Origin of the sequence: Minwuia sp., assembly GCF_048263705.1 — a bacterium.
GTDB lineage: Bacteria > Pseudomonadota > Alphaproteobacteria > Minwuiales > Minwuiaceae > Minwuia.
Window position 1 is genome coordinate 55688 of sequence record NZ_JBLXDV010000006.1, and the last position, 55677, is coordinate 111364.

At 63.2% G+C, this 55677-nt stretch carries 57 protein-coding genes (2 of these 57 only partly in view); 15 read left to right on the forward strand and 42 right to left on the reverse strand.

Features of this window, described 5'->3' with window-relative positions; genetic code table 11:
* From ureC to ACN0X7_RS10325, 14 genes are all read right to left on the reverse strand, one after another.
* Positions 1 to 86: the beginning of an urease subunit alpha gene (gene ureC / locus ACN0X7_RS10260; protein WP_417516818.1), read on the reverse strand. 1627 nt of this gene lie to the left of the window's left edge; only the first 86 of its 1713 coding nucleotides appear in the window; its start codon is at positions 84 to 86; the stop codon falls past the left edge of the window.
* On the reverse strand, positions 86 to 394 hold the full coding sequence (locus ACN0X7_RS10265) for an urease subunit beta (protein ID WP_417516820.1): 309 nt from the start codon (positions 392 to 394) through the stop codon (positions 86 to 88). Before ACN0X7_RS10265 ends, ureC begins: the two co-directional genes overlap by 1 nt.
* Positions 395 to 551: 157 nt before the next feature.
* Positions 552 to 854, reverse strand: coding sequence for an urease subunit gamma (locus ACN0X7_RS10270; RefSeq protein ID WP_417516822.1), 303 nt, complete (start codon positions 852 to 854; stop codon positions 552 to 554).
* Positions 855 to 875: 21 nt separating this feature from the next.
* On the reverse strand, positions 876 to 1724 hold the full coding sequence (locus ACN0X7_RS10275; RefSeq protein ID WP_417516824.1) for an urease accessory protein UreD: 849 nt from the start codon (positions 1722 to 1724) through the stop codon (positions 876 to 878).
* Between the two features lie 7 nt (positions 1725 to 1731).
* On the reverse strand, positions 1732 to 2427 hold the full coding sequence (gene urtE, locus ACN0X7_RS10280; RefSeq protein ID WP_417516826.1) for an urea ABC transporter ATP-binding subunit UrtE: 696 nt from the start codon (positions 2425 to 2427) through the stop codon (positions 1732 to 1734).
* A gap of 157 nt (positions 2428 to 2584) precedes the next feature.
* Entirely contained in the window at positions 2585 to 3337 is a 753-nt protein-coding gene (urtD, locus tag ACN0X7_RS10285; RefSeq protein WP_417516828.1) for an urea ABC transporter ATP-binding protein UrtD, read from the reverse strand.
* Positions 3338 to 3341: 4 nt separating this feature from the next.
* Positions 3342 to 4502 carry an urea ABC transporter permease subunit UrtC gene (urtC, locus tag ACN0X7_RS10290; protein ID WP_417517204.1) on the reverse strand — a complete coding sequence of 387 codons (1161 nt, stop codon included), beginning with the start codon at positions 4500 to 4502 and terminating at the stop codon, positions 3342 to 3344.
* Positions 4502 to 6106 (reverse strand): urea ABC transporter permease subunit UrtB, encoded by a 1605-nt coding sequence (urtB, locus tag ACN0X7_RS10295; RefSeq protein ID WP_417517206.1) that lies wholly within the window; start codon positions 6104 to 6106, stop codon positions 4502 to 4504. Before urtB ends, urtC begins: the two co-directional genes overlap by 1 nt.
* A 140-nt stretch (positions 6107 to 6246) precedes the next feature.
* Positions 6247 to 7530, reverse strand: a complete 1284-nt coding sequence (gene urtA / locus ACN0X7_RS10300; protein ID WP_417516830.1) for an urea ABC transporter substrate-binding protein — start codon at positions 7528 to 7530, stop codon at positions 6247 to 6249.
* Positions 7531 to 7762: 232 nt separating this feature from the next.
* Entirely contained in the window at positions 7763 to 8575 is an 813-nt protein-coding gene (locus ACN0X7_RS10305; protein WP_417516832.1) for an SDR family NAD(P)-dependent oxidoreductase, read from the reverse strand.
* On the reverse strand, positions 8572 to 9135 hold the full coding sequence (locus ACN0X7_RS10310) for a carboxymuconolactone decarboxylase family protein (RefSeq protein ID WP_417516834.1): 564 nt from the start codon (positions 9133 to 9135) through the stop codon (positions 8572 to 8574). The genes ACN0X7_RS10305 and ACN0X7_RS10310 overlap by 4 nt, the downstream gene beginning before the upstream one ends.
* A 124-nt stretch (positions 9136 to 9259) precedes the next feature.
* Complete coding sequence (locus ACN0X7_RS10315; protein ID WP_417516836.1) at positions 9260 to 10483, reverse strand: alkyl sulfatase dimerization domain-containing protein; 1224 nt, start codon at positions 10481 to 10483, stop codon at positions 9260 to 9262.
* A gap of 68 nt (positions 10484 to 10551) precedes the next feature.
* Complete coding sequence (locus tag ACN0X7_RS10320; RefSeq protein ID WP_417516838.1) at positions 10552 to 11583, reverse strand: TAXI family TRAP transporter solute-binding subunit; 1032 nt, start codon at positions 11581 to 11583, stop codon at positions 10552 to 10554.
* Between the two features lie 316 nt (positions 11584 to 11899).
* Positions 11900 to 12583 (reverse strand): TetR/AcrR family transcriptional regulator, encoded by a 684-nt coding sequence (locus ACN0X7_RS10325; RefSeq protein WP_417516840.1) that lies wholly within the window; start codon positions 12581 to 12583, stop codon positions 11900 to 11902.
* Positions 12584 to 12761: 178 nt separating this feature from the next.
* Here ACN0X7_RS10325 and ACN0X7_RS10330 point away from each other — a divergent pair, with 178 nt between their 5' ends.
* Positions 12762 to 13823: a 5-methyltetrahydropteroyltriglutamate--homocysteine methyltransferase gene (locus tag ACN0X7_RS10330; RefSeq protein WP_417516842.1), complete on the forward strand. Its 1062-nt coding sequence runs from the start codon at positions 12762 to 12764 to the stop codon at positions 13821 to 13823.
* Here the strand turns inward: ACN0X7_RS10330 and ACN0X7_RS10335 are convergent.
* Complete coding sequence (locus ACN0X7_RS10335) at positions 13802 to 14143, reverse strand: GYD domain-containing protein (protein WP_417516844.1); 342 nt, start codon at positions 14141 to 14143, stop codon at positions 13802 to 13804. The genes ACN0X7_RS10330 and ACN0X7_RS10335 overlap by 22 nt on opposite strands.
* A gap of 48 nt (positions 14144 to 14191) precedes the next feature.
* On the opposite strand from ACN0X7_RS10335, the gene ACN0X7_RS10340 reads away from it, so the two are divergent.
* Complete coding sequence (locus tag ACN0X7_RS10340) at positions 14192 to 14647, forward strand: YaiI/YqxD family protein (RefSeq protein ID WP_417516846.1); 456 nt, start codon at positions 14192 to 14194, stop codon at positions 14645 to 14647.
* A gap of 14 nt (positions 14648 to 14661) precedes the next feature.
* Here the strand turns inward: ACN0X7_RS10340 and ACN0X7_RS10345 are convergent, their stop codons facing one another.
* The 4 genes from ACN0X7_RS10345 to ACN0X7_RS10360 form a co-directional block, all read right to left on the reverse strand.
* Positions 14662 to 16248, reverse strand: a complete 1587-nt coding sequence (locus ACN0X7_RS10345) for a stimulus-sensing domain-containing protein (protein ID WP_417516848.1) — start codon at positions 16246 to 16248, stop codon at positions 14662 to 14664.
* Positions 16249 to 16262: 14 nt separating this feature from the next.
* The gene (locus ACN0X7_RS10350; RefSeq protein ID WP_417516850.1) at positions 16263 to 16958 is read right to left on the reverse strand and encodes a response regulator transcription factor; all 696 of its coding nucleotides are present in this window, start codon (positions 16956 to 16958) and stop codon (positions 16263 to 16265) included.
* 109 nt (positions 16959 to 17067) lie between these two features.
* A complete protein-coding gene (locus ACN0X7_RS10355) occupies positions 17068 to 18429 on the reverse strand; it encodes an MATE family efflux transporter (protein ID WP_417516852.1) in 1362 nt (453 codons plus the stop codon).
* A complete protein-coding gene (locus ACN0X7_RS10360) occupies positions 18426 to 19388 on the reverse strand; it encodes an ABC transporter ATP-binding protein (protein WP_417516854.1) in 963 nt (320 codons plus the stop codon). The genes ACN0X7_RS10355 and ACN0X7_RS10360 overlap by 4 nt, the downstream gene beginning before the upstream one ends.
* A 116-nt stretch (positions 19389 to 19504) precedes the next feature.
* Here ACN0X7_RS10360 and ACN0X7_RS10365 point away from each other — a divergent pair, with 116 nt between their 5' ends.
* Positions 19505 to 19681: a zinc-finger domain-containing protein gene (locus ACN0X7_RS10365; RefSeq protein WP_417516856.1), complete on the forward strand. Its 177-nt coding sequence runs from the start codon at positions 19505 to 19507 to the stop codon at positions 19679 to 19681.
* Here ACN0X7_RS10365 and ACN0X7_RS10370 read toward each other — a convergent pair.
* From ACN0X7_RS10370 to ACN0X7_RS10405, 8 genes are all read right to left on the reverse strand, one after another.
* The gene (locus ACN0X7_RS10370; RefSeq protein ID WP_417516858.1) at positions 19675 to 22176 is read right to left on the reverse strand and encodes a toll/interleukin-1 receptor domain-containing protein; all 2502 of its coding nucleotides are present in this window, start codon (positions 22174 to 22176) and stop codon (positions 19675 to 19677) included. The two genes, ACN0X7_RS10365 and ACN0X7_RS10370, sit on opposite strands and share 7 nt — an antisense overlap.
* 27 nt (positions 22177 to 22203) lie before the next feature.
* A complete protein-coding gene (locus tag ACN0X7_RS10375) occupies positions 22204 to 23904 on the reverse strand; it encodes an AMP-binding protein (RefSeq protein WP_417516860.1) in 1701 nt (566 codons plus the stop codon).
* A gap of 193 nt (positions 23905 to 24097) precedes the next feature.
* On the reverse strand, positions 24098 to 26464 hold the full coding sequence (locus tag ACN0X7_RS10380) for an amidase (RefSeq protein WP_417516862.1): 2367 nt from the start codon (positions 26462 to 26464) through the stop codon (positions 24098 to 24100).
* Positions 26461 to 27186 (reverse strand): ATP-binding cassette domain-containing protein, encoded by a 726-nt coding sequence (locus tag ACN0X7_RS10385; protein WP_417516864.1) that lies wholly within the window; start codon positions 27184 to 27186, stop codon positions 26461 to 26463. Before ACN0X7_RS10385 ends, ACN0X7_RS10380 begins: the two co-directional genes overlap by 4 nt.
* Positions 27173 to 28234 carry an ABC transporter permease subunit gene (locus ACN0X7_RS10390; protein WP_417516866.1) on the reverse strand — a complete coding sequence of 354 codons (1062 nt, stop codon included), beginning with the start codon at positions 28232 to 28234 and terminating at the stop codon, positions 27173 to 27175. Before ACN0X7_RS10390 ends, ACN0X7_RS10385 begins: the two co-directional genes overlap by 14 nt.
* Complete coding sequence (locus ACN0X7_RS10395; protein ID WP_417516868.1) at positions 28231 to 29100, reverse strand: branched-chain amino acid ABC transporter permease; 870 nt, start codon at positions 29098 to 29100, stop codon at positions 28231 to 28233. The genes ACN0X7_RS10390 and ACN0X7_RS10395 overlap by 4 nt, the downstream gene beginning before the upstream one ends.
* A gap of 36 nt (positions 29101 to 29136) precedes the next feature.
* A complete protein-coding gene (locus ACN0X7_RS10400; protein WP_417516870.1) occupies positions 29137 to 30393 on the reverse strand; it encodes an ABC transporter substrate-binding protein in 1257 nt (418 codons plus the stop codon).
* A gap of 93 nt (positions 30394 to 30486) precedes the next feature.
* Positions 30487 to 32103 (reverse strand): flotillin family protein, encoded by a 1617-nt coding sequence (locus ACN0X7_RS10405; protein ID WP_417516872.1) that lies wholly within the window; start codon positions 32101 to 32103, stop codon positions 30487 to 30489.
* A 247-nt stretch (positions 32104 to 32350) separates the two neighbouring features.
* On the opposite strand from ACN0X7_RS10405, the gene ACN0X7_RS10410 reads away from it, so the two are divergent.
* Positions 32351 to 32647 (forward strand): putative quinol monooxygenase, encoded by a 297-nt coding sequence (locus tag ACN0X7_RS10410; protein WP_417516874.1) that lies wholly within the window; start codon positions 32351 to 32353, stop codon positions 32645 to 32647.
* Between the two features lie 94 nt (positions 32648 to 32741).
* Here ACN0X7_RS10410 and ACN0X7_RS10415 read toward each other — a convergent pair whose 3' ends face one another.
* The gene (locus ACN0X7_RS10415; RefSeq protein ID WP_417516876.1) at positions 32742 to 33239 is read right to left on the reverse strand and encodes a copper chaperone PCu(A)C; all 498 of its coding nucleotides are present in this window, start codon (positions 33237 to 33239) and stop codon (positions 32742 to 32744) included.
* A gap of 56 nt (positions 33240 to 33295) precedes the next feature.
* Positions 33296 to 33730, reverse strand: a complete 435-nt coding sequence (locus ACN0X7_RS10420; RefSeq protein ID WP_417516878.1) for a hypothetical protein — start codon at positions 33728 to 33730, stop codon at positions 33296 to 33298.
* Between the two features lie 59 nt (positions 33731 to 33789).
* Here ACN0X7_RS10420 and ACN0X7_RS10425 point away from each other — a divergent pair, with 59 nt between their 5' ends.
* Positions 33790 to 34908, forward strand: a complete 1119-nt coding sequence (locus ACN0X7_RS10425; protein ID WP_417516880.1) for a glycine cleavage T C-terminal barrel domain-containing protein — start codon at positions 33790 to 33792, stop codon at positions 34906 to 34908.
* Positions 34909 to 34915: 7 nt separating this feature from the next.
* Here ACN0X7_RS10425 and ACN0X7_RS10430 read toward each other — a convergent pair whose 3' ends face one another.
* The 5 genes from ACN0X7_RS10430 to ACN0X7_RS10450 all read right to left on the reverse strand — a co-directional run bounded on the left by ACN0X7_RS10430 (position 34916) and on the right by ACN0X7_RS10450 (position 39928).
* Positions 34916 to 35290, reverse strand: a complete 375-nt coding sequence (locus ACN0X7_RS10430) for an Mth938-like domain-containing protein (protein ID WP_417516882.1) — start codon at positions 35288 to 35290, stop codon at positions 34916 to 34918.
* Positions 35290 to 36234 carry a protein translocase subunit SecF gene (gene secF, locus ACN0X7_RS10435; protein WP_417516884.1) on the reverse strand — a complete coding sequence of 315 codons (945 nt, stop codon included), beginning with the start codon at positions 36232 to 36234 and terminating at the stop codon, positions 35290 to 35292. Before secF ends, ACN0X7_RS10430 begins: the two co-directional genes overlap by 1 nt.
* Before the next feature lie 13 nt (positions 36235 to 36247).
* Positions 36248 to 37855 (reverse strand): protein translocase subunit SecD, encoded by a 1608-nt coding sequence (secD, locus tag ACN0X7_RS10440; RefSeq protein ID WP_417516886.1) that lies wholly within the window; start codon positions 37853 to 37855, stop codon positions 36248 to 36250.
* Between the two features lie 49 nt (positions 37856 to 37904).
* A complete protein-coding gene (gene yajC / locus ACN0X7_RS10445; RefSeq protein ID WP_417516888.1) occupies positions 37905 to 38294 on the reverse strand; it encodes a preprotein translocase subunit YajC in 390 nt (129 codons plus the stop codon).
* Positions 38295 to 38419: 125 nt separating this feature from the next.
* Positions 38420 to 39928, reverse strand: a complete 1509-nt coding sequence (locus ACN0X7_RS10450) for a UbiD family decarboxylase (RefSeq protein WP_417516890.1) — start codon at positions 39926 to 39928, stop codon at positions 38420 to 38422.
* Between the two features lie 81 nt (positions 39929 to 40009).
* Here ACN0X7_RS10450 and ACN0X7_RS10455 point away from each other — a divergent pair, with 81 nt between their 5' ends.
* From ACN0X7_RS10455 to ACN0X7_RS10465, 3 genes are all read left to right on the forward strand, one after another.
* Positions 40010 to 41128 (forward strand): phospholipase, encoded by a 1119-nt coding sequence (locus ACN0X7_RS10455; protein WP_417516892.1) that lies wholly within the window; start codon positions 40010 to 40012, stop codon positions 41126 to 41128.
* Between the two features lie 96 nt (positions 41129 to 41224).
* Positions 41225 to 43024, forward strand: a complete 1800-nt coding sequence (gene lepA, locus ACN0X7_RS10460) for a translation elongation factor 4 (protein ID WP_417516894.1) — start codon at positions 41225 to 41227, stop codon at positions 43022 to 43024.
* A 30-nt stretch (positions 43025 to 43054) separates the two neighbouring features.
* Positions 43055 to 43372 carry an NIPSNAP family protein gene (locus tag ACN0X7_RS10465; protein ID WP_417516896.1) on the forward strand — a complete coding sequence of 106 codons (318 nt, stop codon included), beginning with the start codon at positions 43055 to 43057 and terminating at the stop codon, positions 43370 to 43372.
* Between the two features lie 177 nt (positions 43373 to 43549).
* On the opposite strand, the gene ACN0X7_RS10470 is transcribed toward ACN0X7_RS10465, so the two are convergent.
* Complete coding sequence (locus tag ACN0X7_RS10470) at positions 43550 to 44962, reverse strand: pyridoxal phosphate-dependent decarboxylase family protein (RefSeq protein WP_417516898.1); 1413 nt, start codon at positions 44960 to 44962, stop codon at positions 43550 to 43552.
* A 91-nt stretch (positions 44963 to 45053) separates the two neighbouring features.
* On the opposite strand from ACN0X7_RS10470, the gene trxB reads away from it, so the two are divergent.
* The 6 genes from trxB to ACN0X7_RS10500 all read left to right on the forward strand — a co-directional run bounded on the left by trxB (position 45054) and on the right by ACN0X7_RS10500 (position 50748).
* On the forward strand, positions 45054 to 46016 hold the full coding sequence (trxB, locus tag ACN0X7_RS10475; RefSeq protein ID WP_417516900.1) for a thioredoxin-disulfide reductase: 963 nt from the start codon (positions 45054 to 45056) through the stop codon (positions 46014 to 46016).
* A gap of 74 nt (positions 46017 to 46090) precedes the next feature.
* Positions 46091 to 46981: a LysR family transcriptional regulator gene (locus ACN0X7_RS10480; protein ID WP_417516902.1), complete on the forward strand. Its 891-nt coding sequence runs from the start codon at positions 46091 to 46093 to the stop codon at positions 46979 to 46981.
* A 303-nt stretch (positions 46982 to 47284) separates the two neighbouring features.
* Positions 47285 to 47737, forward strand: a complete 453-nt coding sequence (locus tag ACN0X7_RS10485; protein ID WP_417516904.1) for a GNAT family N-acetyltransferase — start codon at positions 47285 to 47287, stop codon at positions 47735 to 47737.
* Positions 47738 to 47790: 53 nt separating this feature from the next.
* Positions 47791 to 48540, forward strand: coding sequence for an SDR family oxidoreductase (locus tag ACN0X7_RS10490; protein ID WP_417516906.1), 750 nt, complete (start codon positions 47791 to 47793; stop codon positions 48538 to 48540).
* 111 nt (positions 48541 to 48651) lie between these two features.
* Positions 48652 to 49104, forward strand: coding sequence for a hypothetical protein (locus ACN0X7_RS10495; protein ID WP_417516908.1), 453 nt, complete (start codon positions 48652 to 48654; stop codon positions 49102 to 49104).
* 132 nt (positions 49105 to 49236) lie between these two features.
* Positions 49237 to 50748 carry a replicative DNA helicase gene (locus ACN0X7_RS10500; RefSeq protein WP_417516910.1) on the forward strand — a complete coding sequence of 504 codons (1512 nt, stop codon included), beginning with the start codon at positions 49237 to 49239 and terminating at the stop codon, positions 50746 to 50748.
* Between the two features lie 6 nt (positions 50749 to 50754).
* Here ACN0X7_RS10500 and ACN0X7_RS10505 read toward each other — a convergent pair whose 3' ends face one another.
* The 7 genes from ACN0X7_RS10505 to rpmH are packed head-to-tail and all read right to left on the reverse strand — an operon-like array spanning position 50755 to position 55381.
* Complete coding sequence (locus tag ACN0X7_RS10505; RefSeq protein ID WP_417516912.1) at positions 50755 to 51243, reverse strand: GFA family protein; 489 nt, start codon at positions 51241 to 51243, stop codon at positions 50755 to 50757.
* Between the two features lie 3 nt (positions 51244 to 51246).
* Complete coding sequence (gene argB, locus ACN0X7_RS10510) at positions 51247 to 52140, reverse strand: acetylglutamate kinase (protein ID WP_417517208.1); 894 nt, start codon at positions 52138 to 52140, stop codon at positions 51247 to 51249.
* 50 nt (positions 52141 to 52190) lie between these two features.
* Positions 52191 to 52838, reverse strand: coding sequence for a ribosome biogenesis GTP-binding protein YihA/YsxC (gene yihA, locus ACN0X7_RS10515; RefSeq protein ID WP_417516914.1), 648 nt, complete (start codon positions 52836 to 52838; stop codon positions 52191 to 52193).
* On the reverse strand, positions 52831 to 54579 hold the full coding sequence (yidC, locus tag ACN0X7_RS10520) for a membrane protein insertase YidC (protein WP_417516916.1): 1749 nt from the start codon (positions 54577 to 54579) through the stop codon (positions 52831 to 52833). Before yidC ends, yihA begins: the two co-directional genes overlap by 8 nt.
* Before the next feature lie 15 nt (positions 54580 to 54594).
* On the reverse strand, positions 54595 to 54834 hold the full coding sequence (gene yidD, locus ACN0X7_RS10525; RefSeq protein WP_417517210.1) for a membrane protein insertion efficiency factor YidD: 240 nt from the start codon (positions 54832 to 54834) through the stop codon (positions 54595 to 54597).
* 20 nt (positions 54835 to 54854) lie between these two features.
* On the reverse strand, positions 54855 to 55235 hold the full coding sequence (rnpA, locus tag ACN0X7_RS10530; protein ID WP_417516918.1) for a ribonuclease P protein component: 381 nt from the start codon (positions 55233 to 55235) through the stop codon (positions 54855 to 54857).
* Between the two features lie 11 nt (positions 55236 to 55246).
* Entirely contained in the window at positions 55247 to 55381 is a 135-nt protein-coding gene (gene rpmH, locus ACN0X7_RS10535) for a 50S ribosomal protein L34 (protein ID WP_417516920.1), read from the reverse strand.
* A 161-nt stretch (positions 55382 to 55542) separates the two neighbouring features.
* On the opposite strand from rpmH, the gene ACN0X7_RS10540 reads away from it, so the two are divergent.
* Positions 55543 to 55677: the beginning of a dihydrolipoyl dehydrogenase family protein gene (locus ACN0X7_RS10540; RefSeq protein WP_417516922.1), read on the forward strand. The gene runs 1284 nt beyond the window's last position; the window shows 135 of its 1419 coding nt (coding positions 1-135); its start codon is at positions 55543 to 55545; its stop codon lies beyond the right edge, outside the window.

Sequence of the window (55677 nt, forward strand, 5' to 3'; positions counted from 1 at the left end):
AGTTCCGTGTCGGCGAGACGCACCTTGTCCCCGACGGTCGGGCCGAACATGTCGGCATAGGTCTCGCGTCCAATGCGATAGGCCATCAGTCCAGTGCCCCCATGATCTTTCCGTTGAAGCCAAACACCTTCCGGGCACCGCTCAGCGGCACCAGTGTCACGTCGCGGCTCTGGCCCGGTTCGAAACGCACCGCCGTTCCGGCGGGAATGTCGAGACGCATCCCGCGCGCTGCGTTGCGGTCGAAGTCGAGCCCCGGATTGGTCTCGGCGAAATGATAGTGACTGCCGACCTGCACGGGCCGGTCGCCGGTGTTCGCGACCTTCAGAGTGACGGTCTCGGCACCTTCGTTCAGCACGATCTCGCCGGGCTTGATGATATATTCACCTGGGATCATGACTGTTCTCCAACCGTTGAACGCCGCATGCCAGAGAAGGCCATGCCCGCCTTGCGCGGGCATCCGGCAAAACCATGGTCTCGCGGCAAAGCCGCTCCGGCTCCCCGCATGAAGCGGGGATGACCCGCTGAGTTCGATCGAACCATCTTCTGCACCCTCATCGAATGGGCTCATGAACGGTGACCAGCTTGGTCCCGTCGGGGAACGTGGCCTCGACCTGCACGTCGTGGATCATCTCGGCGATGCCTTCCATGACCTGATCGCGGGTGATCACCTTCGCGCCGTCCGCCATCAGGTCAGCGACCGAGCGTCCGTCCCGTGCGCCTTCGACCACGTAGTCGCTGATCAGCGCGATGGCTTCCGGGTAGTTCAGCTTCACGCCGCGCTCCAGCCGCCGCCGCGCGACCATCGCCGCGACCGAGATCAGCAGCTTGTCCTTTTCCCTCGGGGTGAGGTTCATGTCGGTCTCCCTCCCTCTTCGTCAGATCTGGAACACGCGGGGCAACCGCCCGGCGCGTCCGAAAGCCAGTTCGCGCAGAACCGGAATAATTCTCGCGATCAGGTCGCGCAGCGAGTCGCCGTCCTTGGCAATCAAACGCCCGGTGACCAGGCCTTTCATCAGGCTGGCGCCGCCGGATGTGCCTGCGATATCGCGTACTGCATCCAGCATGGCCTTCGGGTCGGTGACCTGCGCCAGGATCGTCGCATAGGCGCCCGCGCCATCCAGCACCGCGGGACGGGCGATCTGCGCCGCCAGATCACCTTCGAGGCGGAACGGGTCACGATAGATCAGACGCGTCCCGCGATAGATGCGCCAGTCGTCGTCGATCAGCCCGCTGGCGACAGTCTCCCCCATCGCCTTGCGTCCCAGCACCATGCTTTCGACGGCGAGAAACCGGCTGTCATCCTGCAGATGAACCGCCGTCCGGCGCAGGAACCGGCCCTGATCGAAAAGGATCATCTCCTGCGGCAGCCATTCGGCGGACGCGCGCGCGGCGACGTTCAGTGTATTGGTGATATGCGCCGCATCACCTGTGCTGCGATAGATGCGCTCGGCTGCCTGTGTCGAGATGCAGGCATCCGCGTCCGCCCCCCATGTCACTTCGGTCGAAACCCTGTCGCCACCCGTCAGGCCGCCGGCCGTATTGATCAGCACGGCTGTCTTCGGTTCGTCGCCATAGACTTTCGGCAGGCGCGCCTTCATACATCCGCGCTGATGGAGATCGGCCAGCGCCGCCCGCTCACCGACCCCCAGGAAGGCGAGACGGACAGCGCCGACCGACCGCGGCAGCCCCGGACTGCCTGCCTGCTGGACCGGGGCTGCCGACATCGCCGGCTCAGACCGTGAGATGGCGTCGAACATCGTCCTCATCCATCTCGTCGGCCTTGCCGGAAAGCACAATCTCTCCACGATCCATGACGTGGAACGTGTCGGCCAGATCGCGTGCGAACTCGAAATACTGTTCGACCAGCAGGATCGCCATGTCACCCCGGTCGCGCAGCAGTTTGATGACCTCGCCGATGTCCTGGATGATCGACGGCTGGATGCCCTCGGTCGGCTCGTCCAGCAGCAGTACCTTCGGGCGGGTGACCAGCGCACGGGCGATGGCAAGCTGTTGCTGCTGTCCGCCCGACAGGTCGCCGCCGCGACGGCCCAGCATGCTCTTCAGCACCGGGAAAAGGTCGAACAGATCTTCAGGCACGTTGCGCTGGGCCCGGGGCAGACAGGCATAGCCGGTTTCCAGGTTTTCCCGCACCGTCAGCAAGGGAAAGATTTCCCGGCCCTGAGGCACGATGGCGATGCCGGCACGGGCGCGCTCGAACGGCTTCATCGAGGTAATGGCGCGCTCGTCGAGCGTGATGGCGCCCGAACTGACGGATTGCTGTCCGGCGATGGCCGCAAGTGTCGAGGTCTTGCCGACGCCGTTGCGGCCCATCAGACAGGTCACCTTGCCCGGCTCGGCCGCCAGCGAGACACCCCAGAGCGCCTGAGAAGCGCCGTAGGAGAGACTGATGTCGGATACGGTCAGCATCTCGAATCTACCTTCCTACGAACTTCGTCATCCCAGCCGCCGCGCAGCGGCGCGCGGGGATCGGGTTCAAAAAATGGCTGGTTCAGCCCGATCCCCGTGTTTCGCTTGCGCAAAAACGGGGATGACGCTGGCCAGATGGTCGGGGAAATTATCATCATCACCTCCCCAGATAGACTTCGATGACGCGTTCATTCGCGCTGACGGCATCCAGCGATCCTTCCGCCAGCACCGATCCCTCGTGCAGCACCGTAACCCGGACATCCAGATCGCGCACGAAGGTCATGTCGTGTTCGACCACGACGACGGCTGCATTCTCTGCAATGTCCTTCAGCAGCTTTGCCGTCTCCGCCGTCTCGTCGTCGGTCATGCCCGCCGCCGGCTCGTCGACCAGCAGCAGCTTCGGCTCCTGCGCCAACAGCATGCCGATCTCCAGCCACTGCTTCTGCCCGTGGCTGAGCGACCCGGCCAGCATGTCCGCGTGATCCCCCAGCCGCGTGATCGCCAGGATCTCGTCGATCCGCGCCATCGACTGTGTGTTTCGCCGCCAGAAAAGCGTGGCCCGGACCGACCGGTCCGACTTCAGCGCCAGTTCCAGATTGTCGTAGACGGTCTGGGTCTCGAACACCGTCGGCTTCTGGAATTTCCGCCCGATGCCCAGCTCCGCGATCGCCGCTTCGTCATGCCGGGTCAGGTCGATGCTGCCTTCGAAGAAGATGTCGCCCTTGTCAGGCCGGGTCTTGCCCGTGATGACGTCCATCATCGTGGTCTTGCCTGCCCCGTTCGGGCCGATGATCGCGCGCATCTCGCCCTTGGCCAGCACCAGCGAAAGATCGTTCAGCGCCTTGAAGCCGTCGAAGGAGACGCTGACCCCGTCGAGATAAAGCGTGCTGTCTGTCAGTTCGACTGCCATCGCCCTAGGCCTCCGCCGGTGGGTTGGTGGAGACCTTCTGGACGCCCGGATCGGGACCCGGATCCTGTCCGCGCTTGCGTGCACCCCACACGCCCTCCAGCACACCGACGATCCCCTTCGGCATGAACAGGGTGACAAAGACGAACAGGGCACCGAGCGCAAACAGCCATATCTCGGGGAAGGCACCGGTCAGCCACGTCTTCGCGTAGTTGACGATGATCGCACCGACGATGGCTCCGTACAGCGTACCGCGCCCGCCGACAGCCACCCAGATGACGATCTCGATGGAGATGGCCGGGGTGAACTCGGAGGGGTTGATGATGCCGACCTGGGGCACGTAGAGCGCGCCGCCGACACCGGCCATGCAGGCCGACAACACGAACACCGCCAGCTTGTAGCGGTCGACCCGGTATCCCAGGAATCGCGTTCGGCTTTCTGCATCCCGGATGGCGGTGATGACCTTGCCGTATTTCGACCGAACCACCGCCTTGCAGATCAGGAACCCGAGCGAAAGCGCGATGGCTGACGCGATCAGCAGTCCGACGCGCGTGCCGTCATCCTGCAGGTCGAAACCCAGGATGTCCTTGAAATCGGTCAGCCCGTTGTTGCCGCCGAAACCCATGTTGTTGCGGAAGAAGGCCAGCATCAGGGCAAAGGTCATGGCCTGCGTGATGATCGACAGGTAAACGCCCGTCACCCGGCTGCGGAAGGCGAACCAGCCGAAGATGAAGGCCAGCAGGCCAGGCACCAGAATCACCATGATCGCGGCGAACCAGAACATGTCGAAGCCGTACCAGTACCAGGGCAGCGCGTCCCAGTTGAGGAACACCATGAAGTCCGGCAGGTCCGGGTTCCCGTATACGCCGCGTTCGCCGATCTGACGCATCAGATACATGCCCATGGCATAGCCGCCGAGCGCGAAGAACGCGCCGTGCCCGAGGCTGAGGATCCCGCAGTAACCCCAGATCAGATCGACCGACAGCGCCAGCAGCGCATAGGTCAGATACTTGCCGATCAGGGCGACCATGTAGGTCGGCGCGTGCAGCGCATGCCCGGCCGGCAACAGCTGGTTGGACAGGCCGATCAGGATCACGATGCCCAGCAGCGCACCCAGGAAGATCATGCCGCCACGGTCGAACGCGCGGAATACGAAACCCTGCATCATCATTGTTCCACCGCCCGGCCCTTAAGCGCGAACAGGCCGCGCGGGCGCTTCTGAATGAACAGGATGATGAAGACCAGCACGAAGATCTTGGCCAGCACGGCACCTGTGAAGGGTTCCAGGAACTTGTTGGCGACGCCCAGGCTCATGGCCGCGACCAGTGTGCCCCAGAGGTTTCCGACACCGCCGAACACCACCACCATGAAGCTGTCGATGATGTAGGACTGTCCCAGATTCGGACTGACGTTGTCGATCTGGCTGAGCGCCACGCCGGCGATCCCGGCAATACCCGACCCTAGGCCGAACGTCATGGCGTCAACCCAGTCGGTGCGCACGCCCATCGATGCCGCCATGCGCCGGTTCTGGGTCACGGCGCGCATCTGCAGGCCCAGCGGCGTCTTGCGCAGCACCAGCATCAGCGTGAACAGCACCACCAGCGCGAAGACGATGATCCAGATCCGGTTGTAGGTCAGCGTCATCTCGCCAAGCTGCATGGCACCCGACATGAAGTCCGGATTGCCGACCTCCTGATTGGTCGGTCCGAAGACCGATCGCACGGCCTGCTGCAGAATCAGGCTGACGCCCCAGGTCGCCAGCAGCGTCTCCAGCGGACGACCGTAAAGGTAGCGGATGATACCCCGCTCCATTGCGACGCCGACGCTGCCCGACACCAGAAAGGCCAGCGGGATTGCGATAAGCAGCGAGAACTCGAAGGCGCCGGGCATGTTGTGGCGGATGATCTCCTGTACCACGAAGGTGGTATAGGCCCCCAGCATGACCATCTCGCCGTGCGCCATGTTGATCACGCCCATCACGCCGAAGGTGATGGCCAGTCCGATGGCCGCCATCAGCAACACCGATCCGAGGCTGATGCCGTAGTAGATGTTCTGGGCCATGGCCCAGAGTTCCAGCCGCTCCTCAATCAGATCCGCGGCCTTGTCCGCCGCTGCCTGCACCGCCGGAGGCGTGTCGTCGTGAATGGCGCGCAGCAGCGAAAGCGCATCCCTGCCACCCCGATCCGCCAGCGCTTCGATCGCGGCGATCTTGGTGGCCGCGTCCAGGTCGGAGAGCAGCACCGACGCGGCACGGGCCTCGATCATCGCGTCGCGGACGCCGTCGTCCGTCTCGGCCTCGATCGCCGCATCCAGCGTTGCGATCGCACCGGGGTCCGGGCTCTTGAACAGGGACTGGGCGGCCGCCTGGCGGACCCTCGCATCGGGGGACCGCAGCGTCAGCGATCCCATGGCACCGCGAATGGCGCGGCGCAGGCTGTTGTTGATGCCGATCTTCCTGGCCGCGCGCTTGCCGACATTCTCGACCAGTTCACCCGTCAGCGGATCCAGCAGGTCCACGCCCTTGTCGGCATCGCGTGCAATGAAGACCTTGTCGTCGGACTTGCGGTAGTAGAGGTCGCCGTCGTTGAGTGCGGTCAGCACATCGGCGGCCCGGGTATCGCCGGTCGCGGCGATGGCATTCACCGTCTGCTCAAGCGCGGCGTAATCCCTGGTATTCAGTTGATCGATCAGCCCGGAAAGATCGTCGGCGCGCGCCTCAAGTGCGGGCAGGCAGAGGCAGATGCCGACAATCAGGGCGAGGATGCGGGCCATCATGGGCCTGTCTCGCTTCGTGTCTGGGGGTCAGTAACGGGTTGTGCGGGTAAGACCGGCCGGAAGACCAGGTCAAGGCAGCGGCAGCAAGCGAACCTCCCTCCCCCGGGGTTGAGCCGGGAGAGGGAGATCCGGTCAGATCACGAACCGGGTTCGTACTTCGGCTTCTCACAGCCACCGCAAACCCACGGATAGGTCCAGTCGGCCGTCAGCTTGGCGCTTTCCGGGATGTAGTCGGACCAGGCGTCGCCCTTGACGACACCCTCGGTCGACCAGACGGTCTGGAACTGGCCGTCATCCTGAATCTCGCCGATCAGTACCGGCTTGGACAGGTGATGGTTGGTGTTCATCACCGCCGTGCCACCGGTAAGGTTCGGCACGGTCTGGCCGTACATCGCCTGACGGACGGCATCCACATCGGTCGTGCCGGCCTGTTCGACCGCCTGCACCCACATCTTGAAGCCGATGTAATGCGCTTCCATCGGATCGTTGGTCACACGGTCCTCGGAACCGATAAACGCCTGCCATTTCTCGATGAAGGCGTCATTGGCCGCATTGTCGACGGACATGAAGTAGTTCCATGCGGCCAGATGGCCGACCAGCGGAGCCGTATCGATACCGGCGAGTTCTTCCTCACCGACCGAGAAGGCCACGACCGGAATGTCCTCGGCCTTGATGCCCTGGTTGCCCAGTTCCTTGTAGAACGGCACGTTGGCGTCGCCATTGATGGTGGAAACAACCGCCGTCTTTTTGCCGGCAGAACCGAACGCCTTGATGTCGGCGACGATCGTCTGCCAGTCGGCATGACCGAACGGCGTGTAGTTGATCATGATGTCTTCGGCGGCGACGCCCTTGGCCTTCAGATAGGCTTCAAGGATCTTGTTGGTCGTGCGCGGATAGACATAGTCGGTGCCGGCCAGAACCCAGCGCTCGACCTTCTCGTTCTTCATCAGGTAATCCACAGCCGGGATCGCCTGCTGGTTCGGGGCCGCACCGGTATAGAAGACGTTGCGTGAGCTTTCCTCACCTTCGTACTGGACCGGGTAGAACAGCATGCTGTTCAGTTCCTCGAAGACCGGCAGGACCGATTTCCGCGACACGCTGGTCCAGCAACCGAAAACGACATCGACCTTGTTCACTTCGATCAGTTCACGCGCCTTCTCGGCGAACAGCGGCCAGTTCGACGCCGGGTCGACCACGACGGCCTCCAGCTGCTTGCCCAGCAGACCGCCCTTCTTGTTCTGATCCTCGATCAGCATCAGCATGACGTCCTTCAGCGTCGTCTCGCTGATCGCCATCGTGCCCGAGAGCGAATGAAGCACGCCCACCTTGATCGTGTCGGCGGCCTGAACCGCACTTGCGGCCAGACCGACCGCCAATGCGGCACCTGCTGCCAGCGTCTTCACCTTATTCAATCCCAACATCGTCTCTCCACCTCCTGTGACCGACGGGGTAACCCGCCAACCATTCCAAGAGACGTGCCAAGGCAAAAATTTTGATCAGGAAATAATTTTCGACATGATAACAATACGTTAAGCAAGCATTGCGCGTGCCCTCAAACTGATCAGGTGCTTACCGAACAGGCAGGGCAGCGCCGAAACAGAGGAAAAAACAGGCAAACACAAATTTTGCCTGTTTTTCATTCATTTTTCAGAATCAGCCGATCCGCGCGCTGCCACCACCATCCACGGGCAGTACGATCCCGGTGATGAACCGTGCCTCGTCCGAGGCCAGAAACAGGCTCGCGTAGGCCGTATCCCAGGCAGAGCCCATCTGCTGGCGCAGCGGCACGCGGGCGGCGCGCTTCTGGCGGATCTCGTCTGCCTCCACCCCATGGAAACTGGCATTGCCGACAATCGCCATCGGCGTATCCATCAGCCCCGGCGCGATGGCATTGCAGCGCACGCCGTACCTGGCATTGCCCATGGCAACGTTGACCGTCAGGCGGTTCATCGCGGCCTTGGACAGTTCATAGGCCGTCATGCCCGACGTCGCGATCGCCGCGAGCGATGAGATATTGACGATGCTGCCGCCACCAGCATCGCGCATGACGGGCACCGCTTCGGCGATCATGCGCCACGCGCTCTTCAGATTGACCTCCATGATCCGGTCGAAGGCGTCCTCTGTCAGGCGGTGGGCCGGCGCGTCGCCGCCTCCGCCGATCCCGACGTTGTTGACCAGGATGTCCAGCCGTTCCAGACCGTCACGCGCCCGTGCGATGAGCATCTCGCAATCGGTCTGGCTCGTGACATCGGCCTGCATGGCTTCGCCTGCGCCGCCTTCAGCGCGGATCATCTCGACCGTCTCGTCTGCCCTTTCCAGGTCCCGGTCCGCACAGATCACATGCGCTCCCGCCCGCGCGAACAGCACGGAGATCGCGCGGCCGTTGCCGATTGTCTCGCCGGGAGTCTGGCCGGCACCGGTCACGATGGCGACCTTGCCCGCCAGCCGGCCGCCGACGTCATTCATCGCTTCAGGTCCGGGTCGAGGACCAACCCGTCATCAAGCTGCACGCCGAACGTGTTCAGCATCATCGATACCTGCGTGTACTGGGCCACCGTGAAGACCACATCCATGCGCTGCTTCTCGGTGAGCGATGAGAGCGCGTCCCATGTCGCATCTGAAATGAAGTGATCGCGCACCAGTTCGTCGGTCGCCCGGAGATAGGCCCGGTCCAGATCGTTCCAGAGCGGTGAGTCAGGGCCTTCCTTGATCCGCTGGATCTCGATATCCGTCAGTCCGCAGTCTCGCCCGATGACCTCGTGCTGCGCCCATTCATACCCGGACGAACACAGATAGCCGGTGCGCAGGATGATCAGTTCCCGGTCGCGCGGGCTGAGATCATTGCGATCCGACAGCACATAGCCGCCCCAGAAATTGAACCGCTTGAACGCCCGCGGCGCGCGCACCAGCGTCCGGAAGATATTCAGCACCGGTCCCCAGTTGGCCAGCGGCTTCAGCGCTTCCTTCTGCTCGTCGGTAAACTCGTCGTCCTGCAATGGCGTGATACGTGCCTGATTCAACCGCATGTTCGTGCTCCTCCCCTGAAAACATCCGGCCCCAGCATAGCCGGAAATACGGCGATGCACGTCGCAGAATAGGAAGGGTCACATATGCAATTGCCTGCCAGCCTGGCTGCAGCTCGCCTGGTGGTCAGCCCCGGATCTTCGCAGCGCAGGACCGGTATAGGTTGCGGCTGACGACCGACGGGTGCGATTGCGCGAACCCGTCCAGCAGTTCTGCCTTGAATGCCCGGGCCGCCCGCACGTTCACATCATTGCCGGGCGCCAGCGCCAGCAGGTCGATCACATGCAGCGCCAACTGCGGCTGCCCGCGATCACGCAGGGCGCGCGCGCGGTCCAGAACGGCCTTCCGGTCCGTGATCGCGGAAAGGATCGCGTCGGCGGCATCGACAGGCGCGCCGGGATGCAGGTCCGTCGCGTTGCGGCTGGTCCACCAGCCATTCTCGGAACGGTAGATGTCGCGGACGATGTATTCCGGGCAGCCGTAGATCGGCTTCATGGCCGGATGCTCGAAGATCTCAGATGGATACTCGATATCGTGGATGACCTCGATATCCGTCATGCCGGCATTCATGCGTTCGACAACAGCCTGACGCAGATAGCGTAACGCGCGCGCACCGACCCCCAGCGTATCTGCGATCTGTGCCTCGCCCCTGACAGGTGCACCCCATTCCGGGATCAGCAGTTCCGGCCGGCGCGCGATCATGGCTTCCAGTGTCTCCGCCCATCGAATGGCGTCACGGATTGTGCGCACCGGCGTGCCAACGTTGGGGCATGACTGGATCACCGCCGAGCCGCCGTAGAGGATCCGTTCTTCGGCAATCCAGAAACCGATTGCATCATCGGTTTCGGAGGGTGCGTGGAAGACCTCGATCTCGCGATTTCCGCCGTCGATCGTCAGATTGGAGTCAAAGGTCTCGTCAGGAAAACACAGCTGTTCTGCATGGACCGTGTTCGCCAGGCCTCCGTCGGGAAACTGCATGCTGTTCAGATAGCCCTGCAGGCCTGCCGTCTCGATATAGCGATGATAGCGGCGGACCAGATTCTCGTGCGCAATCAGGCGGGGCGATGGATCGCCGCGGTCCTGCGCATGCCGCTGGTAGGCCGGTATGCCGAAATTGTAACCAAGGTGGCCGTGACTGTAGAGGATGGCGTGAATGGGCAACTGCGTCACGGACCTGAGGCGCTCGATCATGCGCTGCGGCAGGCGCCTGCCTCCGCCCGTATCGACCTGCACGACCCCCGCCTCGGTCTCGACGGCGCAACTGTTGCCGAGCGCGCCAATCAGGTGAATGCCCGGCGCAATGGTCTCAAAGAATTCGGACGGTTTCACAACCTCCGTTTCAATGCTCATCTAATCCCTCTCCGTCAATGGGTGACGGGCCCGGTCGGCCTTACGGCCTCCCGGACCCGAGCGCCGGATCAGTTCGCCTGCGGCGGCACCAGAGTTGCCGGGATATCGATGCCCTGCTCCTTGTAGTAGCGGTAGGCACCCGGATGCAGCGGCACATTCATCTCGTTCAGTGCCGTCTCCAGCGTGATCACCTTCATCCAGGGTGCCGTGGCGTGGATCTCGTCCAGATTCTCGAAGAAGGTGCGCACCATGTCATAGGCCAGCTGCTCGTCCAGCCACCTCTGCGTCTGGATACCCACCCACGATCCGATGGAATCCACCGCTTCGGTGTTGACCTGGTTTTCGTATACGCCAGGGGGAATCTGCCAGATCGTCCGGCCCGGATATTTCAGTGCCGCCTGGATCAGTTCGTGGTCGAACTTCTCCTTCGGAATGCCCAGGATCCGGATATCCCGCACCAGCGCAAACTGCTGGATCTGCGGGCTCGGGATACTGGTCGGCACGATATAGACATCCATCTGCCCGTCGAGGAACGCAGTCTCGGCCGACGACCAGTCATACCGCATCGCCTCGTAACCCGCATCCGGCTCAAGCCCGGTCACAGCCTGAACGACATCCTTCATCACCTTGGTCGCAGCGCCCGCCGGGGGGCCGAGGAAGACCTTGCGCCCCTTGATATCGTCAAGCGTCTCGATGCCTGAATCGGCATAGGTCACGATCTGATACGGACCCAGCGGATAGTTGATCAGCCCGCGCAGATCCTTGTTCATCTCGGCCGCGTTCTTGACCTTGGCGAACATGGCCGCGCCGTTCTGCATGTACCAGTTGATCGTCGGCGCACCGGTGTAGAGGTCGACCTTCTGCAAAGCCGCATCGACTGCTGATTTCGTCGCCGGCTTGCCCGTCGAGATCTGGATCTCGATCGGCAGGTTCTTCTGCACCACCTGTGTGAAGGCGATCATGAACTGCCCGACCGTCGTCCCCGGTGGATTGCTGTCCATTGTCAGAAAGGTCTTGTCCTGTGCCTGGACCTGAAAGGCCAGCAAACCGGCGGCGGCAACCGACACTGGCAGCAACCTCGAAAACAGCTTCATCATCATTTCCTTGTCTCCTCCCTGACCGGGCGGCCTTCGCTGTCGAGACCGGAAGCAGGTCACATCGGCGCGCCCGGATTCACCAGCCTTTGCCCAGCCAGTCTTATTTCAATTTCTAACTCATACAGGTTAATTCAACACAGGCAGCAGGCAAGAAAAATCGACCGAACCTTGCAATACCCTCGAGAATGGCCAGATCAGGGGGCTTCTTCGGACAAGCCTGGATCCAGAGAACAGAGTCTGCAAAGTTTGATTCACTCAATCGAGTTAATGCTGCCTGCTCTGGACGACAGGAGCAGATCGGTCGCGCCTGACTACGGCGTCACTGGTCGTCGAGGGACTTCAGGGCGGCAACAACCTGCGCAGACGGTGACGCCTCGAAGATGGCTTCCACGGCATCGATCAGGTTCAGAAACTCGAGCTCGGCAAGTTGCCAGTCGCAAGCTTCCGAAAGGGATCGTTCGACCCGCGACAGCGAATTGGCGACCATCTGCAGGGCCAGACCATAGCGGTGCTTGACCAGGGTCTCAGGCAGAAACGGCTTCGATCGCAACAGTGCGTCCAGCCCCAGCTTCAGTCCTTCCGCCCGCTCGTCCCGCTCGAACTGTTTCCAGATCGGGCGGTCGAGCCATAACATGCTCTGGAAGCGGAGATAGTAGGTGTCACCCTTGTTCGCGCGCAGATGCTCGGTCAGCGGTCGCACCAGCGCCTCGGCAATATCCCTGGAATCCAGTGGCAGGTCGCCCCGCCGCTCGGTAGCGCTGCGGATCATATCAACCCGCGCAGTGTTGATCGGTCCGGTCCGGTGTTCCAGAATTGCCGCGACAACGCCCTCGCGGGATCCGAAATAGTAATGGATCGCGCTCTCGTTACGCTGACCTGCAACCTGATTGATGCGTCTCAGCGACGTGTTGGAGATGCCCTCTTCGGCGAAGATGCGCTCGGCAGCCAGGATCAGCGCCAACCGGGTTTCCTTGACCGAAGCCGACCTGTGGTCTGATGCCATGTCTCGCGTCTCAACTTTCCTGAACGCTGCCGAGCGGTTGCGGTGCGCGGACCGGCATCCGACAGATCGCCGGCTGCTTCGGGCCTGTTTCAATCGCATCGGGCGATTCCATCCCTATAATACCAAGGCTGCATGATAGACCGCTTGCCGCACTCGCAAAGAACAGAAAGGGCAGACCATGCAATTGCCCCTCATTCCGACCATGCTCGTGGGCAGCTATCCTCAACCGGGCTGGCTTGTCGACAGATCCGTCCTGCTGGGCAGCGGCCCGCCGCGCGTTCGCATGAAGCATGTCTGGCGTCCCGACGAGAACCTGCTTCAGGAAGCCTTCGACGATGCGGCGCTCATCGCCCTGCATGATCAGGAACGCGCCGGAATCGACATTGTCTGTGACGGCGAGGTGCGCCGCGAAAGCTATTTCAATCACTTCGCAAATGCGCTGGACGGGATCGACATCGACAGGCCGGGCGAAGTTCCGGGCCGGACAGGCAAACCGACACCGGTTCCAAGAGTGGTCGGACCAATACGCCGCCGCAGCCCCGTCCAGACCGACGAGATCGCCCTTCTGCGCCAGCAGACTGACCGACCCATCAAGATCACGCTGCCCGGCGCCTTCACCATGGCCAAGATGGCGCTTGATGAATATTACGGCGACACTGGCAGACTGATCGATGCCTACGCGGACGTCCTGAACGCGGAGATCATCGACCTGAAACGCGCCGGGGCCGACATCATCCAGCTCGACGAACCGCACATGCAGGCCCATCCGGAAGAAGCATCGCGATATGCCATCGATGCAATCGAGCGCGCACTGGACGGCATCAACGGCATGACCATCGTGCACATGTGCTTCGGCTACGCCTACGTCGTGAAGGACAAGCCCTCGGGATATTCGTTCCTGCACGAACTCGACGCCTGCTGCGCCACGGCCATTTCGGTCGAGGCCGCCCAGCCGAACCTTGACCCATCAATCCTGTCGCGGCTTCCGTCCAAGAAGATCGTCTACGGCGTCATTGATCTTGGAACCGAAGACGTCGAGACCCCGGAGACCGTTGCAAGTCGCCTCCGCAGGGCGCTGACTCACATCGAACCGGCACGCCTGATCGCCGCCCCGGACTGCGGCATGAAATATCTGCCGAGGGACGTCGCTTTCGGAAAGCTGAAAGCTCTGACGGCAGGCGCGGCAATCGTTCGGAAGGAACTGGCCGACAAGGGCATTCAGGATCTGGCCGGCGTGTAACCCGTTGGGGTTTCGTCTGCCAATCGGAACGACTCGACGAATGAGTCCATGCCCATCAACGGGATCGCCTTCGAATATTTGGCAAGGCCGAAGGAGTCCGTCAGGTGCAGGTTCGCGGCCAGCGCCGCGTCGTCCGGCATCTCGTAGATGTAGACCATGTCCCATTCACCGTAGGAGCCGTACTGCGCGATCGGCGTGCCGCCGAAATCCGCAATCGCCTTTCGGTGAATGGCGGCCCGGTCCCGCACAGCGGCATCCGCGACCATCGCCGCCTTCTGATCGTTCTCGTATTTCACCAGATACAGCACAAGCTGGCCCATGCGACACCTCCCCTTTTCAGTTGATCAAACGACAGCTATGCAGACCGCATGATCAAAATCTACATCGATGCCGATGCGTGCCCCGTTCGCAACGAGACCCTGCGTGTGGCCGAGCGACACCGGCTTGAGACCTACATCGTCTCGAACGGGGGCATGCGCCATCACGAGAACCCGCAGGTGCACACGGTCGTTGTGGCAGACGGTCCTGATGAAGCCGACCGCTGGATCGCCGACCGGATCGAGCCCGGCGACATCTGCGTCACGGGCGACATTCCGCTGGCTGCGCGCGTCATCGAGAATGGCGGCACGGCAATCCGTCACAACGGCGATACCTTCACCGAAGCCAATATCGGCCAGCAGCTTGCGACGCGGGACCTGATGGCCGATCTGCGCGCATCCAACCCCTTCATGACCGGCGGCGGTGGCAAGCCTTTTTCGAAGAAGGACCGGTCGAACTTCCTGAACCGCCTGGAAAACATGGTTCAGGCGGCCAGGCGCCGATAGCGCCGGCGCGGCCTTCAGACCTTGTACAGCGGCAGCCGGACGGTGAACCGCGCGCCCTTCATGCCGATCAGCAGGCCATGCTCACCCAGATGGCGGATGTTCTCGACCTCGATCGTGCCGCCATGGGCCTCGACAATCTGCCGGCAGATGTTCAGCCCCAGTCCGGAATGGCTGCCGAAGGCTTCGGAACTCGGACGCTCGGAATAGAACCGCTCGAAGATCTTGGCCTTCGCCTCGTCGGGCACACCCGGCCCCTCGTCCTCCACGCTCAGCACCACGTGAGACTTCTCGTAGAAGACCCGGATCAGCACGCGCCCGTCCGGCGGACTGAAGGAAACCGCATTGTCGACCAGATTGCGCAGCACCTGACCCAGCCGGTGCTCGGCCCCCATGATGGTGAGGGGGTCCCCCTTCGCCACATCGACCTCGATATGAACCGAGCCGCGCGTGCTCTGCAGCACTTCCTTCAGGTCCAACACCATGCGTCCGATATCGACCGGCTCCCGCTCGATCCGGCCCATTTCAGCGTCGATGCGGCTGGCATCGGAAATCTCGCTGATCAGCCGGTTCAGCCGTCCGACATCCTGCAGGATGATCTGGGTCAGTTGCTCGCGCTGTTCGGGCTTGTCGGCGCGCTCCAGCGTCTCGATGGCGCTGCGCAGGCTGGTCAGCGGGTTCTTCAGTTCGTGGGCGACATCCGCGGCAAAAGCCTCGATCGCGCCGACGCGGGCATTCAGTGCCGTCGTCATGTCACGCAGCGAGGCGGACAGGTCGCCGATCTCGTCACGGCGGCGGCGCAGGTCGGGAATATCGGCCGACCGCCCGCCCATGGTCCGCACCCGGTCAGCCGCCTGCGACAGCCGCTGGATGGGGCGAATGATTGACCGCGACAGAAACACCGACAGCAACAGCGTGATCAGCGCCGCAGCCGCAAAAACGGCCAGCGTCGCGATCTGCTGTCGCCGCACGGCCCGGTCGATCTCGCGGCTGTCATCGGTCAGCATGACCGCCCCCAGCACGCGCTTCAGCGCCTGTACGGGCACGGCCACACCGATCACCAGGCGACCGTCGTTCCGCTCCCAGATGCCGCTGGCCGTCCACCCTTCCAGCGCGCGGGGGACGCCGAACCAGTCCCTCACACCCAGCAGACGGTCTTCGCCATATCGCGGATAGACATCGCGGCGCGGCAGCCATCCCATCGCGCTGTCCCATTGATCCTGCAGCCACGACAGGGGCCAGACCAGCTTGTCAGGGTCGTAGATCCGCCGCGCCTCGACATCCCGGCCCGACGTCGGCAGCTGCCGGCTGTCGATCATGATCCGGCCCTCGGCATCATAGAGACGAATGCGGGCACCCGTGGTCAGCACGGCACGGCGCGTGATGTAGGACGCCAGCGATGCATCGATCCTGAGGTTCTCGATGGAGCCGGCCAGTGCGGCTTCACCCAGCGCGCCCGCGACCAGATGGGCTTCCTTGGTCAGCGCCTCCTGCCGGGCATCCACCAGCCCGGCACGATACTGGTCCAGATAGAACCAGGCCCCCACCAGCACCAGAAACGCGGGCAGATTGATGGTCAGGATACGAAGGGCCAGCGGCGACATTCGGGTATGCGCGATCAGGTCTCGTGAAAGCGATAACCGACACCATACAAGGTATCGATACCCGAAAACCCTTCATCCACTACCTTGAATTTCTTGCGTATCCGCTTGATATGGCTGTCTATCGTTCGATCATCGACGTAGATGTTGTCGTCATAGGCAGCATCCATCAGCTGATCGCGCGTCTTCACGTGGCCGGGCCGCTGCGCCAGCGATTCCAGGATCAGGAATTCCGTGACTGTCAGCTTCACTTCCCGGCCGCGCCAGTCGCAGCGGTGCCGGTTCGGGTCCAGCACAAGATCGCCGCGCTGCATGATCTTCTTGTCGGTTTCGACAGCACCGGAGGCGACGTCCCGGCGACGCAGCACCGCCCGAATACGTTCGATCAGCAACCGCATCGAGAATGGTTTGGTGATGTAGTCGTCGGCACCCATCTTCAGGCCGAGCACCTCGTCGACCTCATCGTCCTTCGATGTCAGGAAGATGACCGGCACGTCGGACGTACGGCGCAGACGCGTCAGGGCCTCCATGCCGTCCATGCGCGGCATCTTGATGTCCAGCACCACCAGATCGGCTGGCGTGGTCGCAAGACCGCGCAGGGCCTCGACGCCGTCGCCGAAACTGCGGACGCGATAGCCTTCGCCCTCCAGCGCGATGGAAACGGATGCGCGGATGTTCTGATCGTCATCGACCAGCGCTATTGTATCGCTCACGTCGTGCCCTCCTCATGGACGCAGGTATGAGGATCATTCCTGACAGCGAACCGTGCCGCCAATTCGACCAACATGCGGCGGAATTGGGGCGGATGCAACGACGCGCGGATCAGGACCGCCGCAGGGGGCGCTTCGCCATCACCAGGAAACGGGCGCCGTTGATCAGCGTCGCCGCGACCACACCGACGTAGATGCCGCCCATCAGCCCGGCCGTGCCGTAGCCCATCTCGAAGGCGAGCACCCAGGATACCGGGGCGGCCAGGATCCAGAACGCGACGATCTGCGCACCCATCGGAAACCAGACATCGCCCAGCGCGCGCAACGCATTGACCAGCACGGCCTGGGTGCCGTCGAAGATCATCATGGAACCGGCCACGGCCAACGCGGGCAGGGCGAAGGCGGCCACGGCGGGATCGCCCGAATAGACGTTCACCAGCACCTCCGGCATGGTGAGGAAGAAGCTGCCCAGCACGGCCATGATCACAACCACCAGACCGATGCCGGCCAGCCCGGCCCCGCGCACACCCGCCGGGTCCTGCCGCCCGACCGCATTCCCGACGCGCACGCCGGTCGCGGCCCCCAGTCCGATGGCCGACATGAACACCAGCGCCACCAGATTGTGCGCGATCTGATATCCGGCGGTCGCGTCATTACCCAGAAATCCGGCCATCTGCGTCATGGCCATGAAGGCGGCGACCTCGACGAACATGGCCAGCGCCATGGGATAGCCGAGACGGCGCAGCCGCCTGCCCACGGCCCAGTCACCGCGACTGTTGCGGATTCCGAACCGGTCCCGGTCCCGCATCCACCAGATGTAGCCAAGGATGACGAAGGCCGTCATCCAGCGGGCCAAGGTGGTCGCCAGTGCGGCGCCTTCGGCACCCATGCCGCTGAACCCGAGGTTGCCGTAGATCAGCACCCAGTTGAGGCCGAAATTGACGACATTCGCCCCCAGCATGATCAGCATGCCCGGCAGCGGTCGGCTGAGCCCCTCCAGAAAGAAGGAGCATGTCACGAAGATCAGCACGGCGGGCATGCCGAACCCCAGCATCTGCATCACCCGTCCGCCGTTCTCGGACAGGACCGGCGACTGCCCGATCAGCAGCAGCAGTTCCTCGCCGAACAGGCACAGGATGACGAACACCAGCCCAAGCAGCCCCGCATGCCACAGACCCGTCTTCCAGATCGTGCCCGAGCGCGCCGGCTCACCGGCCCCGTCGGCCTGGCTGGTCAGGATCGACACCCCCAGCAGGAAACCGAGTCCCAGCATCGTCAGCGCGATTGTCGGCGACAGGCCGATACCGAACGCGGCAAGCTCGTCGCCGCCCGCGCGTCCGGTCATCGCCGTGTCGACGGCCATCATGATCAGCACACCCGAACGGGCGACGATCACCGGCCCGGCGAGTTTCAGGGTACGCGTGACATCCCAGAGCAGTCCGGATGATCGGGGAAGCTGCGCATCGGCCGTCACGCGGCGGCGTCCGGCGTCGCCCGGGTGATCGACAGGAACACGTCTTCCAGATCCGACTCTTCGGTCGAGATGTCGACGATCCGGTATCCGGCCTCGCTGACCGCGTTCAGAAGATCACCGATCGATGATTCCGATGGCCGGTATGACAGGGCGATACGCCCGAAATCGTCGATCGTCGCCCCGCGGGAAGACAGCGCTTCCGGCAGTGCACCGACATCCCCGTCGACACGGATCGCAATCGTCTTCTGATCCAGGCGCGCGACCAGGGTTGCTTTCGGTTCGCTGGCCACGAGTTCGCCCTGGCTGATGATGGCGATGTGGTCGCAGAGTTCCTCCGCCTCTTCCAGGTAGTGCGTGGTCAGCACGATGGTCGTGCCGTCCTCGTTCAGCTTGCGGATATATCCCCAGAGCTGCTGCCGCAGTTCCACATCCACCCCGGCGGTCGGTTCGTCCAGCACCAGCACAGGCGGGCGGTGGATCATGGCCTTGGCGACCAGCAGACGTCGCCGCATGCCGCCCGAAAGGGTGCGCGAATAGACGTCGGCCTTGTCGGCCAGCCCCATGGCGTCCAGCATCTCCATCGTCGCGCGTTCCCTGCGCGGCACGCCATAGAGACCGGCCTGAAACTCAACGACCTCGCGCGGCGTGAAGAAGGCATCCAGGTTCAGCTCCTGGGGGACCACGCCGATGGCGGCACGCGCCTGACGCGGCTGCCGGTCGATATCGCGACCCCAGATTTCGGCATGGCCGCTGGTCTTGTTCACCAGGCCGGCGAGGATGTTGATGAACGTCGACTTGCCCGCCCCGTTCGGCCCCAGCAGCCCGAAAAAGGACCCCTTCGGCACCGACAGGTCGATCCCCTTCAACGCTTCCTTGACGCCATCGCCCTTCTTGCCGCGATAGGTCTTGCGCAGGTCGGTCGTTGAAATGGCATCGTGGCCGGGCGTCGATTCAGACAAGGCGGGCTCCCGTGAAAATCAAGAACCGGGCTTTTAGCAGCCTCTCGCCGATTGCGCCACGCGTGGCAGAGGTTATGATCGCGCCCGCCGGAACAACATCACCTGAGCAGGACACCATGGCCGCAGCAGAAACCATCGAAACCACAGACCACCGCGTTTCATGCGACGGCGGCGGCGGCGCGCTGGGTCACCCCACCGTCTATCTGGAGATGGGTTCGAAGGATCACGTCGACTGCCCCTACTGCGGCCGCAGGTTCGTCCGCAGGACAGCGGGACAGCCGGGCGGTCACTGATCACGTTTCAGCGGTGCCTGCGGATCGATCAGTTCGGCAACAGGTGTGTCATCCAGCGCCGCGCGGCGCCGGAACGCCCGCCCGTTGATGTTCAGAACCACCTCACCGGTTTCATGCACCGTGATGCGGACCCCGGCCCCGCCGTGAGACATCTGCGGATCGGGAACCCTGACCGCCGATGTCAGGGGCGCGCGTGTCACCGGGTCCAGCAGCAGGAAGGCATCGCTGACGGCGACACCCAGGAAGCCGCCCGAATCGCTCTCGCGCAGCCACAGCAGATGCGGTTCCGCCTCCGGATCATCAGGCCGCATCCGGCTGGTCTCGAACAGGCGGACAGCCTCGAACCCCTCACCGGGCAAGCCCATGTGCAGCAGCCCCGTCTCGGCCATCACGGCCAGTTCTCCTGTGGAAAGCCATTCGATCGCACCGGCCCCCTCCGGACGGATCATCAGTTCGCGCGCATCGTCTGACAGGCGATAGAGGATGATCGTACTCTCGGTCAGCAACGCCAGCCGACCGTCCGGACCGAAGTCGGCATCCAGCACCTCCCCGAAGGACCCGATGCCCTCGACCGCCACCAGTGGAGACACGGCATCACCGGCAATCCAGACGTTCGCAGGCGGCGCATCCACGTCCTCGTTCGTCAGATCGATCCCGAAAGCGATGAGCGCGCCCTGCGCACTGACGCGATACCCGTTGTAGCCTCCGAAATGATGGAAAGAGGTGCACGTCATCCGCGCGTCCGGCGGTCCGAAACAGATGAGATCGGACTCCCCACCCGTGCCACCCCAGTCCACGATCCCGGAAACGACCGAAATTTCAGCGTTCACGGTGAACTCGGGAAGCACGAACCAGCCAGCCTCGGCTCCTGCAAATTGATTGATGCCGAAGAGTTCTTTCTGACTTTTCGTCAGTTGCCTGTGCAGGTTGATGCGCTGGATCATCCGGCGGGTCGTTGCGATGCCGTCTATCGGTTGCATCGCCTGCCAGATCGCTCCTTCCCGGACGGACTGCGGAAACGCAATGCGCTCGACAGGGCGCGGAACATCCAGCGCGCCCTCGAAGCCGCTGCGATCAGCAACACCGTCCTGATAGACCGGCGTGCATACATCCCCCATGTCGGCAACCGAAACCGACGGTTCCCGCCAGCCGGTGATATCGAACAGCCTGTCCTCGCAGACGCTGCCCACGTCCGGTTCGGCAATACCGGCTGCCGTGATTTCCGTGGAAGTGATGCGGATGCTGCAGGCGCTGTATCCGGGCGCATAGGTGCCGAAAAGCCTGACGCCACCATCCGCCTTCTTGTTCACGGCGCAGGGTCGGATCGCCCGGCGCGGCGCGGCCTCGGCTCTCAGATCGCCGTCATGGCCGTGAAGGCGAATGGCGCCGGTATCCGACACCAGCGCGGTTGCCCCATCCAGCGGTATGAACCTCGAAGCGGGGAAGCCGGGAAGCGGAACGAAGGTGCGGTCGCTGTGACGATACAGGTAAAGGGAGTCATTCAGCATGAAGGTGAAGCCGTCGAAATCTCCGATCTGAATGTCACCGGCTGGTGTCAGACCTGCACTGAGCACGCTCACGACAGTCTTCGACGGCCCCGGATCGAGGTCGAGAAGGGTTCTCAGACCGTCGGCCCGGTCTCCCGCACGCAGCCTGTCCGCCGCCAGGGACCTGAGCGCATTCTGCCTGCGCTGCTCCGCGACGTCACGCTGGCGCGCCGCTTCTGCCTCGTTCTGCTCGGCGATCGTGCGCTGCTCCTCGGCGGCAATCCGCTGACGATCCGCCTCCACACTCTGGAACCAGGCGAACACGGCCAGCGCAATCGTGGCGGCGGCGACCCCCATGGAACCGAAGACCCACGATCTCTGGCGCCGTGCGGCGGCGCGGCGGCTCTCCGAGATGAATGACGCCTGTAGCGGCGTGACCTCCGGCGCGTCCTTTGGATGCGTGTCGCGCCATTGTTCGGCATCAGCGATGTCCTGACCGCGCAGCAGCAGTCGCGCCGGCCGCCCCGCCTCATCCCAACGTCTGGCAAGTGCTGCGAGGCGCGTGTGCTCCCGGATCCAGTCGATATCGACATTCAGGGCCGAAACCAGACTGTCGACCGCATCCTCGAACCGGTCACGTTCGGTGCAGAAGATGAAATTGAGCCGCGCCAGCAGGGGCGGAATGTCCTTGCCCTCGACCTCCTCAATGACGATCGGGGCGATCCGCTTGTTCAGCGACGTGGCGTACTCGACCTCCCAGGCACAGACTTCCGACGCGGCAGAATGCGGGCTGAGCAGGAAGACGATCGTATCCGCTTCCTCGATCAACTGTTCCAGCCGGCCCTTCCACTCCTCGGTCGGCAGAATGTCGTCGGTGTCCTTGAAGACGCCGAAATGGCGCTCGCGCAGCACGTCCGCGATGCGCTGGGCGCGGTCCCGGTCCTTGCGTGAATAGGAGAGGAAAACCTTGGCGTCATCACCGCCGAGTTCGATGTCGTCCTGATCCATATCAGCGTCCGTCGTTTTCGTGTGCCGTCAGGCCGTCACCTTATCCGAAAGTCCAAGTTCTTTCATCATCGAGGCGCGCATCTCAATCTTGCGTGCCTTGCCCGTGACGGTCATCGGGAACTCGGCGACCGTGCGCACGTGGCGCGGCACCTTGAAGTGTGCGATCTCGCCGTCGCAGAAGGCCTTCACGTCGTCGAGCGTGATCTTCTCACCGGCCCGCGGCACGATCCAGGCACAGATTTCCTCGCCGAAACGGTCATCGGGCACGCCGAAGACCTGGACGTCCGCAATGCCCGGATGCCGGCGCAGGAACTCCTCGATCTCCGCCGGATAGATGTTCTCCCCGCCCCGGATGATCATGTCCTTCACCCGGCCGATGATGTTGCCGTACCCCTGCGCGTCCAGCCGCCCCAGATCGCCCGTGTGCATCCAGCCATCGCTGTCTATCGCCTCTGCCGTCTGCTCGGGATCGTTCCAGTAGCCCTGCATGACCAGATAACCGCGGGTGCAGATCTCGCCTTCCTGCCCGACCGGAACCGTCTTGCCCTCGGGATCGACGATCCGGACCTCGGCGTGCGGCTGTATCCTGCCGACCGTGCCCGTCCGCCGTTCGACCGGATCGTTGATGGCCGTCTGGAACGACACCGGCGCGGTCTCGGTCATGCCATAGGCGATGGTGATTTCTTCGGCGTTCATGTCGCGCGTGACGCGCTGCATCAGGCTGACGGGACAGGGTGCGCCGGACATGATGCCCGTCCGGAGCGACGAGAGATCGAAGCTCGCGAAATCGGGGTGTTCGACCATCGCCAGAAACATCGTCGGGACGCCGTGCAGGGCGGTCACGCGTTCCTTCTCGATGGCCTTCAGCGTGTCGCCTGCATCGAAGCTTTCGCCAGGAAAAACCATGCAGGCCCCGTGCGCGGTCGCTGCCAGATTGCCGAGCACCATGCCGAAGCAATGATAGAGCGGCACCGGGATGCAAAGCCGGTCCTGTTCGGTCAGCGCCATCGCTGCACCGGTGAAATAGCCGTTGTTGACGATGTTGCGATGGGTCAGCGTCGCGCCCTTCGGCGCACCCGTCGTCCCGGACGTGAACTGGATGTTGATGGCGTCCGTGGCACGCAGACGCGCTTCGATGCCGTCAAGGCGGCTGCGATAGGCCGCGCGGCCCCGCGCCATGACGTCCTCGTAGCGGAACATGCCCTTCTGTTCACCGCGCCCGAGATGGATCACAGACTTCAGCTTCGGAAGCTTCTGCGCATTCAGGCGTCCGGGCGCGCTGGTCTCCAGTTCCGGCGCGAGATCGTACAGCATCCGGAGATAGTCCGAGGTCTTGAATCTCGTCGCCGTGATCAGGGCAGTGCATCCGACCTTGTTCAGCGCATATTCCAGTTCCGACCTTCGGTAGGCCGGATTGATGTTAACCAGAATCAGCCCCAGCCGCGCCGTGGCGAACTGGGCCACCAGCCATTCGGGGCGGTTGGGCGACCAGATCCCGACGCGATCGCCGGGGTAGAGCCCGAGGGACAGCAGACCCGCGGCCAGACGCTCGACCCGCGCGTTCAACTCTGTCCAGGTCCAGCGCACCCGCTGTTGGCGGAACACCGCCGCCGGGCGGTCGGGCCACTTGCGCACGGCGCGATGCAGCAGGCCGGAGACCGTTTCCCGCCGCAACTCCGGTTCGGTCCTGCCCTTGACGTGCGAACGTCCGCCGATGGGCGCCGTCATTGGACGGATACAGCGAAAGCTTCTCCTTCCCCCTTGAGGGAAGAAGGTTGGGATGGGGGTGAATTGGGCGAAGCCGAAGAAACGTCGGCAGTAGAAATAGCCTCCGGCTTTATCCTCCATCGACCGCCTTCGGCGGCCACCTCCCCCTCACGTGGGGAAGGAGACGATGGAGCGGATAAGGCGGCCTTGCCCATCACATCTTGCGCCAGTCGCCGGCGCGTTCGAACGCGCCCGCGGCCTGATAGATCGTGCTTTCGGCGTAGTGCTTGCCGACCAGCATCATCGAGATCGGCAACCCGTTCGACATGCCGCACGGAATGGCCATCGCCGGGTGGCCCGTGGTGTCGAAGGGTGCCGTGTTGTTCAGCATCTCGAAAGCCCGCTGCAGATATTCCGACAGCGGTGCATCCGGCGCCGGGATCGGCGGCGCCACCATCGGCGTGGTCGGCATCAGCAGCAGGTCGTAGGCACTCAGCATCTTGTCGTATGTCGCGCGCAGCTTCCGCGACAGGTTCTGGGCCTTGGCATAATAGTGACCGCGATGATGCTTCAGGAAATACTGCCCGACCATCATGGAGATCTTCAGGCTGTCAGAGAGTTCGTCCGCCCGCTGCCGCCAGTTGGCGTGATAGTCCAGCAGGCTGGTGACATAGAGCCCTTCCCAGCCGGTGCCCATGCCGTTGCCGTTCATCATCTGGTTGGTCAGGCCTTCCAGCGCGATGGGCGTCCAGATTGCCGTGCCCATGTTGTGCATCGGGATGGAAATCTCATCGACCGTCGCGCCCATCTCCCGGAACTTCTCAGCCGCCGCCCGGTTGGCGTCGTCCACGGCGCGTTCGGACTCCTCGCGCCCGAACCCTTCCTTCAGCACGCCGATGCGCAGCCCGCCGACGCCGCGGTTCACCGCCGCCGTGTAATTGTCCACCTGCGGCGCGTACTGGCGGGGATCCAGCCCGTCCTCTCCGGCGATGACTTCCAGCATCAGGGCGTTGTCATAGACGTTCTGGGTCATCGGTCCCGTGTGGTCGATCGTGTTCTCGATCGGCATGACGCCGGAATAGGGCACCAGCCCGTGCGTCGGCTTCATGCCGTAACAGCCGCAGAAGCTGGCGGGCATCCGGATCGAGCCGCCCTGGTCGCCGCCGATGGCCATGTCGACCTCGCCCGCGCCGACCACGGCACCGGAGCCGGACGAGGAACCGCCTGCCGTGTGGCCGCGCTTGTGCGGATTGTGGACCGGTCCGGTCGAGTTGGTGTGGCTGCCGCCGGACAGGCAGAAGTGCTCGCAGTGCACCTTGCCGACGATGATCGCCCCGGCATCCAGCAGCCGTGTCACGACCGTCGCATCCACATCGGGGACATAGCCCTTCAGGGTGGACGACCCGTTCATCATCGGCACACCGGCGAGGCAGACATTGTCCTTCAGTGCAACGGTCCGGCCCGCCAGCGGACCGCGTGGCGCACCTTTCACTTCGGTCTTCACGTACCAGGCGTTCATCGCGTTCTCGTCGGAACCGGGACGGTATCCGGCGGTGCGCGGATAATCGACGGGCGGCAGGAAATCAGGCTCCGCATCGATCAGATCGTAGGACTGCATGTTCGGTTCCATCAGTTCCAGGAACTCGCTGATGCGGTCGTCCGACATGTACATGCCGAAGTCCTCGACGATGGCGCGCATCTGCGCAAGGGTCGGTCGTCTGACGGTCATGTAGATCGCCTCCTGTATGGGCGTCGGTCGCGCGGAAGATACGCCCCGTTTGCCGTCGGCAGACGGGATCGTCCTGCCGGTTGCGGCGGGTTCCGGCTGCGATGGCCGGACGGACGGGCGCGACGACGCACCGCCTGCGGCACCGAAACCGGTGAATTCGTCGATCAGGCTCTCGTCGCCGGAAGAGGCGTCGACCTCTCCGGTCACGACGCCCTTCTGCAACAGCAGGATCCGGTCGGAAAGGCTGCTGATGAATTCGAGATTCTGTTCGACCAGAACGATGGAAATCCCGCGGTCGTCGCGCAGCTTGGCCAGCAGTTCGGCGATGTCATCGACGATGGACGGTTGGATGCCCTCGGTCGGTTCATCCAGCAGGATCAGATCCGGGTCGCTGATCAGGCAGCGCGCCAGCGCCACGATCTGCTGCTCGCCGCCGGACAGGGCACCGCCCATGCGGTCCATCATCGGCTCAAGCCGCGGGAACTCGGCGACCATGCGTTCCACGGCCTCACGTTCGTCGGCGTTGTGCGCGGCGATGCCCATGCGCAGGTTGTCGGTCACCGTCAGCGTCGGAAAGATGCCCCGCCCCTGCGGCACGTAACCGATCCCCATGCGGCTGCGTTCGTGGGCAGGGTCGCGGGTGATGTCCATGCCATCGAAGTCGATGCGGCCGCCGGTCGGGCGGATGATCCCGCACAGCGTCTTCAGCAGCGTGGTCTTGCCCATGCCGTTGTGGCCCAGCACACCGACGATCTCGCCGTCACCGACTTCCATGTCGATGCCGTGCAGCACCGGCACCCGGCCATAGCCCGCGCGCAGTCCCTTGGTTGTCAGGATGGATTCGCTGCTCATTGGTTCTTGTGCCCCAGATAGACTTCGCGGACCCTGGGATCGGCGGATACGACGTCCATCGTGTCCTCGATCAGGATCGCGCCGCGATGGAACACCGTGACCTTGTCCGCGATCATGCGGATGAATTGCATGTCGTGTTCGACCACGATCAGGGAAGCGGTCTTGTTGATTTCGCGGATCAGTTCCGCCGTCAGCAGAACCTCGTCATGGGTCATGCCGGCGGCGGGTTCGTCCAGCAGCACCAGCCACGGCTCGGCGGCGATGACCATGCCCAGTTCAACCCACTGCCGCTGGCCGTGCGACAGTTCGTTGACCACCATGCGCCGGATGTCGCCCAGCCGGATGCGCTCGATCGTATCATCGACCAGGGTGCGCGCGCGCCGCCCGTCGTGCCAGCGCCGCGCCGCCAGCCAGATGTTCTCGTGGACCGTCAGCCCCTCGAAGACGTTGGGGATCTGCGTCTTGATCCCGACGCCAAGTCCCGCGATCTCGTGGCTGTGCGCGCGGCTGACATTGAGATCACGTATGACCACATCGCCGAACGTCGGCTTCAACTGTCCGGTCAGGCATTTGAAGAACGTGCTCTTGCCCGCGCCGTTCGGGCCGATCAGGCAACGCAGTTCGTTCTCGCGCAGGGTGAAATCCACCTGATCGACGGCAACCACGCCGCCGAAGTGCATCGACATGCCGCGCGTCTCGACGACGATCTCACCCTTCATCATGAGCCTCCGTCGCGGACCGGTTGCGTCGGCGGCGTCTCCGGCCCTGTCCCGCCATCGCACCGCGATGCCCGCGACGCCGATCCCAGAGGTCGATCACGCTGGGCACGATACCGCGCGGCACAAGCAGCACGAAGATGACAAGGATGACACCCAGCACCAGATTGTTGTTGATCGAACTCTGCTGCCCCAGCGTGCTGGTCAGGTAGAACATGCCGAATGCCCCGAGGATGGGGCCGATCAGGGTTCCCCGCCCGCCGACGATCACCCAGATGATGGTCAGCGCGGCGTTGTAGAGGTTGAACAGGTCGGGCGTCACCCGGCCCACACCGTTGGCGAACAACACGCCGGCCGCACCGGCGATGCCCCCAGCGATGGTGAACAGCAGCAGCTTGTTCAGGCGGATGTCATAGCCGATCAGTTCGGCGCGCAGCTCATTCTCGCGAATGGCCACGGCCACACGGCCGAAGTGGCTGCGCACCAGCCAGACACAGCCGAAATAGCCGATGATCAGCGCGGTCATCGCCACGTAGAACAGGTCTTCAGGAAACAGGAACCACGAAGCGTCCCCCGGCACATTGAGCGGTGGCGCGTTGATGCCGTTGAACCCGCCCAGCAGGGCATCGCCGATCTTGTATTCCGGCCCCGACGTGCGCCGCATCAGATTGTAGAAGATCAGCGAGACCGTCAGCGTGATGACCGCGAGATAGACATCCGAAACGCGTCCGTAGAAGACGAAATACCCCAGAACGGCTGCGAAACCCGCGGCCACCAGGATGGCGACCACGACCGCCCAGCTTGTGCCCCCAAAATTGATCGCGGCCACGACATAGGCGTATGCCCCGAGGCCGAAGAACGCCGTCTGCCCGAAGCACAGGATACCGCCATACCCCCACACGAGGCCGAGGCTGAGCGCCAGCAGCGCCAGCGCGATCGCCGTGGTCAGGTTGATGATGGTGAACAGTTCCAGCACTTCCGGCGCGCCGAACAGGAAAACGACTGAAATCACCCCCAGGATGACCAGCCAGCGGTTCTCGCGGGCTCGGTTCACAGGCTTTTCCGGAACAGTTTCGAGGTGATGCCCTGCGGCATGAGACGCAACAGGACGATGGCCAGCATCAGCATGCCGACTTCGCCGACCGTCGGGCCGGTGATGTAGCTGAGCACCGAATTGACCCCGCCGAGCAGGGTCGAGGCTGACAGCGTACCGGCCAGGATCGCCTGCCCGCCGGCAATCACGGTGATGAAGGCCTTGGCGATGTAGGTCGCGCCGATGGTCGGCAAGACACCGGTCACCGGAGCCAGCAGTCCACCGGCAAGGCCGGACACCGCCGCACCCACGCCGAAGGTGATGGCATAGATCTGCTTGGTGGAAACGCCCAGCGCCGAGGCGATCTCGGCACCCTGCATCGTCCCGCGCGCGATCAACCCGATCTTGGTGTAGCGCAGCGCGCAATAGGCCAGGATCGCCAGCACCGCCGTCACGCCGATCAGGAACAGCTCATATCCCGACGACGTGAAGCGCCCGATATGAACGGCCCCGATGGGCGGCGATACCGTGGTCGCGGTCTGCGCCCCGAAGATCGTCGTCACCAGTCCGATCAGAACCAGCGACAGCCCCCAAGTGGCGAGCAGCGTGTCGATCATCCGCCCGTAGAGGAAACGGATCATCACCCGTTCCACGATCACACCGATCACGCCGACCACCACCGGCGCCAGGATCAACATCGCTATCCAGACGTTGACCCCGGCGTTGGTGGTGATGACGACCGTATAGCCGCCCAGCATCAGAAACTCGCCATGCGCGAGATTGATGACGCGCATCATGCCGAAGATGATCGCCAACCCGAGCGAAATGAGCACCAGGTTGGCGATGCCGTAGACAATCTGCAGCCCGAGGGCGACGTAAAGGTCCAAGATCGGTTTTCCTTCCTTCGAGAGGAGACGCCGGAGCTATTCGATGCCCGCCGCCTTCAGCCCGTTCTCGAAGTAGAACTTCGCCTCGGTCGGGTTCTTCTCCAGATCGCAGACCAGCATCGTGTCCTTCGGATCCTGATCGGGGAAGCTCTCGATCACGTTGAACTTCTGATCCTGTACCTCGGCGATGTAGGCGTTCAGCGTGGCGTGATGCGATTTCGGTTCGATCGCGATCGTGCCGCTGGGTCCGTTGTAGCTGACCGGCGTTTCCAGCGCCTCGATCACCGCCATCCGGTCCAGCGTACCCGCCTTCTTCACACCTTCGGCCCAGAGGTGGATACCCTCGTAGGACCGCACGGCCAGTTCGTTCAGATACGGCGCATCCGCGCCGCCGTTGCGCTCCTGGAAGCGCTTCACGAAGGCCTGGTTCACCGGATTGTCCAGTTCCTGGAAGTAGGTGTAGGACGTCAGCATCCCGTTGCCTTCTTCCGCCGAGATCGACTGGTGCTCGTTGCCCAGACCGAACGTGGTGGACGCCACGGGAATGTTGCCCTTCATGCCTGCCGCCGCATACTGGCGGTAGAAGGAAATGTGGGCTCCGCCGACCAGTGCGGACCAGACCAGGTCCGGGTCTGCCGCCTGGATCTTCTGGATGGTCGGGCCAAAGTTGGTCACGTCCAGCGGGAAGAATTCCACCGCGACGGTCTCGCCGCCCTGTTCCTTCACGAACTTCTGGACCCAGTCGGCAATGATCTGGCCGTAGTTGTAGTCGGCCGCCACGATGTAGACCTTCTTGCCCCACTTCTTCATGACGTGCGGGACCAGCTTCTCGACCGTGTGCGCTGGGGTCGATCCGGTGCAGAAGACGTTGCGGTCGCAGACACCGCCTTCGTACTGCACGTTGTAGAAATACAGCGTCTGGAACCGGCCCAGCGTCGGGCGGATCGCCTCGCGCGAGGCCGAGGTGATGCCCGCGTGCACGACATCGGCGCGGTCGGACGCCGCCGCCTGCGTAGCGTACTGCGTGTAGAGCTGGATCGTCGACTGCGGGTCATACATGGTCAGATCGACCTGCCGGCCCAGCAGACCGCCGGCCTCGTTGATCTCGGCCACCGCCATCTCGGTCGCCGCGACCATCGGACGGCCGTAGATGTCCAGGCCACCGGACTGGTCCAGAATGCTGACCAGCTTGATCGGGTCCGCGGCGGCTGCCTTGCCCAGAATTGCCGGGGCGGACAGCGCCGCTGCCGTCGCCGCCGTGCCCTTCAGAAATGTCCTGCGTGTCGTGCTCATTGTTGACCACTCCCTGTTGTTCGGACCTTGCGGTCCACCATCCGGCCCCTGAAGGAGCCCATTCATGCACAGCCCCTCACAGGCTGGCGGATCCTAGTTGTCTTCGGCCTTCTTCGGCGAATCCTCGTCCAGCGTACCGGTGAGGCCCTTCAGGCCGTCGCCGACATTCATGCCGATGTCCTCGCCCAGCTTGCGGATCGCGGGCAGCTGCAGCGCCATGGCCAGCACGCTGTCCACGACCTGGTTGATCGGTGCGCCGCCGTCGCCACTGCCGCCGCCGGAGGCGCTGCCGCCCTCGCCGCCGGATGATCCGTTGAAGCCCGAGATGTGATTGATGCGGATGCTGTCGATCTTCTCGGCCGGCTTGGTCATCCGCGACACCACTTCAGGCAGCGCGGCGATCTTCGCCATGTCCAGCTTCAGACGCATCAGGTGTTCGCTCTGTCCGTTCTCGGCTTCGACCAGCGCCCGGCGGCCCTCGGCTTCGGCCAGCATCTCGATCCGTTTGGCGGTGGAACTGATGTCCGTCGCTTCCGCCTTGGCCTTCGCCATCGCCGTGATGGTACCGGTCTCGCTGGCGACCCGCGTGTCGTCGACCTCGGCCTCTTCCTTCGCGCGGATCAGGGCCAGCCCCTTCTGCCGCTCGGCCTCGGCGATGACCCGTGCGGTCTCGACACCCGCCTCGGCCTCGACCTTCTTGGCCTCTTCCAGCAGCGCCGCCGCCTTGGCCCTGGCCTCGTCGATGCGTTTCGCGGCCAGCGCGACCTCGCGCTCGTGGCGGGCGGTCTGCGTGTTCATCTCGCTCTCGACTTCCAGCCGACGGACCATGCTGTCGCGGTCGATCTCGGCCTGCTTGACCATCTTGTCGCGTTCGATGCGCGCGGCCTCCCGGCGGCGCTCGGCCAACGCCTGCTGTTCGGCGATCTCGGCCTGACTCTCGGCGCGTCGGCTCTCGATCTCGCGCTGTTGTTCCTGCTGGGCCAGTTCCGATTCCTGTTCGATGACGAACCGCCGCTTGGTCGCTTCCAGCTGGCTCTGACGGACGGCCACGTCAGCTTCGGAATCGATCCGCGCGCGCTCCTTCTTCGATGTCGCGATGATCTCGGACAGGCGACGCATGCCGACCGCGTTGAAGGCGTTGTTCTCATCCAGCGTGCCGAACGGCGTCTGGTCCAGACGGGTCAGCGCCACGTTCTCCAGCAGCAGGCCGTTCATGGCCAGCGTCGGTGCCAGTGCCTCGGACACCTCGCGGACATACTCGCCGCGCCTGTCCTGCAGTTCGTCCATCGTGTAGCGCGCCGCAACCGACAGCAGGGCGTCGACCAGCTTGCCATCCAGCGTCTCGGCCAGTTCCGATGCCCTGAAGGATTTCCCGGCCAGCGCCTGCGCGGCCGTGGTCACGCCTTCCTCCGACGGGTTCACCCGCACGTAGAATTCGGCGGCGGCGTCCACCCGCAGACGGTCGTTGGTGATGATCGAACGCTCGCCCTTGCGCTCGATCTCCAGCCGGATCGTCTTCATGTTCACTTCGGAAATCCGGTGGATGATCGGCAGCGCGATACAGCCACGCTCCATCACGATGCGCTGACCGCCGAAACCGGTCCGGATCAGCGCGACCTCGCGGCTGCCCTTCTTGTAGAAACGGTTCAGGAACAGAATTCCGACGACCAGAATGATGATCGCCACAATGATCGCGACTAGCCAGCCCATTCGAGCACCCCACCCATCGAAGAACGACCCGGACCATGCCGGCTGCCGTGAACATAATACGCCATGCCATCCCCGGGATCCGAGTTGAACTCACCGGGTTTTCAGCGTGGTATGAGGGGATCGTCCGGCCTGCGCTGGGCCGAGTCAAGCGCTACATGGCGCGGCTCAATCTTTGAGCGCATGTATCATTTGTTCAGCACGCTTCTGATCAAGAACCATGCAAATCGAGACGGAACGGGAGAACATCATGCTGACCATCACCGCCATCATCCGCACGAAGAAGGGCCATGAAGCCGAAATGAGAGAAGGCCTGCTTGCCGTTGCCGCCAACGTGAAGGCGAACGAGCCGGATACCATCGGCTTCTTCATTTCCGAGGATCCGGCCGCGCCCGGCACCTTCACCACCTACGAGCGTTTCACCGATCAGGCCGCCATGGACCGGCACAACAACTCCGAGACGGTCGCGAAATTCTTCGCCATCGCCGAGCCGTTGCTCGACGGCGAGGTCACACTCCTGACCTGCGAAGAGATCTCTGCCAAATAGGCCGCTGATCGGCGTCGAACCTCAGCCATCTTCCCCGCAGCCGGCACATACACCGCGCTGCAGGGAATCAGCAGCACTCACGGGGCTGGAACGGTCACGGCTTCTTCTCGCCGTGTCCGTCATGCTTCGTCTCGGCCCCTGAGCCGCGTTCCTCGATCGACAGCTCGACATCGACTTCGCCTGCCTTCTCGAAGATCAGCGTAACCGTCTTCTTCTCACCGGCTTTCAGCGGCGCTTTCAGCCCCATCAGCATCAGGTGCAGTCCGCCCGGCTCCAGCTTCACGGTCTCGCCTGCGGGCAGTTCGATCTTCTCGACGGGCCGCATCATCATCCTGCCGTCCTCGTGCAGGTGGGTGTGAAGTTCGTTGCGGGCCGCGAAGTCCGACGTCACACCGATCAGCGCATCCGCCTCGCCCGCGTTTTCCAGCGTCAGGAACCCTGCACCGTTCGGCACCTTGCCGATGCTGGCAAAGGCATAGGGGTGCCCGATGGTGATATCCCCGGCCTTGTATTCATGGGCGGCAGTGACGCTCGCCAGTATCAGGATGACGGTGGCGATCAGGTGACCGGCCAAAAAATTCTGTTTGCTCATTTTTTCTCTCGCTCCGGACCGCGACGGCCCCTTCGGTTCAGTGTTCTTGTCGAAACTCAGATGGTTGCGACAGACACCGGCGGCGCACGGGGCGAAATGGCGGATCGGGCCAGCAGCGACGCCTCGAAATCCGCTTCGATGATGGCGGCAGGCAGACGTTCGGTCAGGCTGGCGGGCAGCAGAAGTCCTGCCTCTGCCGTCTGCACGTCCGTACCGCAAACCAGCGAACAGGCCGGGCATTCGGACGGCGTGGCATTGCCGTCTCCGGAGGCATCCGCCTCCCCGGCGAAGTCGATGCTCCGGACCTCGATACCGTCTGGCGTGCAGATCGGAATCAGGAATGACGACTGCGCCGTCGATACCGTTCCCGGGGGGAACTGGAGCGCGCAGGACACCCAGAACGCCGCATGCAGCAGCATCGCGATGACCGCAAAAGAGGCCACCATGGGCTGTATGTCGCGCAAACCCTTCATCACGACGCAATCTGGCATTCCCAGCCGCTCCGATCTATGCGTCAGATTGCGCAACAGACGGCCAGCGGGAAACGATCATGACGTTCGACATCAGCTACAACGCGCGTATCCGGAAATCACCCTTCTTCGACTGTACGGTCGCCGACGGGGTGAAGGCCTTCACCACCTATAACCAGATGCTGATGCCTGCCCACTACGGCGATCCCGAAGGGGAATACTGGCGGCTGATCGACGGTGTTTCCATGTGGGACGTGTCGGTCGAGAGGCAGGCGCAGATCAGCGGTCCGGATGCAGCGCGCATGACGCAGCTTCTGGTCCCGCGCGACGTCTCGAAGATCAGGATCGGACAGGGCCGTTATGCCCCGATCTCCGACGCGCAGGGACGGTTGCTGAATGATCCCGTGCTGCTGAAGCTGGACCACGACCGCTACTGGCTGTCTCTGGCCGACAGCAACATCTGGCTGTGGGCGCGCGGGGTCGCCTACGGTCTGGGTCTCGATGTCGAGATCACCGAACCGGACGTGTCGCCGCTGGCCATTCAGGGACCGAAATCCTTTGACGTCACCGCCTCCATCTTCGGCGACTGGGTCCGGAGCCTGGCCTATTTCGCGTTTCACGAGACGGTCATCGCGGGGATCCCGGTCGTCGTGGCCCGGTCCGGCTGGAGCCATCAGGGCGGCTTCGAGATCTATCTGAAGGATGGCACGCGCGGGAAAGATCTCTGGAACCTCGTCAAGGAAGCCGGGCAGCCGTTCGACATCGGTCCGGGCACGCCCACGACGGTGGAGCGTGTCGAAAGCGGATTGCTCTCCTACGGCACCGATACAAGGCCGGACACCAACGGCCTCGAACTGGGACTGGGCAAGTTCATCAATCTGGACATGGAACCGGATTTCGTGGGCAAGTCAGCGCTGCGCCGGATCCGTGACGAAGGCATCGCCCGCCGCCGAACCGGTCTCTTCATCGACGGCGAGAGGCTGCCTACAGCGGAGGAACACTGGCCGGTGCTGGCGGATGGCGAGCAGGTCGGTGTCTGCACCATCGCCGTGTTCTCCTTGCGCCTGCAGCGGAACATCGCCATCGCGATCATCGAGAACACGGTGCCGGACAGCGCTTCATACAGCGTCGAGACACCTGACGGGACGCGTGAGGCGACCGAAACCCCGCTGCCGTTCTGCACGCCCGGGCGGGTCTGACCCGGAATCAGATGGCGATCAGCGCCGCAGCGACCTTGCGGTCCTCGGCCATCAGCACGTTGTAGGTCCGGCAGGCCGCGCCCGTGTCCATCGGATCGACGGAAATGCCATGTTCCTTCAGCGCGGCCCGAAGGTCCGGCTTGACGAAGGCCATGGATGATCCGCAGCCCAGCAACAGGACCTCGATGGCATCCGCGCGTTCGATGATAGGCGCGAGACTGCCGGATTCCAGCGCGCTGATCTCCGCCACGTCCCAGCCCACGGTCGCGTCCGGCGTCACGATGATTGATCCGTCGTAACGCTGCCCGGTCACACGGAACCCGCCGTCGCCATAGGCCTCCAGAACCTGGCGGCCTGCCGGAATGTCCGGCATCAGGTCCATCAGACGGTCTCCGGTTCTTCTTCCGCTTCCTCGTCGTCGCGCGCGCCACGCTGCAGGCCCAGCATCAGAAGCAGGGGCGCCGCGATGAAGATCGACGAATAGGTGCCGACCAGGACACCCCAGATCAGCGCCGCCGAGAACCCGCGAATGACCTCGCCGCCGAAGAAGAACAGCGCGAACAGAGCCAGCAGGGTCGTGACCGAGGTCATGACGGTACGCGACAGCGTGTCGTTGATGGACAGCGACAGCAGTTCGCTGAGCGGCATCTGCTTGTACTTGCGCAGGTTTTCCCGGACGCGGTCATAGACGACGACGGTATCGTTGATCGAATAGCCGACGATGGTCAGGATCGCCGCGACCGAGGCCAGATTGAACTCGATCCGCGTGATCGCGAACAGGCCGATGGTCAGGATCACATCGTGCACGATGGCGACGACGGCACCCGCCGAAAACTGCCATTCGAAGCGCAGCCAGATGTAGAGCAGCATGGCGACGACGGCCGTCAGCACAGCGTACAATGCGGATTCGACCAGCTCACCGGAGACCTTCGGACCGACGAATTCGACACGGCGGTAGGAAATGCCCGGGTTCTCAGGTTCCAGCGCTGCCTTGACGGCATCGACGGCGGCAAGCTGGGCCTCCGCTTCGCCTTCCTGACGTTCGATACGGATCAGCACGTCGTCGCTGGCTCCGAACTCCTGCAGCGCAACCTCGCCAAGACCGAGCCCGCCAAGGGTGGAACGCATCGCGGATATGTCCGCAGGACCTTCCGTGCCGACCTCGATCAGGATACCGCCTTCGAAATCGATGCCGCGATTGAGGCCCATGCCGAAGAAGAGCCCTGCCGACAGCAGGATCAGAGCCGCCGAGATCGCAATTGCGATCATGCGGAACTTCATGAAGGGAATGCTGGTGGTTTCCGGAACCAGCTTGAGACGCATCATGTGCTGGCTCCAGTCAGACGGTGAGCGTGGAAGGCCGCTTGCGACGCAGCCAGGTGGCGATGATCAGGCGGCTCAACAGGATCGCCGTGAACATCGAACTGATGATGCCGAGTCCCAACGTGACGGCGAAGCCCTTCACCGGACCGGAGCCCATGGTGAACAGGATCGCGGCGGCAAAGCCCGTGGTGACATTGGCATCGACGATGGTCGTGAAGGCACGCTTGTAGCCGGCCTCGACTGCATTCAGCGGCGAGCGGCCATTGCGAAGTTCTTCGCGGATACGCTCGAACACCAGCACGTTGGCATCGACCGCCATGCCGATGGTCAGAACGATACCGGCGATACCCGGCAGGGTCAGCGTCGCCTGCAGGCTCGACAGCGCACCCAGGATCAGGAACAGGTTGGTGATCAGCGCCGTGTTCGCCGCCAGGCCGAAGACCGGGCCGTAGGCAATGAACATGAAGACGATGACGGCGATAAAACCCAGGATGCTGGCCAGCTTGCCGGCGGCGATCGAATCGGCACCCAGGTCCGGACCGACCGTCCGCTCTTCCAGGATGGTCAGCGGTGCCGGCAGCGCACCCGCGCGCAGCAGGATCGCCAGTTCGTTGGCGGACTGGACGGTGAAGCCGCCGGTGATGATGCCCGATCCCTGCAGGATGGGGGAATTGATGCGCGGCGCGGAAATGATCCTGTCATCCAGCACGATGGCGAACAGGCGATCGACATTTTCCAGCGTGGTCTTGCCGAACTGCTTGGCACCGACACTGTCGAAACGGAAGGACACGACGGGCTGGCCCTGATCGAAGGTCGGCTGCGCGTCCACCAGATGCTCACCGGACACCTCAACCTTCTTGCGGATCACATAGGGGATCGGCTGGCCGCCCTCGGTCTCGGGTTCCTGGAACAGTTTCATCGAACCCGCAGGCACCTTGTCGGCGAAAGGATCGGCCTGCATGTCGACCAGATGGAAGCTCATCTTCGCGGTCGTGCCGACGATCTTCTTGAGCGTCTCGGCGTCAATACCCGGGGCCTGAACGATGATCCGGTCACTGCCCTGCTGCTGGATGGTCGGTTCGGAGACACCCAGTTCATCGACACGGCTGCGCAGGATTTCCACCGACTGCTGAACGACCGAGGTCAGACGTTCCTGAACGCCGGCATCGGTCAGGGTCGCGCGAACGGTGCTGCCGTCGTTGGTGACCTCGACTTCGGGCCCACCGGTACCGACGAGGCCGGCATTGCTGCCGGAATTGGCGATGTCGCGCACGATTCCGAGAACCTGATCCATTCGCGCGGGGTCGCGCACCTCGAACGAGACCGTCAGGTCATCGACGCGAAATCCCGAACGCTGGATCCGCGGACGGACTTCACGCAACTGGTTGCGGATGGATTCGACGATGTCGGTCAGGCGATCCTCGATCACCGCCTCGCTGTCGACTTCCATCAGCAGATGCGAGCCACCCTGCAGGTCGAGACCCAGGTTGATCGACTGGTTCGGCAGCCAGTCGGGAATGGAATCCCGCGTCCTCTGGTCCACGAAGTTGGGTGCCGTGTAGATCAGCCCCAACAGGCAGATCACGGTGATCACCGCGACCTTCCATTTCTCGAAATGCAGCATTCAGCGAACCGCCTGTCCTGGTCTCAACGCACCGGTCGTCAGATCCGGCCTATTTCTTCAAGCCAAGCTTGCCCATGATGCCGCCGCTCTCGCCGTCGGACTTGCCGGCCGGCGTGGTATCGTTCGCGGCAGGCGCGGACTTCGACCGGACATCCGACAGGGTGCCCTTGACGACATTGATGCGGACACCTTCGGCGACTTCGATCTGGATCGTGTTGTCGTCCTTGACCTTGGTCACCTTGCCCATGATGCCGCCGCCGGTCACGACATCATCGCCACGGCGCACATTGTCGACCATCGCGCGGTGTTCCTTGGCCTTCTTCTGCTGCGGACGGATCAGCAGGAAGTAGAAGACGACGAAGATCAGGATCAGCGGAAGGAAGGTCATCAGCCCTCCGCCGTCGCCGCCGGACTGTGCATAGGCGGGTGAAATCCACATGTAAGGGCTCCATCATAGAAGGGAGGCTGGTCAGAAGGGCGGACGCAGCCGGAACCTTCTCCAAAAAGTGCCCGGAATATAACCGGGAACGCGCCGATTTCAACCGGTTGAGATCGGCAATCGGCCTACTTCCATATCGGCTTGCCCGAACCCGGCAGGCCCAGCCGCGACCACTTCTCCGTGACCGTCTCGATCACATCGTCGGTCATGCGGATCTCCGTGCCCCATTCGCGCTTCGTCTCCGGGTGCCATTTGTTCGTTGCATCCAGCCCGATCTTCGAGCCCAGGCCGTCTTCGGGACTGGCGAAATCGAGGTAATCGATCGGCGTGTTCTCGACCAGCGTGATGTCCCGCGCCGGATCCATCCGGGTCGAGATGGCCCACATCACGTCCTTCCAGTCGCGCGCGTCGATGTCGTCATCCACGACGATCACCCATTTCGTGTACATGAACTGGCGGAGATAGGACCAGACGCCCAGCATCACGCGCTTGGCGTGGCCGGGATAGGCCTTCTTCATCGAAACGACGGCGATGCGATAGGAACAGCCCTCGGGCGGCAGCCAGAAGTCGGTGATCTCGGGGAACTGCTGGATCAGCAGCGGCACGAAGACCTCGTTCAGCGCCTCGCCCAGCACCGACGGTTCGTCGGGCGGGCGGCCCGTGAAGGTGGACAGGTAGATCGGATCCTTGCGCCGTGTGATCGCAGAGACCGTGAACACCGGGAACTTCTCGACCGCGTTGTAATAGCCGGTGTGATCGCCGTACGGCCCCTCGTCGGCATACTCTGTCAGGCTGACATGACCCTCCAGCACGATCTCGGCCTCGGCGGGTACCTTCAGCGGCACGGTCTGGCAATCCACCAGATCGACCTTCCTGCCGCGCAGCAGCCCGGCGAACTGATATTCGGACAGTGTGTCCGGGACCGGCGTGACGGCGGCCAGAATGGTGCCCGGATCGGCACCGATCACCACGGCGGCAGGCAGCGGTTCCGGGTTCTCTTTCGCCCAGCGCTGATGATGCTGCGCCCCGCCCCGGTGCTTCAGCCAGCGCATGATCGTCCTGTTCTTCCCGATCACCTGCATCCGGTAGATGCCCAGATTGAAATCGTCCGTGCCCTTGCCCGACGGTCCCTTGGTCACCACCAGCGGCCAGGTGATCAGCGGCGCCGGCTCGCCCGGCCAGCAGGTCTGCACCGGCAGGCTCGACAGGTCGATCTGGTCACCGGTCTGGATGACGTCGTGAACCGGACCGTATCCCTTCGTGCGCGGTTTCATCGCCAGTACCGTTTTCAGCAGGGGAAACTTGTCGATGGCATCACGCAGCCCCTCGGGCGGGGTCGGCTGGCGCAGGAACGCCAGCATCTCGCCGACGGCGCGCAACTCCCCAGGCTTGCGGTCCATGCCCATAGCGACGCGATCAACCGTACCGAACAGGTTCACCAGAACCGGCATCTCCGCCGCAGAACCATCCGGGTTGCGCGCGTTCTCGAAAAGGACCGCCGGACCGCCCTCGGCCAGCAGACGGGTCTGGATCTCGGTCATTTCCAGTTCGGTGGAGACGGGCTCGGTGACGCGCACCAGATCACCGGCCTGTTCCAGCCGGTGGATGAAATCGCGCAGGGATTGATCGGGCATGTTCGTCCTGTCATTTGCCGCAGCTTCCGGCGACAATCGACCAATTCCATGTTCCTGTCATCTCCCGGAGGGTGAGACCAGATGTCCGAAGATGGCGACGAGCAGGCCGGCGAAGCGTCGACAGCCGATGCGAACGGCGCACGCTTATCGGCGATCCTGCAACCGCTGCTGCCCAGCCTCGAACGCCTGTCGCTGATCTCACGTCACCTGCATCCGGCGACCATCGAGGCTGTGGTCAACAGCCGGGGTGCAGCAGGGGACATGCTGCACGAAGCGCGCACCGCCCCCTCCCCGTGGCCCGAGAACCTCGCACCGCTGGGCGCGCAGCTCGACCGGTCTGCGGATCAGGTTCTCGCCGCGTTCGACGAACTGGCACAGGCCCCCGGTGCCGAACAGCCTGTGTTCCAGGCCTACAAGGCATTGCGTCGCCTGCCCCGCGCGCTGGAGGCGCTGTATCCGGTCGCCGGTTTTCTGGCACCGGTGAGCCGGTTCTTCCTGGAACCGGAAAGCCGGAACGATGAAGCGCTGGTTCAGTCCCTTTCCGGCGTTGCGCCCGATGGCACCGGCGTGCAGGCCTACGGACCGGACCTCGACAGCCGCGAGACCGTCTGGACCTATGTCCCGGAGAACCACGATCCCCGCCAGCCCTGCCCGCTGATTGTCGCCCTGCACGGCGGCGCGGGCCGGGGCCGGGGTTTCCTGTGGAGCTGGCTGCGCACGGCACGCAGTCACGGGGCGATTGTGCTGGCACCGACGTCGCTGGGCAGCACATGGGCCCTGCAGGGCGATGACATCGACACGCCGCATCTGAAGCGCGTCGTCGAGTTCGCGCAGGGCCGCTGGTCCATCGACCCCGCGCGCATGCTGCTGACCGGCATGAGCGACGGGGGCACCTTTTCCTACGTCTCCGGCCTGCTGGCCGACTCACCGTTCACGCATCTGGCGCCCTTCTCCGCGGCCTTCCATCCGATGCTGGGTGCGTTCGCCGATGCGGACAGGGTCCGCGGCCTGCCCGTCCACATCGTCCATGGCACGCAGGATTGGATGTTCCCAGCCGACATGGCCCGACAGGCGCATGAATGGCTGAAAGGTGCCGGTGCCCGCGTGACCTATCGCGAGATCGAAGACCTGAGTCACACCTACGCGGCGGACCTGAACAGCAGCATCATCGAATGGATGAACGCCAGCGCAGCGGGATGATCCGGCCTGCAAGGGAAACCGTCCGCGAAACCCGAAGCCCGTGTGGGCTGAAATGCCCATGGACGGCACCCTTGGAAGCCACTAAATAGCGGCTTCATGAACCCGAAAAACATCCGCAATTTCTCGATCATCGCCCACATCGACCACGGCAAGTCGACGCTGGCCGACCGGCTCATCGAAATGACCGGCGGCCTGCAGAGCCGCGAGATGCAGGAGCAGGTGCTCGACTCCATGGACCTGGAGCGCGAGCGCGGCATCACCATCAAGGCGCAGACCGTGCGCCTGCTGCACAAGGCGAAAGACGGCGAGATCTATCAGCTGAACCTGATCGACACGCCCGGCCATGTCGATTTCTCCTATGAGGTCAGCCGCAGCCTTTCAGCCTGTGAAGGCGCGTTGCTGGTGGTCGATGCCAGTCAGGGTGTGGAGGCGCAGACCCTCGCCAACGTCTATCTGGCGCTGGAGAACGACCTCGAAATCCTGCCGGTGCTGAACAAGATCGACCTGCCGGCCGCCGAACCGGACCGGGTGAAGGAGCAGATCGAGGACGTGATCGGCATCGATGCGTCGGACGCCATCGGCATCTCCGCCAAGACGGGCGAAGGCGTGCCGGACGTGATCGAGGAACTGATTGCCCGCATTCCGCCGCCCCAGGGCGATCCGGACGCGCCCCTGAAGGCCCTGCTGGTGGACAGCTGGTACGATTCCTACCTGGGCGTCATCGTGCTGGTCCGGCTGCACGACGGCATCATGAAAAAGGGCCAGAAGATCAAGATGATGTCGTCCGGTGCCACGCATCAGATCGACCGCGTCGGTGTCTTCAGCCCCAAGATGGCGACCGTCGATGAACTCGGCCCCGGCGAGATCGGCTTCTTCACCGCCTCCATCAAGACCGTGGCCGAAACCAATGTTGGCGACACGATCACGCTGGAAGGCAAGCCGACCGCGACCGCCCTGCCCGGCTTCAAGCCGTCGATTCCCGTCGTGTTCTGCGGCCTGTTCCCCGTGGACGCGTCCGACTATCAGGACCTGCGCGACAGCCTCGCCAAGCTGCGCCTGAACGATTCGAGCTTCCATTTCGAACCGGAAAGCTCTGCCGCGCTGGGCTTCGGCTTCCGCTGCGGTTTCCTGGGCCTGCTGCACATGGAAATCGTGCAGGAACGGCTGGAGCGCGAATTCGACCTGGACCTGATCACCACGGCCCCGTCGGTGATCTTCAAGCTGCACATGACCGACGGCACGCTGACGGAACTGCACAACCCGGCGGACATGCCCGATCCCGTGAAGATCGAAGCCATCGAGGAACCCTGGATCAAGGCGACGATCCTGTGTCCGGACGATTACCTGGGTCAGGTGCTGAAGCTGTGCGAGGAGAAGCGCGGCATTCAGGTGAACCTGACCTATGCCGGCAGCCGCGCCATGGTGGAATACGAACTGCCGCTGTCGGAGATCGTATTCGACTTCTACGACCGGCTGAAGTCGGTCAGCCGCGGCTATGCCAGCTTCGACTACGAGATGATCGGCTATCGCGAAGGCAACATGGTCAAGATGTCGATCCTGGTGAACGCGGAGCCCGTCGATGCGCTGGCGCTGGTCGTGCACAAGGACCGGGCCTACGAGCGCGGACGGATGCTGTGCGAACGGCTGAAGGACCTGATCCCGCGCCAGATGTTCAAGATCCCGATCCAGGCCGCCATCGGCGGTTCGGTGATCGCGCGCGAGACCATCGCCGCGCTGCGCAAGGACGTGACGGCCAAGTGCTACGGCGGCGACGTGACCCGCAAGAAGAAGCTGCTGGAAAAGCAGAAGGCGGGCAAGAAGCGCATGCGCACCTACGGCAAGGTCGACATCCCGCAGGAAGCCTTCATGGCCGCCCTGCGCATGGGCGACGAGTGATCAGAAACGACCGAGTCCCGGGAGGACCGCATGCCGATCTACGAACTCCGCACCTATACGCTTCACACCGGCAAGCTTGGCGAGGCCGTCGAGCTCTACAAGACCATCGGCTGGCCTGCCCTGCAGAAGCATCCGGAAAAGCTGGTCGGCTATTTCACCGGCGATGTCGGCGCGATGAACAAGATCATCCACATCTGGAAGTTCGATGACGACGCCGACCGCCGCGCCTTCTGGGCCGGGGTGTTCTCCGACGACGAGTTCATGAAGTTCGCGGGCAAGTTCCGCCCGCTGGTCCTCACCCAGGAAAACCAGCTGATGCTGAACGCCCCCTGGGGCCCGACGCCCTGACAGCCGCTGGTTCAGTCCAGTCCTTGACTGAATCGCCAACGCTCCGACTGTCACCCGCGGCTTGTCCGGAGGCCCTTCCGACGATCCGGCGCGCGCATGGTTCGTGATCAGCTCATTGCCCCCGCACAGGGCGGGGGTGACGAACTGTGCTTCGGACCGACCAAAGGTAACGCGCACCTACAGGGATCGCGCCGTCTTCCTGATCAGTTCCCACGCCGCCTCAATGTGGCGGGCTTCGGTGCGCGCCTGACCGATCGCGATGCGAATGGCGTAGCGGCCATGCACCCGGTTCGGTGTGACATAGGCTTCGCCGGAATCGTTTAGCGCGTTCAGCAGACGCTCGTTCAGGCCATCGACAGCTTCCTCGTCCGGACCGGACGGCGCGTAGCGGAAATTCAAAAGCGAGAGGACGCGCGGCGCGACCAGTTCGAAATCCGGCTCTGCCGCAATCCTCGCCTCCAGCGTCTCGGCCAGGGCGATATGCCCCCGCAGGAACGCCTGCAGGCCCTCGACGCCATAGCTGCGCAGCACGAACCAGAGCTTCAGCGCGCGGAATCGCCGTCCCAGCGGCACGCCCCAGTCCCGATAGTCGATCACCTGCCCGGTCTCGCGGCTTTGCAGGTAGGTCGCATCGATGGCGAAGGTGCGGATCAGCGCCTCCGGGTCGCGGACGTAGTGGGCCGCGCAGTCGAAGTTGGTCAGCAGCCACTTGTGCGGATTGAAGACCAGACTGTCGATCGTCTCCTGTCCTTCCAGCATCCAGCGATATTCCGGCAGGATCAGCGCGGACCCGGCCCATGCGGCATCGACATGGAAGAAGATGCCGTGGCGTCTGCAGATGTCGCCGACGGCCCTGATGTCATCGATGGCGCCCACGCCGGTCGCGCCCAGCGAGGCGACGACGCAGGCGGGCACGCGCCCCGCCGCCTTGTCTTCCAGAACAGCGGCTTCCAGAGCTTCCGGGACAATGGCGAAGGTCTCGTCCACCGGGATCTTGCGCACGTTGCGGCGACCGTAGCCGGCGATCTTCGCGCCCTTCTCGGTCGACGTGTGGGTTTCCGATGAGCAGTAGGCGACCAGTTCCGGCCCGCCGCTCAGCCCGTTCTCGTTGCTGTCGAATCCCGTCGCCTTCTCGCGCGCGGTCAGCAGCGCGCAGAGGATGGCGCCGGAAGCCGAATCCTGGATCACGCCGGTGAAGCCTTCGTCGAGACCGATCATCCGGCGCAGCCAGTCCAGGACACGGGTCTCCATCTCGGTCGCGGCGGGGGACGTCTGCCACAGCATGCACTGCGCGCCGATGGTCGCCGTCAGCATCTCGGCCAGTACCGACGGCGGGCTGGAGTTCGCCGGGAAATAGGCGAAGAAGGACGGGTGCTGCCAGTGCGTGACGCCGGGCAGGATGTCACGCTGGAAATCCGCCATGATCTGCTGCATCGGCTCGCCCGCCTGCGGTGCTGTCGCGGGCAGTGCCGAGGCAATCTCGCCCGGTGCCGTCTGCGCGCGCACCGGGCGTTTCTCGATGCCGGAGAGATAGTCGGCCATCCAGTCCACCATCTGGTGCGCATGGCTGCGGAATTCGTCGATATCCATGATACTCTCCCGGACTTGATCGCCGCGAACTTGACATGTCGGGCGGTCTGACGAAATAGGTGCGTCTCACCGATCAACGCAGGACAGACCCATGGCCGAAACAATCGCGACAAAAGTACTGATCATCGGCTCCGGTCCTGCGGGATGCACCGCCGCCATCTATGCCGCGCGGGCCGGGCTTGAACCGGTGATGGTCCATGGTATCCAGCCCGGCGGTCAGCTGACCATCACGACCGACGTCGAGAATTACCCGGGGTTCGCCGACGTCATCCAGGGGCCCTGGCTGATGGAGCAGATGGAAAAGCAGGCGGCCAATGTCGGTACACGGATCATCCATGACATCGTCGCCGATATCGATCTGTCCAGGCGGCCCTTCACCGCCAAAGGCGATGGCGGCAATACCTACGTCGCCGACAGCCTGATCATCTCGACAGGCGCGTCCGCCAAGTGGCTGGGCCTGCCCAGCGAGCAGAAGTTCCAGGGTTTCGGTGTGTCGGCCTGCGCGACCTGCGACGGCTTCTTCTACCGGGGCAAGGAAGTCTGCGTCGTCGGCGGCGGCAACACGGCGGCCGAGGAAGCCCTGTTCCTGACCAATTTCGCATCCAAGGTCTGGCTGGTGCACCGCCGCGATTCGCTGAAAGCCGAGCACATCCTGACCACGCGGGTGCTGGAACACCCGAAGATCGAAGTGGTCTGGGACCATGTGCTGGACGAGGTGCTGGGCGATACCGATCCGCTCGGCGTCACCGGCGTGCGTCTGAGAAACGTCAAGACCGATCAGACGCGCGAGATACCGATGCACGGCGTCTTCATCGCCATCGGGCACGATCCGAACACGTCGCTGTTCAAGGGGCAGATCGACATGGATCAGGAGGGATATATCCTGACCCGTCCCGGTTCCACAACGACCAGCGTCACCGGCGTTTTTGCGTCGGGCGACGTGCAGGACAAGATCTACCGTCAGGCCGTCACGGCGGCCGGGACGGGCTGCATGGCCGCGCTGGAAGCCGAGAAATTTCTTGCCGAAGCGGAAATGGCCGAAGCCGCCGACTGATCGTTTTTCAGTCAAACTGACCATAAGCTTCGCTTTTTGCTTGTCGATTTCGGTGCGGCGGATATTTTCGCCCTATGGACTGGGACAAGCTGCGCATATTTCACACCGTCGCCGACGCGGGAAGCTTCACGCATGCCGGGGAGTTGCTGAACCTGAGTCAGTCGGCGGTCAGCCGGCAGGTCAGCGCGCTTGAGGACAGTCTGCGTACAACGCTCTTCCGCCGCCACGCCCGCGGCCTGATCCTCACCGAACAGGGCGAGTTGCTCTACAAGACGGCGCGCGAGGTTTTCTCCAAGCTTGCCATGGCCGAGGCCATGCTGACCGATGCGAAGGAGAAACCGCGCGGCGATCTGACGGTGTCGACGACGGTCGGCCTTGGCTCCACCTGGCTGACCCCGCGCATCCGCGAGTTCATCGAGGCCTATCCCGACATCTCGGTGCATCTGGTCCTGACCGACGGCGAGGTCGATCTGACGATGCGCGAGGCGGACATCGCCATCAAGCTCTGGCCGCCAACCCAGCCCGATCTGATTCAACGCAAGCTGATGGCGGTGAATTTTCACCTCTACGCGTCGCCTGAATACATCAAGCGGCGCGGCATGCCGAAGCGCGCCGAGGATCTGGACAAGCACGACCTGATCACCTACGGCGCGGACATGCAGAGTCCCGTCCCCGCCAGCAACTGGACCATAGAGCTTGGCGCCTCGCCGGACCGGCCGCGCGAACCCGTGCTGACCGTGAACAATGTCTACGGCCTGCTTCTGGCCGTCGAGAGCGGTCTGGGGATCGCTGCCCTGCCCGACTATATCGTTCAGGATCAGAGCCAGGCCGTACGCGTTCTCGACGAGGTCGCCGGACCGAGCTTCGATACCTATTTCGTCTATCCGGAAGAGTTGCGGAATTCCAAGCGCATCGGCGTTTTCCGCGACTTCCTGATCCGGAAAGTGAATGAGACACAGTTCTAACTGATGCAAAATTGTTACATCTGCTGATCAATGCTTTTGCATTAAAAATTTCATCTATTAAATCAATAACTTGAAGACATGCGTGTGACGCATGGCAAAAGTCTGCCTGTATCACTTTATTTCACCAGTCCCCGGCACTAAATCTCGGTCATCAGATGTTGCATCGCAATATCGACGGGCAACCTTCGGCGCCTCCCTGTCGAACGTTGTCCGACGTCTCTTGAGACGTGAAGCCTCCCTGTTAGACTCGGCGGGTTCCTGGTGAACCCGCCTTTTTTCTGTCTGGAGGTTGGAACAGGCGTCATGGGAGTCCGCCCCGCCCGTCCTGACGAACACGCGCAACTGACCGACCTCGCCCTGAGATCCAAGGCGCACTGGGGCTATTCGGAAGACTTCATGGCCGCCTGCGTCGATGAATTGACCCTGACGCCGGCGCTGATTACCGAACGGATGATCCTGCTGCTTGAAGACGAGTCCGGCAGGATCCTTGGCATGGGCGGACTGGCCTGGGATGAAGGCGTTCTGGAAGTCTGCGACATGTTCGTCGAGCCGGCCCACATCGGCAAAGGCGCGGGCAAGGTGATCTTTCAGGCCCTGGTCGAAGCCGCCAGGAAGACCGGCGCTTCCGGCCTGCGCATCGATGCCGATCCGAATGCGCTGCCCTTCTATCTGAAAATGGGTGCGCGGCAGACCGGCAGTGCGCCGTCCGGGTCCATCGCCGGACGCCGGATACCGCGGCTGATTCTCGACCTGTAGCATTCCCCGCCAACCGCCCTATCCTGTCAGCCAGTCAGACTGGGGAGGATTGGATGACGGACGTGAAGACAGCATGGGTAACCGGTGCCGGAACGGGCATCGGACAGGCGGGGGCGCTGGACCTTGCAAGACGCGGCTACACGGTGATCGTCAGTGGCCGGCGCAGGGAACCGCTGGAAGACACGGCCAGCCAGATCGAAGCGGCGGGCGGCACCTGCATCATCGAGCCGCTGGATGTCGCCGATTCGGACGCCTGCGCCGCCGTGGCCGGGCGCATCAACGACAGGTTCGGCCGGCTCGATGTTCTGGTTGCCAACGCCGGACTGAACGTGAAGGACCGCCATACCGATGTGCTGACCGTGGCGGACTGGCGAAAGGTGATCGATGTGGACGTGAATGGCGTCTTTCACTGCATTCATCCCATGCTGCCGATCATGCGGGCCCAGGGCGGCGGGCTGATCATCAACGTGTCGTCATGGGCCGGACGCTGGCCCGCCTATCTGGCCGGTGCCGCCTACAACGCCGCCAAGCATGCCGTCAGCGCCATGAACGAGTTGATCAACATGGAGGAAGGCGAGAACGGGATTCGCTGCACGGCGCTCTGTCCGGGAGAGGTCTACACCCCCATCATGGAAGCGCGCCCGGTTCCGCCGTCGCTGGAGGAGAAGAAGAAAATGGTCCAGATGGCCGACATGGGCGATGTCATCGGCTATCTGGCCGGCCTGCCGCCGCACGTGTGCATCAACGAACTGGTCATCAGCCCCACCCACAACCGCATCTATGCCGCCGGCAAGGTGCGCTGACGGACCGGGCACCCGGAACCTCCGGGGCTGATCTATTTGGCCGCAGAGGTTCTGGAAACCGTTTTTCCGCTTCCCATATCCGGCCTGTAGCAACCGGAAGGAACGGAAAAAATGATCAAGAAAAAGATGACCTTCGCCGCAGCGGCCCTCGCCGCCTCTCTTCTGATGCCGGTGGGCGCATCTGCGGAAAGCCAGACCAAAACGCAGGACGACATGACCTTCAGCGAGCAGGTCGAACAGTCATGGGAAAATTTCAAGGATTTCACGGTTGAACAGAAGGACGCGGCCATCGCAGCCGGCCGCGACATGATCGCCGCGATCGACCGCCAGATCGAGAAGCTGACCGCGGAATCGGAGGAAGCGACCGACGAGATCAAGGCGGAGAACAGCGAGGAGATTTCGCGGCTGGAAAAACTCCGCGATTCGATCGCCGAGCAGCTGGAAGCCGCCGGTGAGGCCACGGCCGACACCTGGGATGCCTTCAAGGAAGCGGTCGGGGATGCCGTGGAATCGGTGCGCGAAACGTTCCGCGATGAGGAGAAGGTCGACGAAACGAAGACCTGAGCCAGATACCGGTCATCCACACAACCATCCACCTGTGGATAAATCTGTCCCCGCTTTCAACAGCGGGGACAGTCGTTTCAGAGACTGAATTGAAACCCGTCCAGGGGCACCTTGTGCTAGTCTGCACCCATCATGTCAGACAACATTGCCCCCTTCCCCGGTGACACGCCGGACGTCGCATCCGAGACCGAGACGCCCAAGGTCCTGCCGCACAATCTGGAAGCAGAACAACAGCTTCTCGGCGCGCTGCTTTACAACAACGACACCGCCTCGCGGGTGCTGGATTTCCTGAAGCCGGAGCATTTCTTCCAGCCCCTGCACGGGCGCATCTATGAAGCCATCCTGACGCTGATTGAGCGCGGTGAACTGGCCAACCCCGTGACCCTGAAGATGCGGTTCGAACAGGACGCGGCCATCGCCGAACTCGGCGGGCCCGGCTATCTGGTCGACCTGACGGCGCGCGCAGTGAACATCATCCGCGCCGAGGAATATGCGCGCATTCTCTACGACCTGTTCCTGCGCCGGGAGATCATCCTGCTGAGCGAGGACATGGCCGAACGCGGGCGGACCGCCGACCTGACGGACGGCGCCACCGCACAGATCGAGGATGCGGAGTCCCGGCTGTACACGCTCGCCGAGGCCGGCGAGGCCAAGAACGACTTCCGGTCCTTCAAGGTCGCCATCGGCGAGAGCCTTGACCGGATCGAGGCCGCTTACAAGCGCGAGGGCCAGCTCGTCGGCGTGACCACGGGGCTGCGCGATCTGGACCAGAGGCTGGGCGGGCTGCATCGCACCGACCTGCTGATCCTCGCCGGACGTCCGGGCATGGGCAAGTCGGCCCTGGCGATGACCATCGCCCTGAATGCCGCCCGTGCCTATCGTCCGATCTACAATGAGGCAGGCGACATCGTCGATGCCGAGGGTGCCGTGGTCGGCGTGTTCAGCCTGGAAATGAGCCGCGAGCAGCTGGCGACGCGTATCGTCTCCGAGCAGACGCGGATCAGTTCCAATGATCTGCGCACCGGGCGGATCGACAAGTCCGCCTTCATGAATCAGGTCGTGCCCGCCACGCAGGAACTGAACGACCTGCCCCTCTTCATCGACGACACACCCGCCATATCGATCGCGCAGCTCCGTTCCCGCGCCCGCCGGCTGAAGCGTCAGCATGGTCTCGGGCTGATCATCATCGACTATATCCAGTTGATGCGCCCCTCCGGCCAGAAGCGGACCGAAAACCGCGTGCAGGAGATCACCGAGATCACACAGGGCCTGAAGGCCGTCGCCAAGGAACTGAATGTGCCCGTGCTCGCCCTGTCACAGCTCTCGCGGCAGGTCGAACAGCGCGACGACAAGCGGCCCCAGCTTTCGGATCTGCGCGAATCTGGCTCCATCGAGCAGGACGCCGACGTGGTGATGTTCGTCTATCGCGAGGCCTATTACGCGCAGAAGGACAAGCCGGACGAGGAGAATTTCGCCGAGGTCGAGAAGTGGCAGGAAAAGATGGCCGCGATCTACAACCGCGCCGAATGCATCATCGGCAAACAGCGCCATGGCCCGACCGGCACGGTCGATATATTCTTCGAACCCGAATTCACCATCTTCCGCGATCTGGACACGCACCACGATCCGGGTGACATCAGGTAGACCCTGTCACCCACTCAACCCGAGTCGGTCGTGCCAGGCTGCAATGCTTTCGTCAGGATAGCGGCCGTGGACCCTGTCGTCAGGGCCCGGTGACAGATGCACCCAGTCCGGCTTGAAATCGACCATCAGGTGTGTGCGTTCCGGCGGTGTGGGCAAGGGCGTGTCGATCACGGCGGCCAGCGGATGAAGCTGGTCCGGCCAGCGGGAATCCCAGAGCCAGAGGTGTGTGCCGCACGCCACGCAGAAATTCCGCTCGGCGTTTGAGAAACTGACGTTTCCGGTGTCGTCGTCTTCAAGTCGTGCGCGATAGACCTTCAGGTTTTCTCCGCCCTCCACCGTGAGCGTATCGAAGTCGGCGCCCAGATTGATCGCCGCGCCCCCGCCCCCGTTCAGTTTGCGGCAGATACCGCAGTAGCAGACATTGAACGGATACGAGTGGCGGCTCTCAACCGTGAAACGGACCGCCTTGCAGTGACAGGATCCCTCAAGCCGCATCTTTCAACTCTCTTCGGTCAGCGTGTCCTCGCGGCGGATCATGGTGCCCACGCCATGCTCGGTGAAGGTCTCCAGCAGAACGACGTTCTCGACCCGACCGTCCAGAATGGTGGCGGATCCGACGCCCGCCTTGACGGCGTCCAGGCAGGTCTCGATCTTCGGGATCATCCCGCCGGTGATGGTGCCTTCCGCCTGCATCACCAGGACATCTTTCGGTGTCAGGACGGGCACCAGCTTGCCCGACTTGTCGAGCACCCCGGCCACGTCCGTCAGCATGATCAGCTTCGCCGCGCCCAGCGCCGACGCAATGGCGCCTGCCGCCGAGTCCGCGTTGATGTTGTAGGTTTCGCCGTTCTTTCCCACACCGATGGGCGCGATCACGGGGATCAGCGAATCCAGATCGATGGCGTTGAAGATATCGGGGTTGATGTGGCGCGGCTCGCCTACGAATCCCAGGTCGAGGATGCGTTCGATGTTGGAATCCGGATCGCGTTTCGACCGGGTGAGCTTTCGGGCCTGGATCAGGTTGCCGTCCTTGCCCGACAGGCCGATGGCCATGCCGCCCGCCTGCTGAATCGACGAGACGATCTGCTTGTTGATCGATCCGGCCAGCACCATCTCCACGACGTCGACCGTCTTGCGGTCCGTGATGCGCAGCCCATCGATGAACTCGCTGACGATTTCCAGCCGCTCCAGCATGGCACCGATCTGCGGTCCGCCGCCGTGGACGATAACCGGGTGAATGCCCACCTGCTTCAGCAGGACGATATTCTCGGCGAAGGCCCTGGCAAGATCGTCATTGCCCATGGCGTGGCCGCCATACTTGATCACGAAGATTTCGCCCGAGAACCGGCGGAGATAGGGCAACGCCTCCTGCAGTGTGGCGGCCTTCTTCATCAGTTCGTCGTTCACGGTGCGAATCCCCCCGGCTCGTTTCTTGTGCGCCGTTATAACCTCTGAGCGGGGGATGTCGCCAGCATTGCCAGTTCCGCACGCAGTTCGGCGATACCGTCGCCCTTCTCGCTGCTGGTCGCGAACAGTTTCGGATAGGCGGCCACGTGCGGACGCAGCCGCTCCCCGGTCGCCGCCAGCAGCTTCTCCAGTTGCCCGGACTTCAGCTTGTCGGTCTTGGTCAGCACCACCTGATAGACCACGGCGGCCTTGTCGAGCATCGACATGAAGTCCTCGTCCGATTCCTTGATCCCGTGCCGCGAATCAATCAGCAGATTGATCCGCATCAGGTTGGGCCGGCCCTTGAGATAGGCCCTGATCAGGCGCGTCCAGGCCTCCACGGCCGCCTTCGGTGCCTTGGCGAAGCCATAGCCGGGCAGATCGACCAGCATCAGGCGGCCGTCGAGGTCGAAGAAGTTCAACTGCTGGGTCCGGCCCGGCGTGTTGGACGTCTTGGCCAGCGCCTTGCGCCCGGTCAGCGCGTTGATCAGGCTCGACTTCCCCACATTGGAACGACCGATGAAGGCCACTTCCGGCAGTTCAGTGCCGGGCAGCTGCTGCAGGTGCGCGACGCTCAGCAGGAAGCGGCATTCCGCCGCGAACAGCAAACGGCCTTCTTCGATGTCCGGCTGGTCGTCAGTCACCGGTCTTCGCGGTGGTCAGCTTCGCGTTCGTGCGGCGCATGATGAAATACTGCTGCGCGATCGAAAGCAGGTTGTTCACCGTCCAGTAGATCACCAGGCCCGCCGGGAACCGCGCCAGGAAGAAGGTGAACACGATCGGCAGCATCATCATGATCCGGGCCTGCATCGGATCAGGCGGCTGCGGGTTGATCTTCTGTTGCGCAAACATCGACAGACCCATCAGGATCGGCCAGACGCCGAGATGCAGCAGTTCCGGCGTATCCCAGGGGATCAGCCCGAACAGTTCGAACAGGTTCGTCGGGTCGGGCGCCGACAGATCGTTGATCCAGCCATAGAACGGCGCGTGGCGCATCTCGATGGTCACGAACAGCACCTTGTAGAGCGCGAAGAACACCGGGATCTGCAACAGGATCGGCAAACACCCGGACACCGGATTCACCTTGTTCTTCTTGTAGAGCGCCATCATCTCCTGCTGCAGCTTCATCTTGTCGTCGGGATAGCGCTCGCGCAGCTTCACCATCTCCGGCTGCAGGGAGCGCATCTTGGCCATGGACACGTAGGACTTCCAGGCCAGCGGCAGGAACAGGAACTTCACGACGAAGGTGACGGCAATGATCGCCAGTCCGAAATTCCCCAACAGCGAATAGAAGAAATCGATGGCGTGGAAGAAGGGACGGGTGAGGAATTCGAACCAGCCCCAGTCGATGGCCTTGTCGAAAAGCTTGATACCGAGAAACTCCTCGTATCCGGAGATCAGATCGACTTCCTTGGCGCCCGCGAACAGCAGGGTTTTGCTCGATTCCGACGCCCCAGGCTGCACCACCAGCCCGTCCGCCACGAAGTCCACCTGATACTTGTCGACGCCCCGTTCCGCCCAGTGACGGAAACCGCCTTTGAAGCCGGGCTGCTGTTCCGGAATCAGCGCGGCCATCCAGTACTTGTCGGAAATCCCGATCCAGCCGCCGCCGGGCGAACTCTCTTCGATCACGCCGTCGGCTTCATCGCGCAGATCGGAATAGTCGAGTTCCATCTTCTTCTCGAAGACGCCCAGCGGCCCTTCGTGCAGGATGAAGAAGTCGCTGATCTCGGGCGTTCCCAGCCGCCGCACGCGGCCATAGGGATAGACGGTCACGGGTTCGCCACGCGCGTTCCGGACCGAGTGCGTGATCGAGAACATGAAGTTCTCGTCAACCTCGAACCGCTGCGTGAAGGTCAGGCCTTCGCCGTTGTCCCAGGTCAGCGTGACCGGCGTGTCCTCGGACAGCGTGTCGCCGTCGGCCTGCCAGACCGTGTCGGGGCCGGGCGCGGTGATCCCCTGGCCGCCGATCAGCCAGCCGACCTCGGCGAAATAGGGCGTCGGAGCATTTGCCGGATTGAACAGTTCCACCGGCGGCGACGCCGGATCGACGGTCTGGTGGTAATCCGTCAGCGTGATGTCGTCAAAGCGCGCGCCCTGCAGGCGGATCGAGCCCGTCATCCGGCTGGTCCGTATGGCAATGCGGTCGGATGAATCCAGGACGGCGGCCCGATCCTGCGGCGTGTTCAGCGACGGCAGTCCCGTCGTGCTGGGCGTCGGAACGCCGGTTGAAGGCACCACGGGGCCATTCGCGCCGGGCTGCTGGTTCTGCGCCTCCTGTTGAGGCGGCGTGGGGTCCGGATCGGGTCCGAAGAAGTACTGCGAGCCGAAGAGGATCGCGACCGAGATCAGGATGGCAAGCAGCAGATTGCGTTGTTCAGGCATTCGGAACGCGATCCTTCAGCAGTTGTCTTGGAGGCCCGACCGACGGACGGCGGGCTCGGGAACGGGGTCGAAACCATGGCCGCCCAGCGGGTGACACCGGGACACACGGCGGAAGGCAAGCCAGCTGCCTTTCAAAGGCCCATGCTTCTCCAGCGCTTCCAGCGCGTAGGCGGAACATGTCGGCTGATAGCGGCAGTTCGGTCCCAGCCAGGGTGAAATCACATACCGGTAGAACCGGATCGGGATCTGCAACATGGCGATCAGCAGGCGGCGGATCACGACGCACGGCCTTCGCGCAGCAGCCCCAGACGCTTCAGTGAAAAATGAAGATCATCTTCCAGATCGCTGAAATTTCGATCTATTGTCGCCGGGCGCGCAATCAGAACGTAATCATGATCGGGTGCGGCCTGACGTTTCAGCACGGAATCGGTAATGGCGCGAAGGCGACGTTTCGCACGGCTGCGGCGAACCGCATTGCCGACTTTCTTCGATGCGGTGAAACCGACGCGCATGTCAGGCCTGCTCTCTCCGTCCGGTTGGGCCAGCTGTTCCGGCATGGGCTGAGCCTGCAGAACCAGTCCCGTAGACGCTGACTTGAGTCTGGTGCGGCTGAGCCTGAGAAAATCGGCCCGCTTCTTCAACCGGCCGACCCGCATTGTGCCAGCCCTCAGGCCGACAGTTTCTTGCGGCCCTTGGCGCGACGAACACGCAGGATGCGCTGGCCACCTACAGTCGCCTTGCGGGCGCGGAAGCCATGACGGCGCTTACGCACAAGATTGCTCGGCTGAAAGGTACGCTTCACGACAGGCACTCCTGGATGAATGATTGTATCGCCCGCAGGTTTGCCCGCAGGTTCGGAGAGCCGGTGTATATTGGCCGGTCACAGCCAAGTCAACCACAGTGAGCTTCAATTTTGCGGGGTGCCCGCTAGGTTGTCATCACCACTTCATCAGGAGCAGTTGCATGACCGACCGCATAGAAACAGACCTCTGCATCATCGGCGGGGGATCCGGCGGTCTGAGCGTGGCTGCCGGGGCCGCACAGATGGGCGCGCCGACCGTCCTGATCGAGGGCGGCAAGATGGGTGGCGACTGCCTG

What these genes read in the sequence shown, in the direction of transcription:
- ACN0X7_RS10415 (WP_417516876.1), bottom strand. Translation starts at nt 33,239, where the DNA reads ATGAGCAAACAGAATTTTTTGGCCGGTCACCTGATCGCCACCGTCATC.
- ACN0X7_RS10370 (WP_417516858.1), bottom strand. Translation starts at nt 22,176, where the DNA reads ATGGATCAGGACGACATCGAACTCGGCGGTGATGACGCCAAGGTTTTC.
- urtD (WP_417516828.1), bottom strand. Translation starts at nt 3,337, where the DNA reads ATGGCAGTCGAACTGACAGACAGCACGCTTTATCTCGACGGGGTCAGC.
- ACN0X7_RS10505 (WP_417516912.1), bottom strand. Translation starts at nt 51,243, where the DNA reads ATGCGGCTTGAGGGATCCTGTCACTGCAAGGCGGTCCGTTTCACGGTT.
- ACN0X7_RS10430 (WP_417516882.1), bottom strand. Translation starts at nt 35,290, where the DNA reads ATGGACCTGATGCCGGACATTCCGGCAGGCCGCCAGGTTCTGGAGGCC.
- ACN0X7_RS10495 (WP_417516908.1), top strand. Translation starts at nt 48,652, where the DNA reads ATGATCAAGAAAAAGATGACCTTCGCCGCAGCGGCCCTCGCCGCCTCT.
- ACN0X7_RS10270 (WP_417516822.1), bottom strand. Translation starts at nt 854, where the DNA reads ATGAACCTCACCCCGAGGGAAAAGGACAAGCTGCTGATCTCGGTCGCG.
- ACN0X7_RS10490 (WP_417516906.1), top strand. Translation starts at nt 47,791, where the DNA reads ATGACGGACGTGAAGACAGCATGGGTAACCGGTGCCGGAACGGGCATC.
- trxB (WP_417516900.1), top strand. Translation starts at nt 45,054, where the DNA reads ATGGCCGAAACAATCGCGACAAAAGTACTGATCATCGGCTCCGGTCCT.
- yidC (WP_417516916.1), bottom strand. Translation starts at nt 54,579, where the DNA reads ATGCCTGAACAACGCAATCTGCTGCTTGCCATCCTGATCTCGGTCGCG.
- ACN0X7_RS10420 (WP_417516878.1), bottom strand. Translation starts at nt 33,730, where the DNA reads ATGCCAGATTGCGTCGTGATGAAGGGTTTGCGCGACATACAGCCCATG.
- ACN0X7_RS10310 (WP_417516834.1), bottom strand. Translation starts at nt 9,135, where the DNA reads ATGCGGTTGAATCAGGCACGTATCACGCCATTGCAGGACGACGAGTTT.
- urtB (WP_417517206.1), bottom strand. Translation starts at nt 6,106, where the DNA reads ATGGCCCGCATCCTCGCCCTGATTGTCGGCATCTGCCTCTGCCTGCCC.
- yidD (WP_417517210.1), bottom strand. Translation starts at nt 54,834, where the DNA reads ATGTTGCAGATCCCGATCCGGTTCTACCGGTATGTGATTTCACCCTGG.
- ACN0X7_RS10320 (WP_417516838.1), bottom strand. Translation starts at nt 11,583, where the DNA reads ATGATGATGAAGCTGTTTTCGAGGTTGCTGCCAGTGTCGGTTGCCGCC.
- ACN0X7_RS10325 (WP_417516840.1), bottom strand. Translation starts at nt 12,583, where the DNA reads ATGGCATCAGACCACAGGTCGGCTTCGGTCAAGGAAACCCGGTTGGCG.
- ACN0X7_RS10305 (WP_417516832.1), bottom strand. Translation starts at nt 8,575, where the DNA reads ATGAATGACGTCGGCGGCCGGCTGGCGGGCAAGGTCGCCATCGTGACC.
- ACN0X7_RS10455 (WP_417516892.1), top strand. Translation starts at nt 40,010, where the DNA reads ATGTCCGAAGATGGCGACGAGCAGGCCGGCGAAGCGTCGACAGCCGAT.
- ACN0X7_RS10275 (WP_417516824.1), bottom strand. Translation starts at nt 1,724, where the DNA reads ATGTCGGCAGCCCCGGTCCAGCAGGCAGGCAGTCCGGGGCTGCCGCGG.
- secD (WP_417516886.1), bottom strand. Translation starts at nt 37,855, where the DNA reads ATGCTGCATTTCGAGAAATGGAAGGTCGCGGTGATCACCGTGATCTGC.
- urtC (WP_417517204.1), bottom strand. Translation starts at nt 4,502, where the DNA reads ATGATGCAGGGTTTCGTATTCCGCGCGTTCGACCGTGGCGGCATGATC.
- ACN0X7_RS10345 (WP_417516848.1), bottom strand. Translation starts at nt 16,248, where the DNA reads ATGTCGCCGCTGGCCCTTCGTATCCTGACCATCAATCTGCCCGCGTTT.
- yajC (WP_417516888.1), bottom strand. Translation starts at nt 38,294, where the DNA reads ATGTGGATTTCACCCGCCTATGCACAGTCCGGCGGCGACGGCGGAGGG.
- urtE (WP_417516826.1), bottom strand. Translation starts at nt 2,427, where the DNA reads ATGCTGACCGTATCCGACATCAGTCTCTCCTACGGCGCTTCTCAGGCG.
- ACN0X7_RS10425 (WP_417516880.1), top strand. Translation starts at nt 33,790, where the DNA reads ATGACGTTCGACATCAGCTACAACGCGCGTATCCGGAAATCACCCTTC.
- ACN0X7_RS10450 (WP_417516890.1), bottom strand. Translation starts at nt 39,928, where the DNA reads ATGCCCGATCAATCCCTGCGCGATTTCATCCACCGGCTGGAACAGGCC.
- ACN0X7_RS10405 (WP_417516872.1), bottom strand. Translation starts at nt 32,103, where the DNA reads ATGGGCTGGCTAGTCGCGATCATTGTGGCGATCATCATTCTGGTCGTC.
- ACN0X7_RS10315 (WP_417516836.1), bottom strand. Translation starts at nt 10,483, where the DNA reads ATGAGCATTGAAACGGAGGTTGTGAAACCGTCCGAATTCTTTGAGACC.
- ACN0X7_RS10340 (WP_417516846.1), top strand. Translation starts at nt 14,192, where the DNA reads ATGATCAAAATCTACATCGATGCCGATGCGTGCCCCGTTCGCAACGAG.
- ACN0X7_RS10375 (WP_417516860.1), bottom strand. Translation starts at nt 23,904, where the DNA reads ATGACGGCGCCCATCGGCGGACGTTCGCACGTCAAGGGCAGGACCGAA.
- ACN0X7_RS10365 (WP_417516856.1), top strand. Translation starts at nt 19,505, where the DNA reads ATGGCCGCAGCAGAAACCATCGAAACCACAGACCACCGCGTTTCATGC.
- rnpA (WP_417516918.1), bottom strand. Translation starts at nt 55,235, where the DNA reads ATGCGGGTCGGCCGGTTGAAGAAGCGGGCCGATTTTCTCAGGCTCAGC.
- ACN0X7_RS10480 (WP_417516902.1), top strand. Translation starts at nt 46,091, where the DNA reads ATGGACTGGGACAAGCTGCGCATATTTCACACCGTCGCCGACGCGGGA.
- ACN0X7_RS10400 (WP_417516870.1), bottom strand. Translation starts at nt 30,393, where the DNA reads ATGAGCACGACACGCAGGACATTTCTGAAGGGCACGGCGGCGACGGCA.
- ACN0X7_RS10410 (WP_417516874.1), top strand. Translation starts at nt 32,351, where the DNA reads ATGCTGACCATCACCGCCATCATCCGCACGAAGAAGGGCCATGAAGCC.
- ACN0X7_RS10330 (WP_417516842.1), top strand. Translation starts at nt 12,762, where the DNA reads ATGCAATTGCCCCTCATTCCGACCATGCTCGTGGGCAGCTATCCTCAA.
- ACN0X7_RS10385 (WP_417516864.1), bottom strand. Translation starts at nt 27,186, where the DNA reads ATGATGAAGGGTGAGATCGTCGTCGAGACGCGCGGCATGTCGATGCAC.
- ACN0X7_RS10470 (WP_417516898.1), bottom strand. Translation starts at nt 44,962, where the DNA reads ATGGATATCGACGAATTCCGCAGCCATGCGCACCAGATGGTGGACTGG.
- ACN0X7_RS10380 (WP_417516862.1), bottom strand. Translation starts at nt 26,464, where the DNA reads ATGAGCAGCGAATCCATCCTGACAACCAAGGGACTGCGCGCGGGCTAT.
- ACN0X7_RS10500 (WP_417516910.1), top strand. Translation starts at nt 49,237, where the DNA reads ATGTCAGACAACATTGCCCCCTTCCCCGGTGACACGCCGGACGTCGCA.
- lepA (WP_417516894.1), top strand. Translation starts at nt 41,225, where the DNA reads ATGAACCCGAAAAACATCCGCAATTTCTCGATCATCGCCCACATCGAC.
- urtA (WP_417516830.1), bottom strand. Translation starts at nt 7,530, where the DNA reads ATGTTGGGATTGAATAAGGTGAAGACGCTGGCAGCAGGTGCCGCATTG.
- argB (WP_417517208.1), bottom strand. Translation starts at nt 52,140, where the DNA reads ATGAAGAAGGCCGCCACACTGCAGGAGGCGTTGCCCTATCTCCGCCGG.
- ACN0X7_RS10335 (WP_417516844.1), bottom strand. Translation starts at nt 14,143, where the DNA reads ATGGGCCAGCTTGTGCTGTATCTGGTGAAATACGAGAACGATCAGAAG.
- secF (WP_417516884.1), bottom strand. Translation starts at nt 36,234, where the DNA reads ATGATGCGTCTCAAGCTGGTTCCGGAAACCACCAGCATTCCCTTCATG.
- ACN0X7_RS10265 (WP_417516820.1), bottom strand. Translation starts at nt 394, where the DNA reads ATGATCCCAGGTGAATATATCATCAAGCCCGGCGAGATCGTGCTGAAC.
- ACN0X7_RS10485 (WP_417516904.1), top strand. Translation starts at nt 47,285, where the DNA reads ATGGGAGTCCGCCCCGCCCGTCCTGACGAACACGCGCAACTGACCGAC.
- ACN0X7_RS10465 (WP_417516896.1), top strand. Translation starts at nt 43,055, where the DNA reads ATGCCGATCTACGAACTCCGCACCTATACGCTTCACACCGGCAAGCTT.